Here is a 57,671-nt window from a genome sequence, read left to right on the forward strand (position 1 = left end):
CAGTCCGAAGCCGGAGGCCTTGTCGTCGAGACGGTCGGCGGCGGTGAGCATGAGGATCGGCATGCCGCTGCCCGAGGCGACGATGTGCCGGGCGATCTCGTCACCGGAGGGCCCGGGGATGTCCCGGTCCAGGACGGCGATGTCGTAGGGGACGATGCTCAGCAGCTCCAGCGCGGTGTGCCCGTCGCCCGCGATGTCGGCCGCGATCGCTTCGAGGCGCAGGCCGTCGCGGATGGCTTCCGCCAGGTAGGGCTCGTCCTCGACGATCAGCACACGCATGGCGTCGATGCTACGAGCCGGCGCATATCGGCGGCGTATCGAAAACCGCATACGGGCGGGCAACAGCGCGCTGTGTTCACTGGCGGCATGCCTCACTCGTCACCCTCCGCGCGCACGACGACCCGACGGCCGCGCCGCCGCCTTGGCGCCGGCCCGGCCGCCCTCACGACCGCACCGGGCGGCACGGGGGGCCGGGACCCCGGCTCCGGCTCCGGCACCGGCTCTGGCTGGGGCTTCGGCTCCGGGCGTGCGCGCATCCGCCGGGTGGTGCACGCTCTCCGGCAGCCCGGGCCGTGGCGGCGTGGCCGGGTGCCGGCGGCGCTGGCGGTGCTGCTCGGCCTGCTCCTGCTGCTGCACGCCCACCTCACGGACCGCGGGGGGCTCGGCAGCCTGGTGGAGAGCTTCCTGCCATGGTTCGGCCTGTTCGTCCCGCTGCTGCTGCTCTGGGCGCTGTGGCGCCGCTCCGCCTCGGCGGTGGTGGCGCTGCTGCTGCCGGCCGTGGTGTGGTTCAGCCTCTTCGGCGGGCTGCTCGGCGACAAGTCACGCCCCGGCGGCGACCTCACCGTGGCCGAGCACAACGTCGGCGACGCCAATCCCGACCCGGCCGGCACCGCCCGTGACCTGGCCGCCTCCGGCGCGGATCTCCTGGCCCTGGTGGAACTCACCGAGCGGGCCCGGGGCAGCTACGAGAAGGAGCTGGCGCGCGCCTACCCGTACCACACGGTGCAGGGCACGGTCGGACTGTGGAGCAAGCTGCCGCTCACGGAGGTCAGGCCGGTCGACACGGCGATGGACGCCGGGCCGCTGGGGGCCACCAAGCCGGCCGAGGTCAAGCTGGCCTACAACCGGGCGCTGCGGGCGACGGTGACCACGGACCGGGGCCCGCTGGCGGTGTACGTGGCGCACCTGGGGTCCGTACGGCTGATGCCCCGCGGAGGTTTCTGGACGGACAGCCGGGACCGCAACGCGCGGGCGCTCGGCGAGGCCCTCGCCGCCGAGCGGAGCGCACGGGTGGTCCTGCTCGGCGACCTGAACGGCACCACCGACGACCGCGCGCTCGCCAGCATCACCTCGCGGCTGCGCTCGGCCCAGGCGGAGGCGGGGGACGGCTTCGGCTTCACCTGGCCGGCGGCCTTCCCGGTGGCGCGGATCGACCAGATCCTGGTCCGCGGGGTACGGCCGACGCGCTCCTGGGTGCTGCCCGCCACCGGCAGCGACCACCTGCCGGTGGCGGCCCGCGTCGGCTGGTGACGACGCCCCGGCCGAAGTGCCGGCAGCAGCGTACGAACGCCCGAGGGCCGCACCCCCACGACGGGGGTGCGGCCCTCGACCGCTGTGCCGTACCGCTTACTTGCGGATCAGGCTGCGCAGCACGTACTGCATGATGCCGCCGTTGCGGTAGTAGTCCGCCTCACCGGGGGTGTCGATGCGGACGACCGCATCGAACTCGACGCCGGTGTCGGTGGTGACCTTCACCGTGCGCGGCGTGGTGCCGTCGTTCAGCTCGGTGACGCCGGAGATGGAGAAGGTCTCCTCGCCGGTCAGGCCGAGGGACTCGGCCGACTGGCCCTCCGGGAACTGCAGCGGCAGGACGCCCATGCCGATGAGGTTCGAGCGGTGGATGCGCTCGTAGCTCTCGGCGATGACGGCCTTGACGCCGAGGAGCGCGGTGCCCTTGGCCGCCCAGTCGCGGGACGAGCCGGAGCCGTACTCCTTGCCGGCCAGGACGACCAGCGGGATGCCGGCGGCCTGGTAGTTCTGCGAGGCGTCGTAGATGAAGGAGACCGGGCCGCCGTCCTGGGTGAAGTCGCGGGTGTAGCCGCCCTCGGTGCCCGGCGCGATCTGGTTGCGCAGGCGGATGTTGGCGAACGTGCCGCGGATCATGACCTCGTGGTTGCCCCGGCGCGAGCCGTAGGAGTTGAAGTCACGACGCTCCACACCGTGCTCGGTGAGGTACTTGCCGGCCGGGGTGTCGGCCTTGATGGCGCCGGCCGGGGAGATGTGGTCGGTGGTGACCGAGTCGCCCAGCTTGGCCAGGACGCGGGCGCCGGAGATGTCCTCGACCGGGGCCGGGTCCATCGTCATGCCCTCGAAGTACGGGGGCTTGCGGACGTAGGTGGACTGCGGGTCCCACTCGAAGGTGTTGCCCGTCGGGACCGGCAGCGACTGCCACTGGGCGTCGCCCGCGAAGACGTCCTGGTAGGACTTGTTGAACATGTCCTCGCCGATGGCGTTCGCCACGACGTCGTTGACCTCGGCCTCGGAGGGCCAGATGTCCTTCAGGTAGACCGGGTTGCCGTCCTGGTCGGTGCCCAGGGCCTCACGGGTGATGTCCACCTTCATGGAGCCCGCGATGGCGTAGGCGACGACCAGCGGCGGGGACGCCAGGTAGTTCATCTTGACGTCGGGGTTGATACGGCCCTCGAAGTTCCGGTTGCCGGAGAGGACCGAGGTGACGGCGAGGTCGTGGTCGTTGACCGCCTTGGAGACCTCCTCCGGCAGCGGGCCGGAGTTGCCGATGCAGGTGGTGCAGCCGTAGCCGACGAGGTTGAAGCCGACCTTGTCGAGGTACGGGGTCAGGCCGGCCTTGTCGAAGTAGTCGGTGACGACCTTCGAGCCCGGGGCGAGGGTGGTCTTGACCCACGGCTTGCGGGTCAGGCCCTTCTCGACCGCCTTCTTGGCCACCAGGGCGGCGGCGACCATGACGTACGGGTTGGAGGTGTTGGTGCAGGAGGTGATGGCCGCGACCGTCACCGCACCGTGGTCCAGCTCGTAGGTGGTGCCGTCGGGGGCGGTCACCTGGACCGGGTTGGACGGGACGGCACCGGTGCCCTGGCCGTGCTGCGGGGCGCCCGCGCCGTTCTCCTCGTGGCCGTAGGCCGGGGCGTCGGAGGCCGGGAAGGACTCGGCGCTGGCCTCGTCGACCGGCGAGGTGGCGGCGGCCGGCGTCTGCGCGACGGGGGCCTCGACGTAGTTGAGGACGTCCTTGGCGAACTGCTGGGCGGCCTCGGCGAGGACGATGCGGTCCTGCGGGCGCTTCGGGCCGGCGATGGAGGGGACGACCGTGGAGAGGTCCAGCTCCAGCTTCTCGGAGAAGTCGGGCTCGGCGGCCGGGTCCAGCCAGAGGCCCTGCTCCTTGGCGTACGCCTCGACGAGGGCGACCTGCTGCTCGGAGCGGCCGGTCAGGCGCAGGTAGTTCAGGGTCTCGTCGTCGATCGGGAAGATCGCGGCGGTGGAGCCGAACTCCGGCGACATGTTGCCGATGGTGGCGCGGTTGGCCAGCGACGTGGCGGCCACGCCCTCGCCGTAGAACTCGACGAACTTGCCGACCACACCGTGCTTGCGCAGCATCTCGGTGATGGTGAGCACGAGGTCGGTGGCGGTGGTGCCGGGCTGCAGCTCACCGGTCAGCTTGAAGCCGACGACGCGCGGGATCAGCATGGAGACCGGCTGGCCGAGCATGGCGGCCTCGGCCTCGATGCCGCCGACGCCCCAGCCGAGGACGCCGAGGCCGTTGACCATCGTGGTGTGCGAGTCGGTGCCGACCAGGGTGTCGGGGTAGGCCTGTCCGCCCCGCACCATGACCGTGCGGGCCAGGTGCTCGATGTTCACCTGGTGGACGATGCCGGTGCCGGGCGGGACGACCTTGAACTCGTCGAAGGCGGTCTGGCCCCAGCGCAGGAACTGGTAGCGCTCCTTGTTGCGGCCGTACTCCAGCTCGACGTTCTGCTTGAAGGCGTCGTTGGTGCCGAACTTGTCGGCGATGACGGAGTGGTCGATGACCAGCTCGGCCGGGGCGAGCGGGTTGATCTTCGCCGGGTCGCCGCCCAGCTCCTTCACGGCCTCGCGCATGGTGGCGAGGTCCACCACGCACGGCACACCGGTGAAGTCCTGCATGATCACGCGGGCCGGCGTGAACTGGATCTCCTGCGACGGCTGCGCCTGGGAGTCCCAGCTGCCGAGAGCGCGGATGTGGTCGGCGGTGATGTTCGCGCCGTCCTCGGTGCGGAGGAGGTTCTCCAGCAGCACCTTCAGGCTGTAGGGAAGGCGCGCGGAGCCCTCGACCTTGTCCAGCCGGAAGATCTCGTACGACTCGTCGCCCACCTGCAGCGTGCTGCGGGCGTCGAAGCTGTTCGCCGACACGACAGTCTCCTTCATTGATGTGCGCGTACCACCGTCAATCGTGCCGCCACGCCGGCTTGGCCGTCCGGTAAGGTCAGACTAAGTCAGGGTTGCCTTACTGGAGTGGCGACCACGGTGCGCCTCGGCAGATATCTCGATGTCGAGATAACAGTAGTACATGGGCGCTCGATGGTCATGCCCGACCCGGCCCCGGGCCGGGCATCGTGCCCCTACCAGTCCTGCTCGGCGGTCATCTTCGCCGGGGCCAGCACCTCGACATGGCCGTGATCGCCGTACAGGGACTGCCGCCAGTGGGCGAAGACCCGGGCCGTGCGCCGCAGCGGCTCGTCCTGCCCCACGTCGTACTCCGCCCGGACCCGGGCGAGGGTGCGGGCACCGCCCTCGGTCGTGCACACGCTGACGCTGTGCACATGGGCGGCGAGGGCGGCGTCCCCCTTCGCCGCGCTCCCCCGCAGGTACGCGACGAACTCGCGGGTCATGGAGTACCAGCGGTCGGACAGATCCGCGTCCTCCTCGGTGTCGACGGGGGGCGGGCCCTGGTCGTCGGAGGTGGTGTCGGGGAGGTCCTGGCCGCCCTGCTCGTCGGAGGTGGTGTCCGGAAGGTCTCCTTGATCGTCGGAGGTGGTGTCCGGAAGCTGCCCCTGGTCGTCGGAGGTGGTGTCCGGAAGCTCTCCCTGGTCGTCGGACGTGGTGTCCGGGAGGTCCGCGCCGCCGTCGGTGTCCTCGTCGGTGTTCTCCGGGACCGAGACGTCGCATGACGCCGCGGACGCGGACGGGTGCGGTTGCGGGCTCCGTGACGTCGGCGAGGCGACCGCCGCCGGTCCGGCACCCGCGCCGGCGCGCTCGGTGCCGCACGAGGTCAGCGTGCAGCAGCAGGCGAGCGCCGCGGCGACGGCGAGTCGCCGCATCGGGATGTTCATGGGTGTCCCCCTTTCGGAGGGTCAGAGGGAGACACCGGGGGCGAGGTTCCACGCCGTACGACACGCCCATCACGCCGTACGGCACGTCACATCATGACATCCGACGATTTGCCCGTATCTTTCGCAGGACGGGGTACCCGTGTCCGCGCACGGCGTTGACGGGGCGTCACCCGAATGGACCCCCTGACGAGCGCCATCTCATATCTGAGATAACCTCAACCTCATGGCAGACGACTACCTCGTACGCATCGGCAAGCTCATCCGCGACGCCCGGCAACACCGAGGCTGGACGCAGACGCAGCTGGCCGAGGCGCTCGGAACCAGCCAGAGCGCCGTCAACCGCATCGAGCGCGGCAACCAGAACATCAGCCTTGAGATGATCGCTCGCATCGGTGAGGCGCTGGACAGCGAAATCGTGTCGCTGGGTTACGCGGGCCCGATGCATCTGCGCGTCGTCGGCGGCCGCCGGCTGTCGGGGGCCATCGACGTCAAGACGAGCAAGAACGCCTGTGTGGCCCTGCTGTGCGCGTCTCTGCTCAACAAGGGCCGTACCGTGCTGCGCCGGGTCGCGCGGATCGAGGAGGTGTACCGCCTGCTGGAGGTGCTCAACTCCATCGGCGTGCGCACCCGCTGGATCAACGACGGCGTGGACCTGGAGATCGTGCCGCCGTCCGAGCTGGACATGGGCGCCATCGACGCCGACGCCGCCGTCCGCACCCGCTCCATCATCATGTTCTTCGGTCCGCTGCTGCACCGCATGGACCGCTTCAAGCTCCCCTACGCCGGCGGCTGCGACCTCGGCACCCGCACCATCGAGCCGCACATGATCGCGCTGCGCCGGTTCGGCCTGGACATCGCGGCGACGGAGGGTCAGTACCACGCCCAGGTCGACCCGTCGGTGCGTCCGGACCGCCCGATCGTGCTGACCGAGCGCGGTGACACGGTGACCGAGAACGCGCTGCTCGCGGCCGCCCGCCACGACGGCGTGACCGTCATCCGCAACGCCTCCTCCAACTACATGGTCCAGGACCTGTGCTTCTTCCTGGAGGCGCTGGGCGTACGGGTGGAGGGCATCGGCACGACCACGCTGACCGTGCACGGTGTGCCGGACATCGACGTGGACGTGGACTACTCCCCCTCCGAGGACCCGGTCGAGGCGATGAGCCTGCTGGCCGCGGCCGTGGTGACCGAGTCGGAACTGACGGTGCGCCGGGTCCCGATCGAGTTCCTGGAGATCGAGCTGGCGGTCCTGGAGGAGATGGGCCTGGACCACGACCGCACCCCGGAGTACTTCGCCGACAACGGCCGTACCCGCCTGGTCGACCTCACGGTCCGCCCCTCCAAGCTGGAGGCGCCGATCGACAAGATCCACCCGATGCCGTTCCCCGGCCTGAACATCGACAACGTCCCGTTCTTCGCGGCCATCGCGGCCACCGCGCAGGGCAAGACCCTCATCCACGACTGGGTCTACGACAACCGGGCCATCTACCTGACCGACCTCAACCGCCTCGGCGGCCGCCTCCAGCTCCTGGACCCGCACCGCGTCCTGGTCGAGGGCCCCACCCGCTGGCGCGCCGCGGAGATGATGTGCCCGCCGGCCCTGCGCCCCGCCGTGGTCGTCCTGCTGGCGATGATGGCGGCGGAGGGCACCTCCGTCCTGCGCAACGTGTACGTCATCAACCGCGGCTACGAGGACCTGGCCGAGCGCCTGAACTCGATCGGCGCGCAGATCGAGATCTTCCGGGACATCTGAAGGTCTTCGGAAACAGCGCCACCACACCCCTCCTGACCTGCACGAACGCGAGACGGGAGGGGATGTGGCGGCGCCTCTGGGACTTTTCTGGGATTTTTGGCCGCCGCCGAAGGCTTCTGGTCGCCGCGCCCTCGACGTGATGCGTCGTGCGATCCGCGAGCGGGTCGGCAAGCGGGGCGTGTCCGCATACCTGGAGAAGGCCGCACAGCGGCCCCCTCGTCCTGGACAGCGAGGGCCTGGCCAAAGCCGTACAGCGCGACCGCGAGGGTCTGCGAGTGGCTCATCGCCGCCCTCGACGCCGACCTTCCGGTGATCACCTCGGCCACCGCCCTCGCCCAGCCGGGCCGAGTCACGATCCTGACGTCCGATGTCGAGGACATGGCGTGGTCCAACACCGGTTGTGCCCGGGGTCCTTCCGGCGAGTTCGACAGGACGGGCGATGACCCGATCCGTGGATACTGCGTGAGTGGAGGGCACGTACTGTCCGGAGGACGGGAACGCCGGGTTCCGGCCGGTTACTTCTGGGTGGCGTCGGTGCAGTAGAGATCCTTGTCCGGCAGGTGGCCGGTGGCCAGGAAGTCGACGGTGGCCTTGTCGGCGCAGGTGGAGCCTTCGTTGTAGGTGTAGTGCCCGCCGTTGTCGACGCCGACGAAGACGGAGCCGTTACCGAGGGCCTTGTGCAGCCCGACGCCGCCTTCCCACGGGGTGGCGTTGTCCCGGCGGTTCTGCAGGATCAGGGTGTTGCGCGGGCCGCCGGACACGACCTTGACAGTCGACTCAGCCGGCTTGTTCCAGAAGGCGCATGCCCAGATGTTGGCGGGCATGCCGGCGGTCAGCGGCCACTTCTTCCGGTCGGCGGCGGTGCGGGTGGCGTAGCCGTCGACGTTGTGCGGCCATTCGGCGTCGCCGCAGGTGAGAGCCATGAACACGGTGGCCTGGTTGTCCGCGGGGACGCCCGGGGACGACGGCGAGTCGGCGAACACCTCCTTCAGGACCGCGGCGTCGGCGGCCGTGGTGCTGCCGTGGGACAGGTCGTCGGCCGCCTTCCAGAACCGGACGAGCACCGGAAGGGTGTTGTTGTGCAGAAGCAGGGCGTAGGTCATGTTCCGCAGCAGCGGCCCGTCCATCGACACCGATGCGCCGGGAATCGCCGCGGGCGTGCGGTCGAGCCGGTCGGCGAGGGTGAGGTAGGTGTGGGTCACCTGCGCGACGTTCGTGCCCAGCTTCAGGGTGCTGTTCTGCGCCGCGGCGACGCGGGCGGCGTCGGGGAACCGGTCGGCCATGCCCTTGCCCCAGGTGCCCGCGACCTGGTTGGCCCATACCTTGGTGGGGTCTACGTTGCCTTCCAGGATCATGCGATCGGTGTGGTTCTGGAAGAGGGACCGGTAGACGGCGCCGAGGTAGGTGCCGTAGGACTGGCCCCAGTAGGAGATCTTCTTCTCACCGAGCGCCTGACGGATACGGTTCATGTCGCGGGCGGTGTTGGCGGTGTTGTAGTACCGCAGGTTCTTGCCCACGGTGTCGGCGCACTGCTTGGCGTCGGCTTTGGCGAGGGCCACGTTCTTGGTGATCGAGCCGTCCACGGCGGGATAGGGAAAGAGCCCGGTCACGCTGGGGTCCTTCAGACCACAACTCTGCGGGGTGCTGTGTTCGACGCCGCGCGGGTCGAAGCCGACCAGGTCGTAGCGGTCCAGCACGGACTTCGGCAGGGTGGACGCCATGGTTTCGGGCATGTCGAGACCGCCCAGAGCCGGCCCGCCGGGGTTCAGCACCAGGACGCCACGTCGCTTCCCGGGTATGGCGGTGGACAGCCGGGAGACCGCCACGTCGATCTTCGTGCCGCCCGGGTGCTGGTAGTCCAGGGGAACTTCCAACGTCCCGCAGGCCAGGTGGGGGCTACGGGTTTGTCCCTCGGCCAAGGCCGGGCACTTGCCCCAGGTGATCCTGGCGTCCCCCGCGGTCTGGCCGGCGCTCTTGGCGGCGACCTGGGCCGGTTGCGCGCCCTGGGCATCGGCGCCGCACGCAACCAGTGCGGTCCCTGCCACCGTGGAGACCAGCAGGGCCGCGGCGAGTCGGCGGCCTCCGGGGAAACCGTACTTCGCGGAACTGCGCGTATTGGTCATGGCGTTGTCCTTGGCTACTCGGCTGGTCGGCCTGCCTGTTCAGGCCGTCGTGTTGACGGTTCGAGTCAACAAGAGGTCACCGGTCGCGCGCGTCACCGCGGAGAGGACACATCAGGTAGCTCGCTCGGGGGATGCCGGGCCGAACCTGAGAAGGGGTGAGCGGCCCCAGTGGATCGGGGGCGGGCGAGTTGTGGGAGCGGACCGAGCCGTTGCCGCCGGTGCGCCGCCCCGCACGGATCACCCGGGGCGAGGGCGTCCGTCACCCGGAGCGAGGCGTCCGGACGTCCGGCCAGGAGGCGATCGCGGCCGTGGCGCGCTCGCCTGACCCGGCCGGCATCACAGGGCCGTCAGGCGCGGTCGCCGTCCCCCGTCAACCCCGCCCGATACGCCAGGACCACCGCCTGGACGCGGTCACGGAGGTCCAGTTTGGTCAGGATGCGGGAGACGTAGGTCTTCACGGTCTCGTGGCTGATGACCAGCTCGGTGGCGATTTCGGCGTTCGACAGGCCCTCGCTGATGAGGAGGAGGACCTCGTGCTCACGGGGGGTGAGGACCTTGATGCGCTCGCGCTCGGGGGACGCGGGGGCGGCAGAGGGGCGTACGCGTTCGGCGAAGCGGCCGATCAGGGTGCGGGTCACAGCGGGGGCCAGGAGGGACTCGCCGCGGGCGACGACGCGTACCGCGTTGATCAGTTCGGGCGGTGGTGCATCCTTCAGCAGGAAGCCGCTGGCACCGGCGCGGAGAGCCTCGTACACGTACTCGTCCACGTTGAAGGTCGTGACGACGAGGATCCTGGCAGGAGTGAGGGAGTCGGGGCCTGCCAGGCGGCGGGTGGCCTCGATTCCGTCGAGCAGGGGCATGCGGATGTCCATGACGACGACGTCCGGCTTCAGCTCCTGCGTGCTCCGGATCGCCGCTCGGCCGTCCATGGCCTCCCCCACGACCTCGATGTCGGGCTGGGCGGAGAGGATCGTGACGAAGCCGGCACGCACGAGGGCCTGGTCCTCGCAGACCAGCACCCTGATCGCAGCAGGCGGAACACTCACGCGGCACCTCCCGAGGGGATCCGTGCGTGCACGCGGAAACCGCCCTGCGGGCGGGGCCCTGCCGCAAACTCGCCTCCCAGCATCTCCACCCGTTCCCGCAGCCCGGTCAGGCCCCGGCCACCCGAGACGTACGGGCCGCCACCCGGCAGGGCGGCGGACACGAGAGCGCCGTCGGCCGTCCCGGCGGTGGTGACCTCCACGTCCGTCCAGCCGGGGGTGTGCGCAAGCCGTACCAGCGTCCGCCGGCCCGCGGCATACTTCACGGCGTTCGTCAGGGATTCCTGCACGACGCGATACGCCGTGAGCTGGGCACCTACGGCCATGGCCGACTGCTCTCCGTCCTCGACCAGCTCGACCGGCTGGCCGCCCGCTCGTGTCTGCTCCACCAGATCAGGCACCCGGCCCGGCAGCGGCGTCCGCTCCCGGGGCGCCGAATCACCGGTCGCCTCCAGCACACCGAGCAGGAACCGGAGCTCGGCCAGCGCGCGACGCCCGGTGCCGTTGATGGCGTCGAGGGACTCGTGGAGGCGGTCCGGCGACTCGGTCAGGTACTGTGCCGCGCCCGCCTGCACCACCATCGCGGTCACATGGTGTGTCACCACGTCGTGCAACTCCCGCGCCAGGCGGCTGCGTTCCGCCACGATGGCCACCTGCGCGGACAGGCGCCGCCGCTCGGCCTCCTGCTCCCGCCGCCCGCGGACCAGGACTCCCAGGCTCCACACCACCACAAGGACCAGGTAATAGAGCAGGTAGTCGGTCAGGTCCTCGGGCGAACCCAGCGCGTACAGGGCGACGCCGAAGACCAGGTAACCGCCCGTCGCCGCCAGCGGTACGACCCGCCGGAAGCGGTCCTGGTGGGCACCCACGGAGTACAGCGCGATGTACAACCCCAGGCTACCGAAGGTCGGCGGCAGGCCCAGGCACTCGTACACCGCGAACGAGGCCCCCGTCACCGCGAGGCAGGCGGCCGGCCACCGGGTGCGCACCGCAAGCGGCAGGGTCTGCCCCAGAGTCAGCAGCACACTCGCGACGGAGGCGCCATGAGTGGGAAGAGTGCCGAACTGCGCGCCGATCCGCGACAGCGGCGCCACGAACGACAGCACCGTGAAGACAAGCGCGAACCCACGGTTCCTGGTAGCGGCAGGACGTGATCCCCACCAGCGCGTCAGCACGCGGAGCCGAGCGGCTGCGGCGACGACCGGGTTCACCCGGCCCTGCGCACGCGCCGTCGGCACGGGGGATGCCGAACCCGCTGGTTCACGTGCTGCTTGGTCTTCCGTCATGGTCATCCACGATCCCGTAGGTCCGGCGCTGAGCGACATGGGGACCGAGCCGTGGTCCGCTGCCCGCCCGTTCGCTACGACCAGTTCGGTGTCGAACGTCGCACGGCGTTGCGGGCCGGACGGTCTTGCACCGTGAGCCTAGCGTTCTGAGGCGTGGGTTGCGTCCCCCGAGAGAGGACACCGGGGTAGCTCGTTCGGGGGATGCGCGAAGACGGCAAGTGCCCGCCTGTCGGTGACGACGCCCAGGAGTCGCGGCCCTTGGCTTTCCAGCATCGAACGTGCAGACCGCCCTCCGGGAGCGGCCCCGAGGAGGAAACCATGTCGCCCGACCACCGTCAGTCCCCCCGATGCAACCCGCCGATCGCGGGGTCCACCGGACCGGAGCGGCCAAGCAGAACACCGGAGGCCCTGTGCGGTGGGAGACGTCGGCGTGGGTGCGTCTGCCGGTAGCGTTCGTACCGACGCCGGCCGTGAACGGGACCACCGGCACCATCGACATCAACAACGCCGCCGACGCCACTCCGCTGACCCCTCCAGGGGTGGGCGCGGGAGTTCTCTGGGACTTTTCTGGGACTTCTGACTGCGTCAACCGGCGCGACCGCGAAACAGCCGAAAGGTCATCTGCGCAGGCCGGCGCGGCGTAGCCGCCCAGCGTGGCAGGTCAGCGGGCCGGTTGGTCTCTTCCGGGACATCTGAGCAACCGACGCCGCGGCCCGAACCCGGTGTCCACCACTCGGTGGACACCGGGTTCAACCGAGCACCTCTGTCCGGCAACCGCCCTGGCCGACAAGGCTCTTGGGCATGAACTCACTCACTGTGCGCACGGCGCGCTGGAGCGCCCGGCACCCCTGGCGGGCGATCGTCGGCTGGCTGGCGTTCGTGGTGCTGTGCCTGGTCGCCGGCAGTGCCGTCGGCACGAACAGCGCCAGGACGGCGGACTACCGGGTCGGTGAGGCCGGCCGTGCCGAGGCGCTGGCCGCCGAAGGCCACCTGGAGCGTGCCTCCACCGAGCAGGTGCTGATCTCCGCCAGGTCGGGTGCCCTCGACCAGACGGCGGCGCGGACCGCCGCCGAGGACCTCACCGCCCGGATGAGGCGGCTGCCCGACGTCGCCTCCGTGGCGGCCCCGCTGCTCTCCGGCGACCGCACGGTCCTCATGGTCGAGGTGGCGCTGAAGGGCGAGGAGCGCAACGCGAAGGACAAGGTCGACGCGCTCGTCGAGCAGACCGCCGCGGTGCAGAAGGGCCACCCCGGTCTGCTGCTGGAGGAGACCGGCAGCCCGTCCATCAGCAAGGGGGTCGACCAGCAGCGCGGGGACGACCTGGCGCTGTCCGAGGCGATCACCCTTCCGGTCACCCTGGTCACCCTGCTGATCGTCTTCGGGTCGGTCACCATGGCCGGGGTGCCGCTGCTGCTGGCGTTGTCGTCGATCGCGGCGGCGATCGGGCTCTCCATGATCGCCTCGCATCTGTCCCCCGACGCCGGGGTCGGCACGAACGTCATCCTGATGATCGGGCTCGCCGTCGGTGTCGACTACACGCTGTTCTACCTCAAGCGCGAGCGCGAGGAGCGGGCCCGCTCGGGCGGCCGGCTCGGCCCGGAGGCCCTGGTGGAACTGGCGGCCGCGACCTCGGGGCGGGCGGTCGTGGTGTCCGGATGCGCGGTCGTCGCCTCCACCGCGACCCTGTACCTGGCCTCCGACGTGATCTTCTCCTCGCTGGCGACCGGCACCATCGTGGTCGTCCTGGTCGCGGTGGCCAGTTCGCTCACGGCCCTGCCCGCGCTCCTCGTCAAGCTCGGGCAGCGGGCGGAGCGCAGGGCAGTGCGGCGGGCACGGCGCGGGAAGCCCGCCCGTCCGGTGCGGGACGCGCGGGCCGGTGGCCGGCTGTGGGCGGCGCTGCTGCGGCCCGCCGCCCGGCATCCCCGGGCGACGCTGGGCTTCTCGGTCCTCGGTCTTCTCGCGCTCGTCGTGCCGCTGGCCGGACTGAACATCACGGAGATGAGCCGGGACACCCACTCCCGCGCGATCCCCGCCATGCGGGTGTACGACCGGCTCAACGAGGCGTTCCCGCAGCTGCGGGTGACCCATCAGGTCGTCGTGCGCGCCGACGCCTCGCGGGCGGCGGAGGTCGGCTCGGCGCTGCGCGAGGTGGCCCGGCGGGCCGGCACCGACCCGCTGTTCACCGGCGCCTCACGGATACGGACGTCCGCCGATCACCGGACCAGCGTCCTGGAGCTGAAGGTGCCCTACCTCGGCAACTCCGCTCAGGCGTACGACTCCCTCGACCACCTGCGCAAGGAGTTCCTGCCCGCCACGGTGGGCCGGATCGGCGGCGCCGAGTACGGCGTGAGCGGCGATGTCGCCCGCTACGCCGACTATCCCGCCCATCAGAACGGCAGACTCCCCCTGGTGCTGGCCGCGTTGCTCCTGGTGACCTTCGCGATGACCGTGTACGCCTTCCGCTCGGTGGTGCTCGGCCTGATCGGTGTCGTGCTGAACCTGCTGTCCGCGGCGGCGGCGCTGGGGCTGCTGGTGCTGGTCTTCCAGGGGACCTGGGCGGAAGGAGTGCTGGGCTTCCACTCCACGGGATCCATCGGCTCGCGCGTCCCGCTCTTCCTCTTCGTGATCCTGTTCGGGCTCTCGATGGACTACCAGGTGTTCGTGGTGAGCCGGATCAGGGAGGCCAGGCTCGCGGGTCTTCCCACGCGGCAGGCGGTGCTCGACGGCATCCGCGGCTCGGCGAGCGTGGTGACCAGTGCCGCGGTCGTGATGACGACCGTGTTCGCCGGCTTCGTGTTCCTGCACATCATCGAGATGAAGCAGATCGGCTTCGTCCTGGGGACGGCCGTGCTGCTCGACGCCTTCGTGGTGCGGATCCTGGTGCTGCCGTCGGCCATGCTGCTGCTGGGCGAGGCGAGTTGGTGGCCCTCGCGCATCCGGCCCCCCGCCGGCCCCGCGGTGGAAAAAGCGGCCGCCCGGCCTTCGGCGGTCGACGTAGGTTGATGCGTATGCCGTCTCTCGCCGGGCCCGACGTGGACGCCTTCTGGGCGACGTCACTGCGCCGCTGGAACCTCGTGTGCCGGGTGCTGTTCGCCGTGATGGCCGTCGGCCTGGTGGCCATCGACCGGCCCGGCGGGAGCAAGTACGCCGCGCTCGCGCTGCTGGGCGGCGTGGTGGTCTGTCACACGGTCCTCGACCGCTTCCCGGACAACCCCGTCGTGCGACCGCACGTGTACCTCGCGGTGCTGGCGGTGGCCGTGGGCGGGCTCGCGTATCTGCGCGGCAACTACGCGGCGCTGTTCATGGTGACGCTGCCGCACTACTGGATGTTCGCATCGACGCCGAGGGCCGCGATGGGCTTCCTGGGGCTCGCGACGGCCGGCACCCTGGCCGGCAGCGTCCTGCGGCAGGACGGCTGGACGGTGGAGTTCGTCACCGAGACGCTCGTCTCGACGCTGATCGTCGTCGCCGTGGGAGTGCTGATCGGCCTGTGGGCGCACTCGGTGGTGGCGCAGAGCGCGGAACGGGCGCGCCTCATCGGCGAGTTGGAGCGGGCCCAGGTCCAGCTGTCCGAGGCGCATCAGCGGCAGGGGGCGGCGGACGAGCGGGAGCGGATCGCCCGGGACATCCACGACACGCTCGCGCAGGGCTTCGCCTCCATCATCGTGCTCGCCGAGGCGGCCCGTGCCGGGCTCGGCACCGACCCCGCGCGCAGTGCCCGGCAGCTGCGGTCGATCGAGTCCACGGCCCGGGAGAACCTGGCCGAGGCGAGGGAACTGGTCGGCTCGGCACACCGGCCGGCCCAGCTGGCGGCCGGTTCGGTGGCGCAGACCCTGCGCCGGACTCTGGACCGGTTCGCGGAGGACACCGGGCTCGCCGTCGACGCCGACCTCGAGGACCTGGCCTGCGATCAGCAGACCCGGATCGCGCTGCTGCGGTGCACCCAGGAGTCCTTGGCCAACGTACGCAAGCACGCCCGGGCGTCCACGGTCGGCGTGGTCCTGACCCGGCAGGCGTACGGGATCGAGCTGGAGATCACCGACGACGGGACCGGCTTCGTGGTGGAGGACTCGGCGGGCTTCGGCCTGGACGGGATGCGCAAACGGCTGGCGGAGCTGGGCGGGAGGCTGACGGTGACGAGTTCGGTGGGCGACGGCACGCGCGTCCTCGCGTTGCTTCCGCTGGCTTCGCCGGCATCCGGTGAGAGCGCGAAGAGCGAGGAGTGGGCGTGAGCGGCGGGCAGGGCACGGGCGGGACCGGCGGACGGAGCATGGGCGGGACCGGTGCGGGGGTCCGGATCGTCGTGGTGGACGATCACACGGTCATGCGCGCCGGTGTCGTGGCCCTGCTCGACTCGGAGACCAGCATCGAGATCGTCGGCGAGGCGGGCGACGGCCGCGCGGCCCTGGACCTCGTCGAGCGCCACGAACCCGACGTCGCCCTGGTCGACCTGCGCATGCCGGTGCTCGACGGCGTCGCCACGACGGCACGGATCGTGGAGCGCTTCCCGGCGACCCGGGTGCTGATCCTGACCACGTACGACACCGACGCGGAGATCGAGCGCGCGGTGGAGGCCGGGGCCATCGGCTACCTCCTCAAGGACACCACCCGCGAGCAGCTGGTCGACGCCATCCACGCGGCGGCCCGCGGCGAGACGGTGCTGGCGCCCCGGGTGGCCGAGCGGCTCGTCGCCCGGATGCGCCGGCCCGCCCAGGTCCCGCTCACCGCCCGCGAGACGGACGTGCTGAACGCGGTGGCGGACGGGCTGACCAACGCGGAGATCGGACGGCGGCTGGTCATCGCGGAGGCCACGGTGAAGACCCACCTGCTGCGTCTGTTCGCCAAGCTCGACGTGAACGACCGGACGAGGGCGGTGGTGGTGGCGATGGAGAGGGGGATGCTGCACCGCTCCCCCGGCCCGGAGGGCTCCCCCTGACACCGGCCGCACCGCATCCCGGGCGCACACTGGAGGGGCACGTCATGCTGTCGGTCCCTGGTCCAGCCGTGCTGCCCCAGGAGGAGCCATGCCCGTACCGAATGCGCTCGCCCCGCCCGGTCCCGGCCCGCGGCGCCGCACCCGCCGCCTCCTCGCGCGGCTGCGGCGGCCCCGTCCCGTTCCGGTCCGGCTCTCCCGTCGGGCCCAGGTGCACGCGCTGGTGGAGGTGCTGGACGAGGCCGTCGCCGTGCAGCGGCTGGCCGATCCGGCGGTGGCCGCGTGCGGGGAGCCGGGGCCGGTGAGCGGGCAGGCCGCCCAGGACTGCGGCCGTGCCGGGTCGGCGATCCACCGGCTGCGGGCCCGGCTGCGGGAGCTGCCGCTCACCGAGGCCGATCTGGTGGAGTTCCAGGAGCGGGCGGGCCGGCTGCTGGCGTACGACCAGTGGATGGTGCGCCAGTCGCTGAACATCGCCTTCACCGTGCATCCCGATGCCCGCACCGAGACGGCCCGTCTGCAGATCAACGGCCTGGGACGCCCGGCGGACGACCTGCGCCGCCTGCGCGACGCCGTTTCGGCCGAGCCGGCCGGAGAGCCTGCCGGCGGCCCGGAGCCCGACGTGCTCGGCCCCGCCGAGCCGGGGCTTGGCGGGGCCGAGGAGAGGGTCAGGCAGGGTGCCCGGTCATCGCGTTCCGCGCGGTCGGCGGATCGCGATCGCGAGGACCGCCCCGAGGATGATTCCGGGGACGACCAGCAGGCCGAGTGAGACGTGCGGCAGGGCGAGGTGGGCCAGGTAGATGCTGGTCACGCTCGCGACGGCGGCGATCACGGACCCGACGCGGTCGGGCTTGCGGTCAGGGGAGGTCATAGGGGTCGCCTTTGTCAGTTCCATCGGTATCCGATCATTCCCGACGCGCAGCCGAAGGCGCCGGTGACCCCGGCCAGCCCCCAGTCGATCGGTCCGGCCCAGAAGCCGTACGTGATGATCGCGCCGGCTCCGCCTCCGCCCCAGACCGTGCAGGCGCGGAAGTAGTGGTTGCGGTACACCCGGCCGGCCCAGCGGTTGTAGCCGTAGTACACGCGGCGCACCATGGGGTGGCGCCTGAGCCAGTGGTGGGCCCGCCGGTGCAGCCGGTGCAGGTAGTGGCGCCAGGACCACTTGCCGGTGAGGTCGAAGCAGTTGACCGGGTCCGCGTGGCAGTAGTCGTAGGCGTTGGCATTGCCGCCGGGCACGGGGTCGACGGACAGGAAGCGCCCGGTCGACGGGTTGTACAGGCGCACGCCCATGAGCGTGAGCCCGGTCGGGGTCTCGCTGGAGCGCTCCTTGGCGCCGAGCCAGTCGTAGCGGCCGGCGCTCTGGCCGGTGCGCGGGTTGCCGTACTCGTCGTAGTCGAGGACGGTCGGCGCGACGCTGCTGTCGGCGGGCAGCTGCAGGGCGATGTCGCCGTGCAGGTCGGCGAGCTGGAAGGTGACGTCGCCGGTGTCCGAGGTGGTGGCGGCGAGACCGCCGTCGAGGCCGTGGACGTTGCGGGTGAGCGCGCCGGTGGCGGTGTCCTCGACGATCCAGCGCGGGCTGTCGCTGTCGGAGTCGTAGTGGTTGAGCTTGGACGAGGTCTGGGTCCAGCTGCCGGAGGCGTTGCTCTCGGTGGTGAAGCCGCGCCGGCGCAGCGCCGAGTCCAGGGTCCAGGTCTGGCGCTGGGTGCCGGCGGTCTGCTGCTGGACGAGGTCGTTGGCGTAGTAGCCGATCGTCGATCCGGGCAGGGCGGTGGTGCGGCCGAACGCGTCGTAGGTGTAGCCGCTGTTCACCAGCCGGTCGGCGGTGTCGTAGGTGTACGACGTGGTGGTGGCGCCGGTGGTGGTGCAGTCCGCGCCGACGGCGGCGGCGGAGGTGGCCAGCGTCTTGCGGTTGGTGTTCTTGTCGAAGGTGTAGGCGCGGGTCGTGCACACCGCGTCGGGCGTGGTGTCCTGCACCTGGGTCAGACGTCCGGCCTTGTCGTAGGCGTAGGTCTGGGACGAGGTGACGCCGGGGGTGCCGGTGTGGCTGGCCCACTGGCCCTGGACGGTGGTGCTGACGCTGTCGGACAGCAGCACGGTCCCGTCGCTGTCCCGGGTGTAGGTGCGGCCGGTGGCGGTGCCGTCCGGGTCCTGGTCGTCGGCCATGGTGTAACCGCCGGGCAGGGTCTGCTTGGTCAGCTTGCCGTCGGCGTCGTAGCGGGCGGTGAAGGTGCCGGCGACCGAGTCGGTCATCGACGTGGCCAGGCCGCGCGGGTCGACGGTGGTGTCGTAGGTGTAGGTGGTGGTCGACGGCACGCTGTCGGTGACCTTGAGGGGCCGGTCCAGCGCGTCGTACTGGGTGCTGGTCGTCCCGCCGTCGGCGTCGGTGTAGGACATCAGGCGGCCGAGCTGGTCGTACGCCTTGGTGAGGGTGCCGCCGGTGGTGGACGTCTGCTTGACGGCCTGCCCCGTGGCGCTGTCGTAGCTGGTGGTCACGGCCGGGACGGTGGCGCCCAGGCCGCCGGAGACGGTGACCGTGGTCGGCCGGCCGGCGCCGTCGTAGGCGGTGGTGGTCGTCCGGGTCGAGCTTCCCGAGGTCTCGGTGACGGTGGTGGGGTTGCCCCAGCGGTCGTACTGGGTGGTCTTGGTGGGCAGTGTGGCCGGGTTGGAGCCGCCGCCGGTGATGGCCGCGGCCGGTCCGGTCTGGCAGACCGCGTCGGCCCACTCGGGACGGCCGCCGCAGGTGCCGGTGCCGTCCGCGGTGTAGTAGGTGGTCACCGTGGTCCCGGCGTCCGACCCGCTGGAGGCGGGCTGGCTGGTCGAGGTGACCCGGCCCTGGTCGTCGTAGCCGGTGGTGGTGGTGATCGCCAGACCGCCCGGGTCCTGGATGGTGGCCGTGGGCAGGCCCTTGGCCCAGTCGTACGTCGTGGAGGTCGCCCGCGGGTCGGCCGTCAGGTCGGGCCACGAGCGCGGCTGGGCGCCGACGGTCTCCTTGGTGACCTGGTTCCGGACCGTGGCGGTGCCGTCGGTGGGACGGCCGGCGTCGTACTCCTTCACCGTGTGCTGACGGGCCGTCAGCTGATTGCCGGCCGTGGCGAGGGTGGTGGTGCCGCTGGTGAGGTCCGCCGCCAGGGTCACGCGGTGCAGCGGCCCGTAGGTGTCGGTCTCACGCTGGCCGTCGGCGCTGTAGACCGAAGTGGTCGACAGCAGCTGGGCCCGCTCGGCTGAAGCCAGGGCGTTGATGCCCAGGTCGGTGAGCTGGTCCTGCTGCGCCTGGGTGGTGCCCAGGGCGAGTTCGCGGTCGGCGGCGGTCAGGGTGCGGACCTTGTTGCCGAAGGTGTCGTACTCGGTGACCGCGATGTGGTGGCCGGGCGTGGCCTCGTCGACCTCACGGCCGGAGGCGTCCAGGTAGTGGATGCCGGCCCGGGTGTAGTCACCGGCGGTCAGGGCGGTGCCGTCGCTGGAGGCGGGCACCTGGTCGGCGGGGAAGACGGCGGTGGCGTCGGTGGGCAGGTCGCTCTGCCCCCAGCCGGCCACCGTGGCGGCGCCGAGGTCCTCCGGGGCCGCGGCGCCGCTCAGCGGTACGCCGTAGACGACGGTGGTGGTGGCGGTGCCGTTGGTCTGGCTCGCGCTGCCCGGGGCGAGCGTGGCGCGGGACGCCTTCAGCAGCATGCCGGCGCCGGCCGCCGGGTTGGAGCCGGCCTGCCCGTAGGTGAAGGTCCACGGCAGCTGTCCGGGCGGGGTCAGCGTGGTGACCCGGCCGGCGCTGTCGTAGGCGTACGCCGTCTTCAGGGCCGGGCTGATGCGCGGGTCCCACTGCTCCCGCAGCCGGCCGGCGTCGTCGTAGGCGTACTGGGCGACGGCGACGGCGGTGGCCGTGGAGGCGCCGGGGGCGGTGGACCACAGCTTGATCTGCGAGACCTGGCCGGCGAAGTCGCCGAAGGCGGACGCGGTGGCGGTGGTGGTCGTCGGGTAGACGAACTCCAGCACGCGGCAGCCCTTGGTGGACGGGTCGGTGTCGCAGGCGCCCAGAGTGGTGGCGGTGGTCGCGGCGATGATCCGCTTCGGGCGGGCCAGCGTCTTGCCGCCGACGGTGACGGCCTCGGAGACCACCTTGGTGGTGGAGTTGGCCAGACCGTCGGCCAGCGAGCTGGTCACCGTCCAAGTGGTCGCCGACGCGTTGACCTTGGAGAAGGTGGTCACGGTGCCGTCGGTGTCGGACAGGGTGAAGTCGCCCGAGGCGAAGGAGCCGGTGAGGGTGAGGTCCTCCGAGCCCGGCTCGGGCACCCAGCCGGTCTTCGCCGCGTTCGCGGTAAAGGTGATCGTGTCACCGTCGGCGGTGGACACGTTCAGCGAGGTGGCCGAGGTCTTCACGATCTGCGTGTAGTCGGAGTCGAGCGCCTCGGCGGTGGTGCCGGACAGCCACTCCTTGCCGAAGATCGGCGCCTGGCCCTCCTGGCCGGCCCCGGCCTGCGGGGTACGGGAGGAGGCGGTACGGGACACCGACATGCCGAAGAAGGAGGCGTCGGTGCCGGAGAGCGTGTAGTCGCCGGTGAGCAGGTTCACCGAGCCGGGGCCGACGGACTGCGTGGCGGCGCCGTCGGCGGAGCGGTCGACGACCACGCCGATCGGGTCGGAGGAGGTGGCGGCGCTGTTCGGACCGGTGAAGTCGGCGCGGACCTGCACGGCACCGTCGGGGTTGACCGTGCTGGTGGCGTTCCACGTCAGCTTCGGGCTCTTGCCGCCGCTCAGGGCCAGGGGCCACGACGCGAGCGCTTGGCCGCCGTTGGTGACGTCCGCCGCCGGGATCGGCGCCCAGGTGTCGGCGTCGCCGCGCCGCCAGGAGAAGGTGACGTGGTCGTACTTCGAGCCGTCGGCCTCGGCGGCCAGCGGAACGCGGGCGGCCGTGCGGGTGCCGTCGTCGGGGGACGTGACACCGCCCGGACCGACGTGGAACGTGTAGGAGACGGCCTCGGACTTGTTCTCCGCCTTGTCGGTGGCCCGCACCTGAAGGGTGTTGGTGCCGGCCTTCGCCGGGGTCACGGAGAAGGTGACCGGGGTGGTGCCGGAGGTCGGGACCTTGGTCCAGGTGGAGCCGTCCAGCGACCACTCGATGCCGTTCTGGTCACCGGCGGGCGGCGTGACGGTGAACTTGCCCGCCTGCCCCGCGCCCTTGACCCACTGGTCGCTCGGGTAGTCCGTCGACGTGATCGAGGTGGGGGCGGAGGGGGCGGTGGTGTCGACGGTGAAGACCGCGTAGTTGGACCAGCCCAGGTTGTAGCTGGTGCCGTCGTACGGCGTGGTGCGGAACTTGTACGTCTTGCCGTTGGCCAGCAGCCCCGACGGCACGGTCACCGACGCGGGCTGCCCGGCCGGGACGAACGCCGACGACAGGTTCGAACCCACCTGCGTACCGGTCGCGTTGTCCGCGATCTGGAAGAAACCCTGCACCTTGTCGTTGTTGGGATCCGCGAAGGTGTCCCGCAACGTCGGCGTGAGGGTGTTGACATACCAGGTGCCGCCGGCGTCCTTGAAGAACGGCGGACCCGCCTGCTGGTCGGTGCCCGTACGCGGCCGGTAGTTGTAGGTGACCACCAGCTTGGGCGGGTTGGACGCCGCGTTGGCGGAGTTCACCCGCTTCCACGGCAGACTCGTCGACTCGTCCGTCGCCCGCAGACCCATGTTGGAGGTCGCGTTCTTCGCCGACGCCCACGTCTGCGCCAGGTTCGTCACATCGGCGCTGATCCAGCCGTCCGGCTGCGTCGAACAGCCCGGGTTGCCGGTGGTGGCCGTGGAGGTGGCGAACTTCTGGTTCCAGGCCGGCTGCGAGGTCCAGCGCGAGGCCGTGGACGGTTTGCCGGTGTCCCACACCTCCCACGGGTAGGCCTTGCAGTCGGTGTTGCCCGAGTGGAAGTCCCACAGCGACAGCGTCGCCTTCGACACCAGCGCGTCCGAGAACGGCGCCGTGTTCCAGGTGATGAACGAGCGGGCGGTACGGGGAGTGCCGTCGGCGTTCTTCGTGCCCGGGTTGCCCAGGTCCAGCTCGGTGTCGGCCGACCAGTCGACCGTCTCCCCCTGCTGCACATAGGTGTCGAAGACGTTGGACAGCGCAGCCGTGGAGGGGTCCACGGTCACCGGGAACTGGGTCCTGGGATCGGCGAGGAAGCCCGCGTCCGGGGTGAAGACCAGGTCGATCGTGCCCTTGCGCTGCACGACCTGCAGCTTCACCTTCGCCCGGTGGGTGTGCTCACCGGAGACCGGGTCGACGCTCGCGTCCCACATCACCGGGGCGGGCATCGTCGCCTGCTTCTTGCCCTTGGCGTCGGTGAACAGCACACTGCCGTCGGCCAGTTGCTTGACCTTCAGGCCCTTGGCCTTCAGCGGCAGCGTGTAGGCGTAGCCGTCGGTGGCCGGCTTCTGCCGGATCTCGACGTACTGCTCGAAACCAGTCCGGGTCGCCTCGACGACCACGTCCGCACCCGGCACCGCATCCGTGTAGGTGGCGCGGTTGCCGGACAGCTTCGGCTTGGGCAGGCCGCCCTTCCACTGCAGGGTGAGCTGCTGGTCCCCCTCCCCCAGGGTCACCAGGTCCCGGGCCGGAGCATTGCCGGCAGCGGCCAGCGACCGCGCGGCCGCACCCCCACCGCCCGCCAGACGCAGACCACGCGGATGCCCCTTGGGCGCCACGACACCGTTGCCGTCGTCGACCAGGTTCAGGTCCACCGGGTGCCAGGCGCCGCCCTGCTTGAACCGGATCGGCCCCGCGGACACCTCGGACGTGAGCGAACCGTCCGGGTTCACCCAAGTGGTCGCCGTCTCGGTGCGCTCCGAGAGCGCCTCCACCCGCTTGCCCGAGAGCCGCGCCGCGACCCGCGCCGACGGGATGTCCGCCGCCGACGCGGGATAGCGCTTCTGCTGGTGCGGCGCGGTGTGCGGCTTGTCCGGCGCGGCATTGGCGTCGACGCCGTCCAGCGCCGCGACGGCCATCGCAAGGGCGAGGGAGGCGGCTATACGACGCGTCCACACGCCCCTGGGATCGAGCCGGACGCCTCGGCGCCCGGACCCTGGTCTCTTACTCATTTCATCCCTAATTCGGTTACCCGGCGCAGGAGTTGCGGCTGCGGGAGGTCGAACCTTAAGGGATCTTGAAAAGAGCCAAAAAGGATAAAGGTGACCGGGACGATGTTTACGTGTTCACCACAATCCTGGTCCTTACTCAAGTCTTACTGGGAGGGGTCCGCGTCACCTCAGCAGTCGCCCTGGACCCGCACCGCGTCCTCGCAGAGAGGATCGACCCGCCGGCGCGCCGCCGAGATGATGTACCCGTCGGCTCTGCGCCCGCAGATCGAGATTTTCGGACGCCCCGGTCGGCGCCGCCTCGTTCCGACGTGACGTCAAGTCCCGGTCGTACTAACGTCGATTGGCTTAACCAAGGTCCGCTCATAGGGCATGATGGGAAGTCCGGTTTTCCGTATTCGGCCTCGGGTGTCGGATTCCGGGCAGCTGAGGGCGCATTCGGGGCAGCAGGGGGCACAGTGTCACGTGTGGTGATCTGCCACGGCATCGGCTACCAGTACAAACACAGCGAGACGATGCTGACCGAGTGGTACGACGCCCTGCGCGTCGGCATGACGGACGCCGCGCGGCCGGTGCCGGACGCCGCGGACGTCGCCGCCGTGTACTACGGCAGCTGTTTCCGCGCCCGCGGCGGCAAGGGCGGCATGGACGACGAGTTGGCCGACATCCCACCGTTGCGGATCGGTGACGTCCGCGACCCGCTCGAACTGGAACTGCTGGAAGCGTTCGCCAACGGCACCGAGGCTCCACTCCCCGGAGGCAAGGGACTCGGACAGATGGCCCTGCGCCGGCTGGAGCGCAGCGAAGCGCTCGGGCGGCCCGCCGGGCGAACCGCGATCTGGCTGGTCAAGCAGGTGCGCCGGTATCTGGATCCCGAGGACACCGTACGGGCTTGCGCTCAGCAGCGCTTCGAGCGCGTGGTGACCGCGGACACCAAGGTCGTCATCGGCCACTCCCTCGGTTCCGTCGTCGCGTATGAGGCGCTGCGCGCTCACCCGGATTGGAATGTGCACACGTTCATCAGCCTCGGCTCGCCGCTCGGCGTCCAGGCCGTCCGTGACCGGCTGCGGCCGGCGCCGCCCGCACAGGGCGACGGCTTCCCTCCGGTGGCTCGGTGGGTCAATGTGGCGGCCAAGGACGACCCCATCGCACTGGTGAAGCAACTCGCCCCTGTCTTCGGCGCGGTGGACGACCAGCCGGTCGTCAATCTGCCGTGGCACCACCCGGGCAAGTACGTCTTCGGCAGCCACTCCGTGCTCCGCTACCTCACCACCGGAGAGGTGGCCGACGCCGTCGCGAGCGCACTGCTCGCCAGCGACCGGTGACGTCGGCGGAGTACGCCTCCGGCCGGTCGACCGGGATCGTTCGGACGGCGCTGGTCTCCGGTACCAGCCGGTTCGCGGACGGGTTCGAGCCGTTACCCCGGGTACAGGACGAGCTGCGGATGATGCGGGCCGTGCTGGCGGAGGCCGGGTACGCCATTCACCGCCTCTCGCGCACCGACCCGACCTGCGACGACCTGGCCGACAGCTTCGAGCAGGCACTGGACGGCGACGGCACGCCTCCCGACGTGCTGCTCTTCTACTACTCCGGGCACGGGTACGCCTTCGGCGACGGAGACATCCTGCTCGCGGCCAGCAACAGCGAGAAGGCCAAGCGGTCGACCATGCTGGGTGTGGACCGGCTGATGTCACTGATCGTTCCGGACGGGAAGCCGCGCCCGCGCGAAGTGGTCGTTCTGATCGACGCGTGCCAGTCCGGGCTGGCCATCGCCCAGATGGAGCGCGCCGCGAAGGAGCACTGGGACCGGGGGACCGACATGCCCGTGCTCACCCTGATCAGTTCCACGGACCGGATCGGCGATGCGCAGCAGATGCACTTCGCCGACTCCTTCGCGGCTGCCCTGCGCAATACGCGCGCCGGTACGGACGTCGTACACCTCGAGGCACAAGGACTCTTCAGCGAGCTGAAGGTCCGGATGAAGAAGGGCTCCCAGAACCCCCGTGATCCCCAGTTGCCCAGCTGGGTACCGCCGCGGGAGCAGTTCCGGGCCTTTCCCAACCCGCGCTATCTTCAGCCGAAGCTGCGCCGGCCGGCCGAGGCGCAACCGCACAGCGGATGGGCCTTCCACGGGCGCGCCGAGGCCGCCCGGGACGTAGTGGCCCACCTGGTCGGCACCCCTGACACCGACGAGCCCGGAACACCTCTGCTGGTCACCGGGGGACCCGGCTCGGGGAAATCTCTGCTGCTCGACTGGATCCACGCCTGCTCGGTGGGACAACCGTTGCCGACCGGCGCGGGAACACCGCCGGTCCCGGCGCCCGCGCGATGCGTCGACCTGCTGCTGGACATCCGAAACTGGAACCTGGACACCGTGGTGCGGCGGCTGGCCGAGCGCTATGAGACCGGCGAACCCGACTGCGCGGCTCTCGTGGAAGCCCTCGGCGGGCGCGGGCTGAGACTCGTCTTCGACTCACTCGACGCCAGCGCGGAGCCCGAACTGATCTACCGCATGCTACTGGTTCCCCTGGCCACGCAGCCGCGGACCCGGGTCGTCATGGCCGGCAGCCAGGTTCCGGAGGGATTCGAGGGACGCCTCGTCGATCTCGACGCGGACGCCTACTTCCGCGCCGCCGACTTGGCCGGGCTCGTCGAACACGTGCTGAGGAACCGCAAGGGCACCACCTGGTCGGTCACCGACAGCCGCTCGGTGCAGAACATCGCCCAGGCCACAGCGGCTGCGGCCGGAAAGTCGTGGCTCCGTGCTTACCTCTTCGCGGTCGACATGAGCAATGAGGACCCCGCGACCGCCCGGGTGCGGGCCGAGCGGTCCAACGCCGACCTGTTCCTCGATGAACTCGTCCGCATCAGCGGCGCGCTGGACGACGAGGATCCGCAGTGGGCGCGGGACATGCTCCTCCCGCTCGCCCTGGCCCAGGGCGACGGACTCCCGGCCGACGGGAGACTGTGGGCGGCGGTGGTGCGGGCGGCAGGGCGGCCCGGCGTCAGCGCAGTGGACCTCTCCACCGTGCAGAGCGAGGCAGGGGACTACCTCGACGTCCCGGAGGACGGTATGAACAGCCACGGGTGGCGGCTCAAACACCCGGCGACGGCCGAGTACCTGGCCGATTCGGCCGACGCGCGTGAATACCACTCACTGTTCGTCGCGGCCATGACCGAGCAGTTGCCCGTGCTGCCGTCCGGCCGGCGCGACTGGTCGAGCGCCGACCGGTACACCCGTGACCACCTCCCGCACCATGCGCGGCTCGCGGGCGTGCTGGAGGAGTTCCTCGACGACCCCGAGTTCCTGCTCGCCATGAACGGCGAGAAGCTGTACCGCGTGCTCGGTCTCCTCCAGGAGACACCCGATGACAGGGCTGCCAACGTACGCGCCCTGTGCTGGGAGCTGATGCGGTCACTCTGGCGGCTGCCCGACGGGCACACCTTGGCCCGGCTCGCACTGCACGCCCAGGTGCGGGGCCTGCACGAACTGTCCCGGCGTGCCCGTGAGTACGCGGTGGGCTGGCAGGCGGAGGCGGTCGACTGCCGTCCCCCTTCACTCCGCAAGATCATCGAAGATCGCGGCATCAAGGCAGTCCACTGCCTTCCCGACGGCGGTGAACTCGCACTCAGCGGCAGCTGGGTCCTGTATCGACCGGGTGGAGCGGACGACACCTCATGGACCTCCTTCACGCCCAGCAACGTCCCCAGCCGCGAGGTCCCGAGCCGGGTCACCGCCTCCTCCGTCATCGACCACGGTGGCGAGGCCGCACTGTTCGCGGGGGAGATCACGGGACAGGCGTGGGTCGCACTGCTGAGCGGCCCGGGGCAGCAGATCGAACCGCTTCATCTCACCTGCCCCCTGATCGCCTGCCTCAAGGTCGGAGAGGACCTGCTGATCGCGGGTAGTGACGGATGGCAGTGGCGAAGCAAGGGCGAGACCGGACGTCTGGTGGCAAGTCCGTCGCTGCGCCTCGGCGGCGTCACCGCGGCGGAGACCCCGCACGGAATCCGGGTGGCCGGGCGGACCCGGTCGGACGTGGTCGTATGGCAGCGTGACGGAACGGCCTTGCGCACCTTCGAACCGCCGCAGGCACGCGGTCTGATCAAGATCGCGTCGGACGCCGGGGGTGTCTACACCGGTGCCGGTGACGGCTCGGTGTGGTGGACGGCCTGGGACGGACGGCGTCGGCGACAGGTCCTGCAGCACGCGAGCGGCGTGAGCGAACTGCGGCTGTGCACGGTCGGTGACGCTCAGGTCCTGGTCAGCGCCGGCCTGCACGGCGACATCCGGCTGTCCCCGCTCACCGGTTCCGGCTCGCCCCGGCAGTTCGACATCGGGCTGGACGTCCACGCGGTCGACGTCCACCGAAACGGAGAGGTCGTCGTCGGTACCGCCGAGGGCCTCGTACGCATCGCGCCATGAGCAACGCCCGCACAGGGAATCGAGGAGTCGAGCGTGAGTCATGAGGACCTGAAGTCAGCCTCCGCCCGCAGGACGGCGTCGTTGCCGTACGAACTGCGCATGACACTTCATGCGCTCGCCACTGATCTGGTGGACGGTGCGGTCGATCCGCTCCGCGTGGAGTCCCGGCTGCGCAGTGTCATCACCCTCGGCAAGTCCGTTCTGGACCATCGCATTCCTCTCCCCCGGCGCCCGTTCGACTTCTCGGAGGAGAGCAGGCCGATCGGTCCCGGCGCTCTCCTGTACGAGTACGCCGAGGCGGGGGCGACAGGCCTGGGTGATGTGCTGAGCGAGCTGGACGAGGGTCTGCTGGCCGAACTCGACCAGTTGGTGACCCGAGCCGACCAGGTGCCTGCGGGGAGCGAGCTGCCGAAGGCGGCGCCGGTGAGCGGAGTTCCCCTGCTGCTCGCGCCGGTCGACGACTGGCACGTCATCGCCAGGGCCGACATCAGGTTCGATCCCGGCGCCGCGGGCCGGTCCTGGGCACCGCTGCCCGACCCGGCCGCCATCGAGCGGGGGCTGCGAGCGGCGCGGCACCTGGTGTCGGGCGTCGGAAGCCGGCTGTCCCCCGAGGTCCGTCCTCAGGTGAACGTGCGGGATCTGCTCGCTCCTTCCGCGATCGGCCCGGATTGCTGCGCCCTCGCCGTCGCACTGTCCTGGGTCGCCGCGGAGGGCGACCTCCCGGGCCTCGGCGACCTGGGTGTGCTGGCCCTGGCGGGCATCTCGCCAGACGGAGACTGGCTGCCGCCCGCGGTCTCCGAACGTGCGATGGCGGCTGCCACCGAGGCCGGCCTCGGCGTACTGTCGCGGGAGGCCGACGGCTGGCGGCTGTGCCGGGCGGGAACCGTCGAGACCGACACGGAACCGACCCTGCTCGGCGCGGTCCGGTTGCTGTGGGCGGATCAGTGGCAGGCGACGGTACGCCGCTGGGCCGCGCAGACGCTCGCGGAGCAGGAGTGGCGTGTCCTGCATTCCACCGGTGCGGCCGACTCGGCGCCCGGATGGTCCGGGCCGGCCGACCGGCGTCTGGTGGAGTTCGACCGGGCCTCCTTCCTGTTCAAACGGTTCCATGGGAAGCCGCTGTCCCGGGTGATCCAGTCCGGTGCCCGCAACTGCGGGAAGACGGTGTGCGCGCAGCAACTGGTCCGCAAGCTGGAGGGTGCCGGCTGGCAGACCGTGGTCGTGTCGCCCGACCGCCACCAACTGCCCTCCGACGGCGAGCTGCCCGTGGTGATCCGTGCCGCGCTCACCACCACCGGAGTCGACAGCTCCCGCCGGAAGGTCCTGGTCGTACTGGAAGACCTGCACGCCCTGGAGGACGGCAACGTCGGCGAGGCGCTGGAGTCCCTCGGAGAGCTCAAGGTCGGGGTCCTCGCGCTGACCCGGTTCGTCGACGGAGCGGCCAACCGCTGGGACAACCACGGGGTGACCTCCTACGTCACCCTGGTGGCCCCGGAGGACGTCCCGGACCTGGCCCGCCGGATGATCGCCCAGGCGCCCGGGGAGTACCGGGTCCGAGCCGACGACACGGCGGCTGTCGATCTGACGGTCGAGGCGTGCCAGGGGGATCTGCGGCTGCTGGGCGACCTGCTGCGCGAGGAACCGGCCGACACGCCCACTCCCGCGGCGGCCTTGCCGGAGCGTGGCCAGGGTGCCGAACTGGTGCGGGCACGGGCACGGAGCGTCTGTGACGGTCTCGGCACCGATGCGCGTGCCGCAGTGGCCCTGCTCGCCGCGGTGTCCTGGCTGGACGAGGGCCTTCCGTCCGCACATCTGGCGGCCGTTCCTGAGCACACGCGGGCAAGTCTGGCAGTGGTCGTCCACGAGGATCTGGCGAGGATTCCCAGTACCGTCCGGGCCGAGGCGGTGCTCGCCTGTGCGAGCCCCAAGGGCCTGGACGCGCTGCCCGGCCATCTGGAGCCCTACGTGGTGACCCTCCTTGGGGAGGGGAACCACCAGCGGCTCTACGCCCTGCTGCGCAAGTGTGCCGCCTACGCGCCGGAACACCTCGCCCGACTGCTGGAAATACCTGCGGTGCGCCGTGCGATCACCGACTGGGCGGCGACCGCACATCCTCGCCAGGCCCTCACCCTCCTGCGCCTGTGCCGGCGCAACAGTGACGGCCACTGGACGGCGGCCGCTCTGCCGGCCGTCATCGAACGCATTCCGCAAACGCATGACCTGACGGTTCGTGACCTGACTCTCGCCCTGACCTCACTCTGGGACGACGAGCTCCGCCTGCCGCAGAACGTGCTCTCGGACCTCGTCGCATGGGTCGGTACCCCGCAGGAGGGGCTGGACTCCGTCCTCGCGCGGTCCTCCACCCTCCCGGACCGGTTCAACCTCGTCAGCGCTCTGCTGCAGCTGGCCGGAGAGGGCACGACACCGACCGGAACGGTCTGCGAATGGCTCGAGCAACGCGCCGACGACCTCGTCCGCGGTGCCGACCCGGCCCGGCACCGGGATCTCATCGCCGTGCGGCGCATGGACGACCTGATTTTCACCAAATCGCGGCAGGCCAGAAGGGACGACGCCCCGTCGGCACTGCGCCCGCTGGTCAAACAGGCCCAGTACCTCATCGACTCCCCTCCCACCCGGGACAGGTCCCTCGCCGCCATTCTGGCCTGGTTGTCGCTGAGGCTGCACTTCGACGGCGCCGGGGACTGGGATCAGATCATCGAGCAGTACAAGTCGCAACTGCAGGCCGCGTTGGCATACTCGGACGCCAGTCAGATAAGCCTGGCCCTGTCCGACCTGGCCCAGAGCAATCGCGGACTGAGCAACCGGCTGCTCAATCACCTCAAGTTCGGGCGCACCCTGGTCCCCGTGGTGAAGGCGGCGCCGCCCGCCGAGGCCGCCATCCTCATCTCGACGGTGCGGAACATCCATGCCGCCACGCTGCGCACTCTGCTCTACCGGGAGAACCGCGACGGCGATCTGATCGCCGACAGCGGCCTGGCCCGTGAACTGGCCAAGTCCGTCTGCGCGTTCGAGGACGCACGCGGTGCGGGCATGCTGCTCAGCAGCGTCAGCCGCGTCGACGACCTCTACTGCGACACCAAGGAACGGTTCGGTTACCGGCTGGCCAGTGAGCTGGGCCAGGAGTTCGTCGAGAGGGTCATCCGGCGAGAGCGTCGGCCCGCCATCGTCTACCACCTGCTGCGGGGGCTGTGGGAGTCGGGCGCGGACTACCGGCAGGCGGTCGAGGAGTCGGCGCTCAACCTCGTCGTCTCCAGCATTCACGCGCAGCGTGGCACGGCCCGCCCCTGGGGTCCCCGGCTGGCCATGCTGCTGATCCAGGACGAGTACTTCGGCCAGCACTTCCTCCACGAGCTGGCCGCGCGGCTGGACCGCCGGGTCCTGCGCGACCGGATGGCCCAGTTGTCGCTCGACCCGGAGAGCATGGTGCACACCCATCGGCTCGGGCTCGCGCTGGTGCCCGATATCGGCGCGGACTTCGCCAAGCTGATCGAGCTGGACAAGGCCGGTGAGGTCCAGCTTTTGAGCACCGCGCGCAACGTGGCTCAGAAGCTGCAGGTGCTCGCCGACACCCTGCGGGCGGGCGGCGTCGCCGAGGCGACCGAGCTGGTGCTCAAGCACTTCAGGCAGCAGAACCCGCACTGGAGCTGGGCCGAGCGGCTGCGGGTCCGCCGTGGCATCGGCGCCTTCACCACCACGCTCGGACAGCTGCGCAAACTCGACCCGTCCGAGGCGGCGACGACCGTGGACACCTTGAGCCGACCCCACGGTGGGCAGGACCTGTCCCATTTGCGGGACCTCGTGCTGCGTAGTGTGGTGCATCCGCCCCTCGCCGCCGAATTGCTGAGCGAGGTGGAGCGCTGCCGGACCGGGCTCGGCAAGGCGGAGCTGGCTGCCCTGCGCGGCGAGCGCAGGCGCTGGCGGACGCTCATCGAGGTCTTCAAGTTCGAGCAGGACCCCCTGACCCAGGGCGTGGTGGGGCGCCACCTGGCACGGCTCGGGGTGACCAACCGGACGGAGGAGACCGAGTGGATGCACACCTTGGTCACCACCCGGTGGGAGGGCACGATGCATCTGCTCGCCAGCCCACGCGCGGTGAGCGAGCTGCTGACGCTCGCTTTCATGTGGGAGCCCCAGTGGGGCGAGCAACTGGCCGCCAGTGTCAACGTCGACCGGCTGCTCAACCGGCTGCGGCTGGGTCTGCGGTCCGACCTCCAGGACGTTCCCCGCCTGTTGGAGGCGCTGTGGCTGACCGGTCACCGTGACGCGTTCGACGTCGTCCTCGGCCATGTGCGCGGGCTGCCCGTCGATGTCCTGGCGAACGCGCTGGGCCTGCGCCAGGCAAGCAGACTCCTGCAGGTGATCCACGTCGCGAAGAGATCGGCCGATGCACTGCCGGAGGCGGTGGGCCGGCTGGTCGAGCAGGTGGCGGGCCGGCCTTTGGTGGTGGACGCCGAGGCGCACTGGGCGGGCCTCGGATGGGCGGCGCAGGCCCTGCACGAGTGCTCCGGCCTCCGCTTCCTGCCGGAGGTCGTCCCGGCGCTGCGGCCCAACACCGTGGCGTATCCCGCCGCCGTCGCCTGGGCGGCGGCCTGGCTGCCCCGTACCGAATGGTCGAGCGCGATCGTCTCCGAAGCCGTGGACGCCTTCGAGAAGTCCGGCAGCAACCAGCACTGGCATCCCCGCGAGACCTGTATGACATTGATCGCCGCCGCGAGGGCCGGCCTTCTGCCCGCCGACGGCCCCCTCGACCCGCAGTGGTACGCGGCCACCGAGGCGAGCCCCCACCTGCTCACGCTCTTGTTCCGGGAGGCGGAGGTGTCCCCGTTCCTGCGCGCGCACCTGGCGCGTCCGGAGATCGCCACTCGCATGCGCAAGGTGATCAGTGCCCCCGGCCTCTCCTCTCACCTGTGCAAGAAGGAACTGAGCTCCGCCGTGGAGCGGCTGTGTCCGGAGCCGCCCACGCCCGGCCCGGGCCCGAACAAGGGGCTCGGGCTGTGAGGTCCCGGTGAAGTCGTCCCAGCCGGACCACAGGCCCCGCCGCACCCCGAGCAGGCGTGCAGCGGGGCCCGTGGTCAGCTCAGGTCCCCCACCGACGGCACCACCACTCCGTACAGGTCCGCGATCGTCGCCAAGGCGCTGTGGTGGAGGTGGTCCGCGGGGACCTCGGTGAGGGGTGTGGGCAGGGGGCGGGTGGCGCAGGCGTCGGCGACGACCGTGGGGCGGTTGCCGCGCAGGAAGGCGCCGGCGGTGGTGAACGTGACGCACATATGGGTCATGAAGCCGGCGATGACGACGTCCTTGTGGCCGGCGGCGTCGACGCGGGCGCCGAGGTCGGTGCCGTGGAAGCCGTCCGGGACCGTCTTGACGACGACCGCCTCGCCCTCGGCGGGCGCCACCTTCGGGTGGATGGCACCGATGTCGGCGCGGATGTCGTACGGGGTGTCCGGGCCGCCGTCGTTGACGACGTGGAGGATCGTCGCGCCGGCCTCGCGGGCGCGGGCGAGCAGGGCGGCGCCGGCGTCGAGGGCCTCCTGCCAGCCCGTCAGCTCCATCACGCCGCGGGTGTAGGTGTTCTGGTAGTCGACCATGATCAGGGTCGCGGCGGACAGGGACGCGGGCGTCTGGTCAAAGCGGTTGAGGTCACGCAGAGTTGTCGTCTTCATGGCGTCCACGCTAGGAGTCGCCCGGCCATGGCGGCAATGTCGTGTAACTTGCAGATTCGGACATGGCCGGTGACCGAGACGCCGGATCGCCGAGCTGCCGGGTCATCGGGATACGGGGGTGCGTGGGGTTGGTCGGGCGCTTCATCGTCGTCATGCTCTTCGACGGGGTGGACCTGCTGGACGTCACCGGTCCGCCCGAGGTGTTCTCGCTGCTGCGGCGGGAGGTGGACGACGCCGACGGGTACGAGGTCGTCCTCGCCGCCGGGACGGCCGACCCGGTGACCACCTCCGCCGGGGTACGGGTGCTGCCCGACGCCACCTTCGCCGAGGTGGCCGCGCGGCGGATCGACACGCTGCTGGTGCCGGGTGCCGTCGAGGTCGACGTACGACGGCAGGTGCGGGCCGTCGTCGATCCCGGGCTGGTGGAGTGGGTGAGGACGCTCGCCGCACGGTCGCGGCGTGTCGCGTCCGTGTGCGTGGGGGCGCATCTGCTCGCCGCCGCGGGCCTGCTGGACGGGCGCCGGGCGACCACACACTGGTCGACGGCCGCGCAGCTCGCCGCCGATCACCCGGAGGTGGAGGTCGACGCCGACCCCATCTTCATCCGTGACGGCGGTGTGTGGACCGGCGCGGGCATCAGCGCCTGCCTGGATCTGTCGCTCGCCCTGGTCGCCGACGACTTCGGCGAGGCCGTCGCCCTGCGGGTCGCCCGGCAGCTCGTGATGTACCTCAAACGCCCCAGCGGGCAGAGCCAGTTCAGCGTGCCGATCGAGCCCGTGTCCACCACGCGTCGCATCGACGATCTGCGGCGGTACATCGCTCGGCACCTCACCGCGCCGCTGACCGTCCCGGACCTCGCCCGCGAGACCAAGGTCAGCGAGCGGCAGCTCACCCGCCTGTTCAAGGACGAACTCGGCACGACCCCCGCCGCCTACGTCGAGGCCGCCCGCGTCGAGGCCGCCCGCAACCGGCTGGAGACCACCGACGACGTGCTCGAACGCGTCGCCGCCGGCTGCGGGTTCGGCACGGTCGACACGCTGATCCGCGCGTTTCGCCGGCGGCTCGACACCACGCCGACGGAGTACCGGATGCGCTTCCGGCACTCCGCCGGACGCCCGGCGAGCGACGGTGTCACACCTGCGTCAGCGTGATGTCCTGCTGCCGTGCCGCGTGGAAGCGGGGCAGCGGCAGACCACCCTGGGGACGCAGCTCCATCACGGTGGCCTCGACGTGGGCCGCGCCGGGGCGCAGCGCGTCAGTGGCGACCAGACCGGTGTTCTCCCAGCGGTGCTCCACGCCGTCGCAGACCGCCCGGGTGCCGCCGATGCCGTGGCGCACGGTGGTGTTCGCGTACGGGGTGGTGGCGGTGGCGGGGGCGCTCTGGGCGACGGAGGAGCTGACCCACACGGGGCCCGTGCTGCCGAGGCAGCTGTAGGTGCCGGACAGGGTGACGGTGCCGCCGGCGGTGATGCGGCCGACCGGGTCGACGGTGACCGTCTCGTAGGAGCCGGTGACGGGGGCTCTGCCGGAGGAGTCGGCGGCGGCCGGGGCGGCGGGGGCCGCGGCCAGCAGCGCGAGGGCGCCGGCCGCCGCGCCGAGGGCGGCGCGCAGGGAGGGGCGGGGCAGCGAGGACAGGGTCATGGGAACCTCCTGAAGTGGGGGTTTCCACTGGTACCGGCCCACCGCGCCCGCACGCGTGAACGTCACCCCATCGGTGGCGCGTCCCACACCCACCGGGCGGCAGGGGCGACGCCGATACGGGCCCCGGTCCGCCCCCGCCGTCGCGGTCGCGTCCCCGCCTTCGCTGTCGCGTCCCCGCCGTCGCGGGCGCGTCGCCGGTATGTCGTAGGGCTGTCACGCTTGGCCGCCGGGTCTTGGCCGGGGGCCGGCCGCGGGCGCATGGTCGAGTCGTAGGACGGTCGTCCGGCCGGCCTACCGGACGTGGAGGTGTGCCATGTGTTCCCACCGCTCCTCGTGCCCCGCGGCCGACGGTCGCCCCGCGCACGTCGTCGCCGCCCACCCCGAGCAGGGCTGGAGCCTGCTGTGCGACGGCACGATCGCCTTCGACGACACCGGTGAGCTGCGGCCCGACGGCCGTGTCGTCGCCCCGCACCGGGTGCCCGACGGCTCGGCCGGCCGACTCGCGATGGCCGCCTGACACCCCGCGCGGGCGGTGACCGCCTGACACCCCGTGCGGGCGGTGACCGCCTGACACCCCGCGCGGCCACGGGTCACGGCAGCACGGCGAATCCGTCCAGCTCGACCATCGCCTCCTCGTCCCACAGGCGTACGACCTGGACGACCGCCATCGCCGGGTAGTCCCGTCCCGCCGAGCGGCGCCAGATGCGGCCGAGTTCGGGGGCGTGGGCCCGGTAGGCGGCGACGTCCGTGGCGTAGACGGTGACCCGGGCGAGGTCGGCGGGGGTGCCGCCGGCCGCGCGCAACGCAGTGAGCAGGTTGTCCAGCGCCCGCGTGAACTGCTCCGGCAACGTCGTCCCCGTGATCTTGCCGTCGCCGTCCAGGGCGGTCTGCCCGGCGAGGAAGACCACGCGGGAGCCGGTGGCGACGACGGCGTGGGAGAAGCCGGTGGCCGGGGAGAGTTCGGGCGGGTCGATGCGCTCCGTGGTCACGGGGTGGCCTCCAGACGGGCGTACAACTCCTTGGCGATGATGCCGCGTTGGACCTCGCTGGCCCCCTCGTAGATGCGCGGGGCGCGCACTTCGCGGTAGAGGTGCTCCAGCAGGTGGCCGCGTTGCAGCGCGCGGGCGCCGTGCAGCTGGACCGCCGTGTCGACGACGAACTGCGCGGTCTCGGTGGCGAGCAGTTTCGCCATCGCCGCGCGCCTCGGCACCTCGGGGGCCTTGTCGTCGTGCGCCGACGCCGCCGCGTAGACCATCAGGCGGGCGGCCTCGGTGCGCAGCGCCATCTCGGCGACCTGGTGGGAGACGGCCTGCAGGTCGCGCAGGGTGCCGCCGAAGGCGTCCCGGCGCGCCGTGTGGGCGAGGGTGGCGTCCAGGGCCGCCTGGGCCATGCCGACGGCGAAGGCGCCGACGCTGGGGCGGAACAGGTTCAGGGTGCCCATGGCGACGGCGAAGCCGCGGTCGACCTCGCCGAGGACGTCGCCGCCGGTCACCGGCACGGCGTCGAAGCGCAGGGCGCCGATGGGATGCGGGGAGAGCATCTCCAGGGGGCGGCCGGTGAGTCCGGGACGATCGGCGGGCACCAGGAACGCGGTGACGCCGCGGGCGCCGGCGCCGGGGGTGGTCCGGGCGAAGACGGTGTAGAAGTCGGCCTCGGGGGCGTTGGAGATCCAGCACTTCTCCCCGGTGAGCCGCCACCGCCCGGGCCCGTCGCCCTCCGCGACGGCGTCACGACCGTCCGGCGGCCCTTCGCCGCTCGCGCCCGGCCCGATCCCCGCCGGTCCGCCGCCCTCCCGGACGGCGGGGTCACGACCCTCCCGCGGCCCGTCGATACGCCCGCCCCGCCCGAGCCCCGCCCATCCGCCGCCCCCCGCGACGGCGGGGTCGCGACCCTCCGACGGCACCTCGAAACGCCCGTCCGGCCCGGTCTCCACCTGGTTGTGGCCCTCCGCGACGGCAGCCCCCCGACCACCCGGCGGCACCTCGGTCCGTCCGTCCGGCCCCGTCCCCGCCGGGCCGCCGGACCCCGCCCCGGAATTGCCGTCCGCCGCCAGCGTCAGCGCTGCCGCGTCCGAGCCCGCGCCCGGCTCGCTCAAAGCGAAGGCGGCGATCGCCGTGCCCTCGGTGACCGCCGGGAGCCAGCGGCGGCGCTGGGCCTCGGTGCCGTGGGCGTGGACGGGGTGGGCGCCCAGCCCCTGGAGGGCGAGGGCGGTCTCGGCCTCGGTGCAGGCGTAGGCCAGGGACTCCCGCATCAGGCACAGGTCGAGCGCGCCGGAGGTGAACAGCCGGCGCAGCAGTCCGAGCCGGCCCAGTTCGGCGACGAGGGCGCGGTTGACGTGTCCGGGTTCGCCCTTCTCGGCGAGCGGGCGCAGCCGCCCCGCGGCCAGGGCGCGCAGCTCGGCACACCAGGCGGTCTGTTCCGGTTCGAGCGAGAATGCGGGCATTGCCGGTCCCCTCTCCCTCGGGCTTCACCCGACGATATCGCGTACCGTTGACTGTCGTCACCAAGGCGATACGCTCCAGGTACTGCGAGCCCGGTAAGCGAGCCCACCACCACGGCCGACTCGGCAAGGGGGCGAACCGCCATGACGACCACGGCGCACCTGGACACCTTCGCGCGCGACCACCTCCCGCCGCGCGAACAGTGGCCCGAGCTCCTCTTCGACCTCCCCGAGCTGCACTACCCCGACCGCCTCAACTGCGCGGACGTCCTCCTCGCCGGCCCCCCGGCCGGCCGCCCCGCCTTCCGCACGGCGGACGGGGCCGTGTGGACCTACGGCGATCTGCGGGCCCGCGTCGACCGGCTCGCCCACCTGCTCACCCGGGACCTGGGGATCGTGCCCGGCAACCGGGTGCTGTTGCGCGGCCCGACCACGCCGTGGCTCGCCGCCTGCTGGCTCGCGGTGCTGAAGGCGGGCGCGATCGCGGTCACCGTGCTGGCCCAGCAGCGTCCGCACGAGCTGGCCACGATGTGCGAGATCGCCCAGGTGCGGCACGCGCTGTGCGACATCCGCGCGGTCGACGACCTCGCGAAGGCCGAGATACCGGGGCTGTCCCTCACCACGTACGGGGGCGACTCCCCCGACGACCTGCTGCGCCGCCCCGCGCCCGAGGAGCCGTACGAGGCGGTGGCCACGGCGGCCGACGACGTGGCCCTGATCGCCTTCACCTCCGGTACGACGGGCCGCCCGAAGGGCTGCATGCACCTGCACCGGGACGTGCTCGCGATCGCCGACACCTTCTCCCGGCACGTCCTGAAGCCCACCGCCGACGACGTGTTCACGGGCTCTCCCCCGCTCGGCTTCACCTTCGGGCTCGGCGGTCTGGTGGTGTTCCCGCTGCGGGCCGGCGCCAGCGCGCTGCTGCTCGAACAGGCAGGCCCCAGGCAGTTGCTGCCCGCGATCGCCGAGCACCGCGTCTCGGTCCTGTTCACCGCGCCGACCGCCTACCGCGCGATGCTCGCCGAACTCGACGGCCACGACGTCTCGTCGCTGCGCCGCTGCGTGTCGGCCGGCGAGAACCTCCCCGCGGCCACCTGGCGCGCCTGGCAGGAGAAGACCGGCCTGCGGATCATCAACGGCATCGGCGCCACCGAGCTGCTGCACATCTTCATCTCCGCCGCCGACGAGGACATCAGGCCGGGCACGACCGGCGTCCCGGTGCCCGGCTGGCAGGCGCGGGTGCAGGACGCCGACGGCCGCGAGCTGCCCGCCGGCGAGCCCGGGCTGCTCGCCGTGCGCGGCCCGGTGGGCTGCCGCTACCTCGCCGACGCGCGGCAGCGCGACTACGTACGCGGCGGCTGGAACATCACCGGCGACACCTATGTCCGCGACGACGACGGCTACTTCCGCTACGTGGCCCGCGCCGACGACATGATCATCTCGGCCGGGTACAACATCGCCGGGCCGGAGGTCGAGGACGCCCTGCTGCGCCACCCCGACGTGGTGGAGGCGGCGGTCGTCGGACGGCCCGACGAGGACCGCGGACAGGTCGTCGTGGCGTACGTCGTCCTGGAGGAGGGCGCGGCGCGGGACACGGAGGCGCTGCGCGCGCATGTGAAGGCGGAGTTGGCGCCGTACAAGTGCCCGCGCGAGATCGTGTACCTGGACGCGCTGCCGCGCACGGCGACCGGGAAACTCCAGCGGTTCCGGCTGCGCGCGCACGAGTGAGGGGGCGGCCGGATGAGGAGACGGAGGGACGAGGAGAAGGTGAACGTGACCAGCAGCGATGCCGACGACCTAAAATGATCAACGTGTCCGACCAGCACGCTCCCCGGTCCCTCATCGTCACGCTCTACGGCGCCTACGGCCGCTTCGTCCCGGGCCCGGTGCCCGTGGCCGAACTGATCCGGCTGCTGGCCGCGGTCGGCGTCGACGCGCCCTCGGTGCGCTCCTCGGTGTCCCGGCTCAAGCGGCGCGGGCTGCTGCTGCCGGCCCGCACGCAGAGCGGCGCCGCAGGCTACGAACTCTCGCCCGAGGCGCGGCAGTTGCTGGAGGACGGCGACCGCCGCATCTACGCCGGCGCACCGCCTCAGGACGAGGGCTGGGTGCTGGCGGTGTTCTCGGTGCCGGAGTCGGAGCGGCAGAAGCGGCACGTGCTGCGCTCCCGCCTGGCCGGCCTCGGCTTCGGCACGGCCGCCCCCGGTGTGTGGATCGCCCCGGCCCGGCTGTACGAGGAGACCCGGCACACCCTGCAGCGGCTGCACCTCGACGGCTACGTCGACTTCTTCCGCGGCGAGCACCTCGGGTACGCGCCCACGGCCGAGGCGGTCGCCCGCTGGTGGGACCTGGCGGCCATCGCCAAGGAGCACGAGGCGTTCCTCGACCGCCACGAACCGGTGCTGCACGCCTGGCAGCAGCGGCAGGGCACCCCGCCCGAGGAGGCCTACCGCGACTACCTCCTCGCCCTGGACTCCTGGCGCCACCTGCCCTACACCGACCCCGGCCTGCCGGCGCGGCTGCTGCCCGCCGACTGGCCGGGGGTGCGCTCGACGGCGGTGTTCCGGGCGCTGCACGAGCGCCTGCGCGACGCCGGCGCCGAGTTCGCGGGCGTGACGCGGCCACCGGACTGAAACGCCGTCTCCAGGCTCGGCGTTCAGAGGCTCAGCCGGGGTTTCGGCGCGTCCGTGCGGCCGGTCTGGGGGCGGCGGCTGCCCGCCCGGTACGGCGCGGGCCACACGGCGCCGGGTCCGGCATAGCCCTGCTCGGCGGCCGCGTGCAGGGTCCAGTGCGGGTCGTACAGATGCGGGCGGGCCAGCGCGCACAGGTCGGTGCGGCCCGCCAGGATCAGGGAGTTGACGTCGTCCCAGGAGGAGATCGCGCCGACCGCGATCACCGGCACGCCCACCTCGTGCCGGATCCGGTCGGCGTACGGCGTCTGGTACGACCGCCCGAACTCCGGCCGCTCCTCGGCGACGACCTGCCCGGTCGACACGTCGATCGCGTCGGCGCCGTGCGCGGCGAAGGCGCGGGCGATCTCCACGGCGTCCTCGGCGGTGGTGCCGCCGTCGGCCCAGTCGGTGGCCGAGATGCGCACCGTCATGGGCCGTTCGGCCGGCCATACGGCGCGTACGGCGTCGAAGACCTCCAGCGGGAACCGCAGCCGCCGCTCCAGGGTGCCGCCGTAGGCGTCGGTGCGGTGGTTGGTCAGCGGGGACAGGAAGCCGGAGAGCAGATAGCCGTGCGCGCAGTGCAGTTCGAGCAGGTCGAAACCGGCCCGGGCGGCGCGCTCGGCGCTGCTCACGAACTGCTCCCGGACGTCGGTGAGCTGGGCCCGGGACAGCTCCCGCGGCACCTGGCTGTCCGGCTTGTACGGCAGCGGGGAGGCGGCCACCAGCGGCCAGTTGCCCTCGGGCAGCGGCTCGTCCATGCCCTCCCACATCAGCTGGGTGGAGCCCTTGCGGCCGCTGTGGCCGAGCTGCACGCCGATCGCCGTCCCGGGCGACCGGGCGTGCACGAAGTCCACGATCCGTTTCCAGGCCGCCGCCTGCCGGCCGTCGTACAGGCCGGCGCAGCCCGGAGTGATCCGCCCCTCGGGGCTCACGCAGACCATCTCGGTCATCACCAGGCCGGCGCCGCCGAGGGCGCGGGCGCCGAGGTGGACGAGGTGGAAGTCGCCGGGGACGCCGTCGACGGCGGAGTACATGTCCATCGGGGAGACGACGACCCGGTTGCGCAGGGTCAGTCCGCGCAGCCGGAACGGCGTGAACATGGGCGGGGTGCCGGGTGGGCAGCCGAATTCCCGCTCGACGGACTCGGTGAAGGAGGGGTCGCGCAGGCGCAGGTTGTCGTGGGTGACGCGGCGCGAGCGGGTGAGCAGGTTGAAGGCGAACCGGCGGGGCGGCTGGTCGAGGTGGTGGGCCAGCTCCTCGAACCACTCCAGGCTGGCGCGGGCCGCGCGCTGGGTGGAGGCGACGACGGGCTTGCGTTCCTCCTCGTACGCACCGAGCGCCTGCTCCACGGTGGGCTGTTCCTCCAGGCAGGCGGCCAGCGCGAGGGCGTCCTCGACGGCGAGCTTGGTGCCGGAGCCGATGGAGAAGTGCGCGGTGTGGGCGGCGTCGCCGAGCAGGACGACGTTGCCGTGGTGCCAGCGGGCGTTGACGACCGTGCGGAAGGTGGTCCAGGCGGAGTTGTTGGAGCGCAGCGGGCGGCCGCCGAGGGCCTCGGCGAAGATCTTGGCGCAGCGGGCGATCGACTCGCTCTCGGTCAGCTCGTCGAAACCGGCGGCGCGCCAGACCTCCTCGCGCATCTCCACGATCACGGTGGAGGCACCGAGTTGATGGTGCGGCCCGAAGGGCCTCGTTGAGGGGTGGTGGTCGGGAGACGGGCGGGCATAGGGGTAGCCGTGCAGCTGCATCACGCCGTGCTCGGTCTCGGCGATCTCGAAGCGGAACGCGTCGAAGGCGAAGTCGGCGGCGAGCCAGATGTAGCGGCAGCGGTGCGCGGTGATCCGGGGGCGGAAGGTGTCTGCGTACGCCGCGCGCGTGGTGCTGTGGACTCCGTCGGCGGCGACGACGAGGTCGTAGGTCGCCGCCAGCGTGTGCACGTCGGGTGCCTCGGTACGGAAGCGGAGCTCGACGCCGAGGGCCTCGCAGCGGTCGTGCAGGATCTGCAGGAGGCGTTTGCGGCCCAGGGCGGCGAAGCCGTGTCCTCCGGAGGTCTGCTTGGTTCCCCGGTGGACGATGTCGATGTCGTCCCAGCGGACGAATTCCTTCTGCAGGGCCGTGTAGACCACCGGGTCGGCGTGTTCGATGCCGCCGAGGGTTTCGTCGGAGAGGACCACGCCGAAGCCGAAGGTGTCGTCGGGGGCGTTGCGTTCCCACACGGTCACCTGCCGGTGGGGGTCCAGGCTTTTCAGCAACGCCGCCGCGTAGAGGCCGCCGGGGCCGCCGCCGATGATCGCGATGCGCATCCGTCTACCTCCCCTGCCACTTCGGTGGGCGCTTCTCCGTGAAGGCCGCGTGGAACTCCGCGTAGTCCTCGCCGTTCATCAGCAGGGCCTGGGTGGAGGCGTCCAGTTCGATCGAGGCCGCCAGCGGCATGTCCAGTTCCGAGGTGAGCAGCGCCTTCGTCTGGGCGTACGCCAGGGCCGGGCCGTCGGCCAGGCGGCGGGCCAGGTCCTGGGCGGCCTCGTCGGCGCGGCCCTCCTCGGTCAGCTCGCTGATCAGGCCGATGCGCTCGGCCTCCGGGGCGCGCACCGCGTCGCCGAGCATGAGCAGGCGGGTGGCGTGGCCGAGGCCGACGACGCGGGGCAGCAGATAGGCCGCGCCCATGTCGCCGCCGGACAGGCCGACGCGGGTGAAGAGGAAGGCGAACCGGGCGGTGGGGTCGGCGACGCGGAAGTCGGCGGCGAGGGCGAGCACCGCGCCGGCGCCGGCGGCCACGCCGTGCAGCGCGGCGATCACCGGGAAGGGGCACTCGCGGATCGCGCGCACGACCTGCCCGGTCATCCGGTTGAAGTCGAGCAGCTGGGCCGTGTCCATGGACAAGGTGGCGCCGATGATCTCGTCGACGTCGCCGCCGGAGCAGAAGCCGCGGCCTTCGCCCGCCAGCACCAGGGCGCGCACGGACCGCTCCCGGGACAGCTCGGCGAGCAGGTCGCGCAGGTCGGCGTAGGCGCCGAAGGTGAGGGCGTTGAGCTTGTCGGGGCGGGCCAGGGTGACGGTGGCGACGCCGTCGCTGTGCTCGACCCTCAAGTGCTCCCAGGCGGGGGTGCGGGCGGCGGAGCCGGTGAAGGGACTCATGCGGGGCGGCCTCCTCACTGAGCGCTACCCCACGAAGCTATCACCGATCCGTGACCGTCGTCACGAGTGCGCGATACGGCGTCCGGAACATTGGCCGAAGAACGTCACGGCTCCTCGATGGATGGGTAACGAAGGAACGCGCGAGGCGACGGAGGACGCTCGGCCGGGTAGGTCGCCCGGTGCCGGGGCCGACGGTCCCGGACGGCGCCCGGCCCGAGGACCGTGCCGGACGCGCCCGGCCGAAGGCCGTGCCGGGCAGCGCCGTATCCTTCGTAGGTCGAAAGCAGGACAGCCTGCTGATGAACGGACTCGCTGTGCACGATCGCCCCGCCTTCTCCGCCTCCTGGCGCATCCCGCTGCCGCACTCCGCCGCGGCCGTGCCGGTGGCGCGTGCCCTGGTGCGCACGGCCCTGGCCGAGCTGGAGCACGGCGCGGACAGCGACACGGCGGAGCTGCTGACGGCGGAGCTGGTGGCGAACGCCGTGGAGCACACCTCCGGCGCCACGCCGATAGAGCTGGTCGTGGAGCTGCTGCCGACCGGCTGCCAGGTGGAGGTGCACGACCCGGACCCGGCGCCGCCCGGCGATCTGACCCGGCCCACCCTGGCCGCGCCCGACCCGTGGCAGGAGGGCGGCCGCGGGCTGCTGCTGATCCGCACGCTCAGCTCGTCGTGCGGGCACCGCCCCACCGAGTCCGGCAAGGCGGTGTGGTTCAGACTCCCAGTGGTTCCCGCTCAGCGGCGTCCGGCCTGACCTCGGCCGCCGGGCGGGCGAGCCGCGAGTGGCGGCGCCCGTAAGCGGCGTACACGCCGAGACCGACGGCCAGGAACGCGGCGAACTGCACCCAGGCGGTCCAGCCCGTCTCGTACATCAGGTACAGGCAGAAGCCGACGCCCAGCAGCGGCAGCACCGGGTACAGCGGCACCCGGAAGGTGCGGGCGAGGCCGGGCTCGCGGCGGCGCAGGGCGATCACCGCGATGTTGACCACGGCCATGATCGCCAGGGTGCCGATGGTGCACAGGTCGACCACCGCGTCGAGCGAGGCGAAGGCCGCCGGGACGGCGAAGACGACGGCGATGATCAGGGTGCCCGCGACGGGGGTCGAGGTGCGCGGGGAGACCTGCTCGAAGACGCGCGGGATCAGTCCGTCGCGGGACATCGACATCAGGATGCGGCTCTGGCCGTACATCACCGCGAGCACCACCGAGGCGATCGCGACGACCGCGCCGAAGGCGATCACGCCGCCGCCGACCGAGGAGCCGGTGACCTGGTTGACGACGTAGGACAGGGCGGCGGGCCGGCCGCCGACCTCCTTTGCGCCGACGGCGCCGGTCGCGGCGAGGGCGACCGCGCAGTACAGCAGGGTGACCACGCCCATGCAGACCAGGATGGCGACGGGGATGTCCCGGCGCGGGTTCTTCGCCTCCTCGCCGGCCGTGGTGATCGCGTCGAAGCCGATGTAGGAGAAGAACGCGGCCGTGGTGCCCGCGCCGATGCCGCCGAGACCGGCCGGGGCGAACGGGGTGAGGTTGCCGTCCTTGAAGGCGTAGAAGCCGATGGCGCAGAACGCGAGCAGGATCGCCAGCTTGACCGCGGCCATGGCGGCGGTCGCCCGGGCGCTCTCGCGCACCCCGCGCACCAGCAGCACGCAGGCCAGCGCGATGACGATCACGGCCGGAAGGTTCACGATCCCGCCCTCGCCGGGGCCGGCCGACAGCGCGGCCGGGAGCTGCGCGCCGGTGAGGCTGTGCAGCAGCTCGTTGACGTACTGGCTCCAGCCGACGGCGACGGCGGAGATCGACACGCCGTATTCGAGGAGCAGGCACCAGCCGACGAGGAAGGCGGTGGTCTCGCCGAGGCCGGCGTAGGCGAAGGAGTACGACGATCCGGAGACCGGGATCGCGCCGCCCAGCTCGGCGAAGGAGAACGCGGTGAAGACGCAGGTGATCGCGGCGAGCAGGAAGGAGACGACGACGGCGGGCCCGGCCTGGGCGACGGAGTCGGACAGGCCGACGAAGATGCCGGTGCCGACGATCGCGCCGACGCCGAAGCAGATCAGCTGGGCGAGGCCCATGGTGCGCTTGAGGCCGTGGCCGTCCCGGTCGGCGCCGGATTCGGCGACCAGGAGCGCGGGGGACTTGATGCGGGGCATGCGGGTGGTGCTCGTTTCTGGGGACGACAGTGCGCCGGGGTCGGGCGCGCGGCGGCCGCGGAATGGGTGGCTCCGGGCCGCCGGACAGCATACGGCCTGGTCGGCCGCGTAACCCGCTGCGTGGCGGGTGGTCAGGCCAGGGTGGCCACGAGGACGGCCTTGATGGTGTGCAGGCGGTTCTCGGCCTCGTCGAAGACGACGGAGTGGGCGGACTCGAAGACCTCGTCCGTGACCTCCAGGGAGTCCAGCCCGTGGGTCTCGAAGATCTCCCGCCCGACCTTGGTGCCCAGGTCGTGGAAGGCGGGCAGGCAGTGCAGGAACTTCACGTCCGGGTTGCCGGTGGCGCGCAGCACGTCCATGGTCACGGCGTAGGGGGCGAGAGCGGCGATGCGCTCGTCCCAGACCTCCTTGGGCTCGCCCATGGACACCCAGACGTCGGTGGCGACGAAGTCGGCGCCGCGCACGCCCTCCTCCAGGGCCTCGGTGAGGGTGACGCGGGCGCCGGTGGTGCCGGCGAGCTCACGGGCGCGGTCGACGACGTCCTGGGCGGGCCAGTAGGACTTCGGGGCGACGATCCGGACGTCCATGCCGAGCAGGGCGCCGGTGATCAGGTAGGAGTTGCCCATGTTGAAGCGGGCGTCGCCGAGGTAGGCGAACGCGATGCGGGTGAGCGGCTTGGCGCTGTGCTCGGTCATGGTGAGCACGTCGGCGAGCATCTGGGTGGGGTGCCAGTCGTCGGTGAGGCCGTTGAAGACGGGCACGCCGGCGTACGCGGCCAGCTCCTCGACCTTCTCCTGGCTGTCGCCGCGGTACTCGATGCCGTCGTACATCCGGCCCAGCACCCGCGCGGTGTCCTTCACGGACTCCTTGTGGCCGATCTGGGAGCCCGACGGGTCCAGGTACGTGGTGTGGGCGCCCTGGTCGGCGGCGGCGACCTCGAACGCGCAGCGGGTGCGGGTGGAGGTCTTCTCGAAGATCAGCGCGATGTTCCTGCCGCGCAGGTACTGCTGCTCGGTCCCGGCCTTCTTGGCGGCCTTCAGCTCGGCGGCCAGCTCGACCAGGCCGCGGAACTCCTCCGGGCTGAAGTCCAGCTCCTTGAGGAAGTGGCGGCCGGCGAGGGCGGTCGGGACTGTCGCCATGGGGGCGCTCCAGAGGGACGGGGGACGGCTGACTATTGGAAGTCTATACGATCCTCGGCATTTATATACGGCCCCCACCCCTGTGCTCGTACACGGCTGTACGGCGGTACGGCTATACGGCGTCCCGCTCGACCGGACAGCTCATGCAGCGGGGGCCTCCCCTGCCCCGGCCCAGTTCGCTGCCGGGGATCTCGATCACCTCGATGCCCTGCTTGCGCAGATGGGTGTTGGTGGTGGAGTTGCGCTCGTAGGCGACGACGACGCCCGGCTCGACGGCGAGGACGTTGCAGCCGTCGTCCCACTGCTCGCGCTCGGCGGCGTGCACGTCCTGGGTGGCGGTGAGCACACGGATCTCGCTCAGGCCGAGCGCGGCGGCGATCGCGCGGTGCATGTGCTCCGGCGGATGGTCGGTGACCTTCAGCTCCTTGTCCCCGCCGCCGGGCTCGATGGTGTACGAGCGGAGCATGCCGAGGCCCGCGTACTGCGTGAAGGTGTCGCCGTCGACCATCGTCATCACGGTGTCCAGGTGCATGAAGGCGCGCCGCTTCGGCATGTCCAGCGCCACGATCGTGCGGGCGGAACCGGCCGCGAACAGTTTGTGCGCCAGCATCTCCACCGCTTGCGGCGTGGTGCGCTCGCTCATGCCGATCAGCACCGCGCCGTTGCCGATCACGAGCACGTCGCCGCCCTCGATGGTGGACGGGTAGTCCGCCTGCCCCTCGGACCACAGCCGGAAGGTCTCCTCCCGGAAGAGCGGGTGGTGCCGGTAGATCGCCTCGAAGTGGACGGTCTCGCGCTGCCGGGCCGGCCAGCGCATCGCGTTCACGGAGACGCCGTCGTAGATCCAGGCGGAGGTGTCGCGGGTGAAGAGGTGGTTGGGCAGCGGCGCCAGCAGGAAGTCGTCGAGCTCCATCGCGTGGAAGCGGACCGAGACCGGCTCGGCGTGCGCCTGCAGGAACTCCCGCTTGGTCATCCCGCCGACCAGCGCCTCGGCCAGCTCGCGCGCCGGGAGCGTCTCGAAGGCCTCGCGCAGGTGGTCGGTGGCGAGGGGGCCGTACTCCTTCTCGTCGAAGACGCGGTCGAGGACGAGCGCCCTGGCGTCGGGGAGCTCCAGGGTCTCGGTGAGCAGGTCACCGAAGAGGTGGACGGTGACGCCCCGGTCGCGCAGCACGTCCGCGAACCCGTCGTGCTCGGCGCGCGCCCGGCGCACCCAGAGCACGTCGTCGAAGAGGAGGGCCGTCTTGTTGCTGGGCGTGAGCCTTTTGAGCTCGAGATCGGGCCGGTGCAGGATCACGCGGCGCAGCCGCCCGGTTTCGGAGTCGACGTGGAATCCCATGCCTCCATCCTGACCACGCACCGCCCTGTTGACCCACCACTCGCGCGTTTTCTCTTGCGGAGGGGGTGGGGTGGCGGGGGTTTCGGCCGGGGGGGCCGCCTTCGAGACCGAGTGACTCGGGTGGTGGGGCGGCTTGGCCCTGGCCCGGTGGTGGGTGCGGGGGTGGGGAGGGCGAGGTGGGTGCGGGCGATCGGCGAGCCGGCCGCCGCCCGTCTGCCGTCGCCGGGGGCCGGGGCCGGGTCAGCGGCTCGCTTGGGGTCGGAGCGCGGTCAGCGGCTCGGCTGGGGCTGGAGCGCGGTCAGCCGCTCGGTTGGGGTTGCAGTTGTTCCGGGCGGGAGAGGAGGCGGCGGGTGGCGCGGGTCGGCTCCAGGGTTGCGTGGGCGACGATCCAGCCGGCCAGGGTGTGCGGGTCCGTCGGACGGTCCGCCAGCTGCTCGGTGTAGCCGGCCAGCGCGGCGGCGGCGTCGCCGGCGGCCAGGTGCGCGTCGGGCGTGCGCGGGGCGGCGGGCGCGTCGGCGAAGGCGTGGGTGCGCCGGTCGGGCCAGAACGCGCGGTCCGGGCGGAAGCGCAGCGGGGAGTGCGGCGAGGAGGACGCGGCGACGTTGCGCAGGCGCCACTCCGTGCGGTGCAGCCGCGCGGCCGTACGGGCGCGGGCCAGGGCGGCCGGCGGGACCGGTTCGCGCAGCCAGCCGTCCAGCGTGGCCGCGAGGCCCGCCACCAGCGCCCGGCCCTGCGCGGTGAGCCGGCCGCTGGTCAGCAGCGTGCGCACCACGAGCCGGCACTGCAGACGCCGCAGGGCGAAGTGGTAGCCGGCGGTCTCGGCCTCCGCCTCGTCGCCGGTGGCGGCCAGCCGGTCCCGCCAGAACCCGGCCACCCCCGTGAAGGCGTACGCCCCGTGCAGCAGGCCGGTGAGGTGACGCGGGTCGGCGCGCCAGGGGGCGTAGTAGCGCTCCTCGCGGTCGTCGTCGAGCAGCGGGAACAGGTGCAGCAGGGCGGCCAGCTTGCTGTGCTGGAACTCGTGCACCAGCGTCTCGGCGAGGGCGAGCGCGGAGGACGGGCGGGAGATCACCATGCCGCCGTAGGAGTCGCCGCTGGAGGCGGACACCGGGACGGTCGGCGGGGCGGGCGGTGCGGCGGCCGTACGGCCGTAGGGCACGACGGCCCGTATGAGCGCCGGTTCGATCCGCCCCGGTCCGGGCCCGCCCGGCACGTCGAGCAGGGCGACGGCCTCCTCGAACACCCGCTGCCACGCCCACGCCTCCGCGTCCTCCAGCCGGGCGGGCGGCAACGGGTCGTCGAGGTCCCGGTAGGGGTCGAGGTCGTCCAGAGGTACGGCGACGGGGCCGGCGCAGGTGCGTGCGGTGAGGGTGCGCAGGGGCAGCCAGCCGGCGCCGTCGGACGCCTTGCCGTCCGGACAGGTGCCGTCCGGACGCGCGCCGTTTGGACAGGCGCCGTCCGGACACGCGCCGCGGGAGGCGGCGCCGCCGGAGGCAAGGTCGTCGTCACCGGGCGCCAAGCCGTTCGCCCCCACGCCGTCCGGACACGCGCACCCGTTCCCCGTGTCCGCTCCCCCGCCGCACCCCGTGGACAAGCACCCGGCGGGCGCGCCGCCTGCATCAAAACCTTCCGAACCCGCCCGCCCTGTCGTCAGCCCGACGGTCGTGGGGCGGAGTGTCAGGGACGTCCGGGTGGTGCCCGTGGTGTCGGGTCCCGTGAGGGTCAGGGTGCCGGCGTGGGTGCGGGCGTGGCCGGGGGTCAGGCCCGGGCGGGCGGCGGGGAGCCGGGCGAGGCCCAGGCCCGGCAGGGCCAGGCAGCCGTCGGTGAGCGGAACGCGAAGCTCCGCGGTCGTCCCGGCGAGCAGCGACGCGGAGACGGCCAGCGCGCACAGGTGACCCGCCTCCGCCCACAGGTCGGGCCCCGTGGCCGTCCCGTGCAACCGGCGCAGCATGTGGGCCAGCCAGCCGCCGGTGGCGGGGGCGAGCAGCAGCCGGTCCACGGGCTCGGGCGCCCGCTCCGCCGCCTCCTTGACGACCTGCCAGGCTCGGCCGGGTGGCGTCAGCGGTGTGGGCAGGGTGGCGAAACGGTCCAGCAGGGTGCGCAGGAGCAGCAGCCGCCGGGTCCGTTCGCCCCGTTCCAGGAAGGCCAGCGCCTGCGTCGAGCCCCCGCCTGCGGCGAGTTCCGCGAAGAGCCCCGCGGGCATGCGAAGGTGGGCCTGGCTCTGCTCGCTGGTCATCGAGACCTCCGGTCGCGGGGGCGGACGTGCGGGGGCCCGGCGTGCGTCACGGACCTGGCGTGGCGCTCGGCCCTGGGCCGGGCCCGCCTCTACTCGGCCCGCGCGCCACCGCCCTCGTTCCCGCCGCGCATCCCGCCGCGGGCACGCAGCACTTCCCGCAGCAGGCGGTGGGCGGGGTCCAGCGGGGCGAGGCCGTCCACCTCGGTCAGGGGCAGCGCCGTGAGGTCGGCGAGATCCGACTCCCAGCCGTCGGCGCCCGCGGGGCGGCCCGGTTCACGTACGGCTGCGGCTTGCTGCAGTGCGGGCAGCTGGTCCAAGACGGTCCCCCTTCTCGCACGGTGGCACGCAATGCCCCGCGTCTTTTCCATCATGGCCATTCCTGCCCATGTCGAAAACCGTACGATCACGCCACTCGATCATCTCTGATCGCTCGGGCGTCCGGCCCAGGACGCGAACTCCCGCAGCGTCGCCTCCAGTTCGCGGGCGCGGCCGGGGTCGTCGTCGACGGACAGGACGGCGTCGTAGAGCCGCCACAGCGCGTCGGGCCGGCTGCGGGCGAGCCCGTTGAGGATGCCGGTGGCATCGGTGCGGGCCTTGGGATGACGGGACAGCGTCCCTGTGACGCCGGGGCCGAGGGTGGCGACCACGGCCTGCCGCTCGGCCGGGTCGGCCATCAGCGGATAGGCGATCAGCGCGTCCACCGCCCGCTGCAGCGGGGAGACGGGGCGAGGCGCGGGGGGCGCCGGGGGCGGAGGGAGGGTTTCGCCGCGCTCGGGGCTCTGCAGCCGGATCTCCGGATACTGCAGAGTCCGTCCCGCTTCCCTGAGGGCCGCGATGCGTGCCCTGACGGCCGGAAACAGTTCCTCCGGATCGGGCGGGGCGGGCAGCGCCCCGGCACGTTCGGCCAGCAGGGCGAGCAGCACTTCGGAGAACAGCCCGGTGCCGCGCGCCGGGTCGTTGGCGGCGGCCCGTCCGCGCCCGGCGGCCCGCAGCACGGTCTGCCGGTGCACCAGGGTGCGCCGGCCCACGGGCAGGGCGTCCGGCGGCAGCGGCTCGCGCAGTGCGAGGTCCTCCTCGAAGGTCTCGCAGGCGTCGACGACCCACAACTGCTCGGTGAGGGAGGGCACCGCGTCGCTGCGGTAGCGCTCCAGCGCGGAGTCCAGGTCGATGCCGAGCTTGTCGGCGGTGGTGGCGTCGGCGCAGAACAGCCGCAGGTGCCCGGACCGGTCGAGGGCGCCGTGGCCGCCCCACCACACCCACAGCACCTCGCCCTGGACCCGGGGCAGTTCCTGGACCAGGGCGCGGCGCAGGGTGGCCTGGTCGGCGGGGGCGTGCGGGATGTCGGGCCGGTACGGCGGAAGCGGCGCGAGGTGCAGGCGCAGTTGGGCCTCGGGGACACCGGCGGCGCGCAGCAGGGCATGGACGCGGACCGCGTCGCGGGCTGGTCCGGGCAGGTCCCAGGCGGGACCGGCGCCGTAGGACTCGATGCCGACGATCAGGGCGTGGACGCGCGCCGGGTCGACGCTCGCGGTCCGCGGGGACGGGCCGGTCACGGCAGGCGGTCCACGATGTGCCGGTAGACGTCGGGGTTGGTCCAGTAGGCGCTGTGCGCGGCCGGGAAGGGCTGGCGGCTGTCGACGGCGACGTCGGTGACGCGGCCCGGGAAGAGGCCGGCGCCGAGGTAGGACAGCAGGTCCCGGCGGTCGTACAGATTCAGCCAGTCCGGGACGTGGGGCGGCAGCGGGGCCGGGTGTTCCAGGCTGGGCAGGGAGCCCGACTCGTACAGGAACGGCCCCTGGGAGCCGGCCGTGACCAGCAGCCGGACCTGCGGCAGCGGCGCGGAGACCAGCGTGTCCAGGGCGATGATGCCGCCCAGGCTGTGGCCGAGGAGCACGACGGGCGGTTCGAGGCCCTCGACGAGGGTGCGCAGGCCGGCGCGGACGGCGGCGCCGCGGGCCAGGTAGCGCAGGATGTCCCCGGCGGCGGGGTGGGCGGCCTCGGTGAGGGCGCGCCGGCGGCGCACGACGGCGCGCGAGGCGGCGGATCCGGCGGTCCGCAGCAGCAGGGAGCGCACACCGCGCTCGGTGCCCCGCGGCGGTGCACCCAGTGCCTCGGCGAGCCGCTCGGTGACGGCGTCCCGGGTGTCGCCGGCCGGGACGAGCGGGCTGTCGGCGTCCAGGGCGTCGGCGACGAGACGGGCGGTGAGGCTGCGGGCGGCGACGGCGGCGAGGTCGTCCGGGGCGAGGGCCTCTGCGGCGGGCCCGAGCAGGGGGTGGGCGGCGAGGTCGCCGGCGGCGCGGGCCAGGCCGGGGCCCAGTTCGGCGGCGGGCGCGTCCCCCTCGGCGGCGAGCCGGGCGAGGCGCGCCTGGAACGTCTGGACGGGCGGTACGGAGCCGGGGGGCCGCTCGGCAGCGGGCGCCACCGAGGCGGCGGCCAGGGCCAGTTCGGCGTACGGGTCGGCGTACAGGGCGGCCCAGACGGACGCGGTGTCGTCCTCGGGATCGCCGGCGGCCGGTGCCTGGGCGAGGCCCCGGCTGGTGCCGGTGGCCGCAGGGAGGCTGGCGCCTCCGGCGGCGAGCGTGGCGCCGTGCGTGCCACCCCAGTAGTAGGGCACGATGCGTAGTCCGTCGCGCAGCGCGGTCAGTCCGGCCGCCACGCGCCCCGCCGTCGCAGAGAAGCCCGGTTCGCGAACCCCTGTCCCATGGATGAAGACGACCGCCGTCATGTGCCCCCCGTGACACCGGTGCAGCGTTGTGTACGACTGCCACTGCGACGTCAAGTTACCAGTATCATAGGGCAGTTGGGATCGAGCACGCGTGCGATCCACGACGGCGACCGGGCCGCCGGCCCGGTCCACCGGACCACAGGGGGGACGCCATGAGCCCTGACGCACTCGTCCTGCATGTCGTGGGCGCCTCGGCGCTGATCCTCGTGGCCGCGCACGCCGCCGGCTGGCTGGCCCGCCGGCTCGGACAGCCGTACATCGTCGGCCAGTTGACGGCGGGCATCGCGCTAGGGCCCTCGCTGCTGGGCAGTGCCGCGCCGGGGGTGCACGACACGCTGTTCCCGCAGGGGATCTCCCCCGCGCTGACCGGTTTCGCGCAGATCTCCCTCGTCGTCTTCCTGTTCTCCATCGGGTACGAACTGGACCTGCGGATCCTCGGCGACCGGGCGCGGTCGGCGGTGGCCGTGGCCGCGGCGGCGTTCGTGGTGCCGATGGCGGCGGGCGCCGGCTGCGCGCTGCTGTTCCAAAAGCAGTTGCGGGACCTGGGCATGCCCCGGGACCTCTCCCCCGCCGTGGTGGTCTTCGCCGGGGTCGCCCTGTCGATAACGGCGGTGCCGGTGCTGACGGCCATAGTGCGGGAGAACGGCCTGGCCCGCACGGTGCCCGGGGTGGTGGCCGTGTCCGCGGCAGGGCTGCTCGACGTGCTCGGCTGGACGGTGCTGGCGGGGACGCTGCTCAACAGCGGCGGACACGACCAGGACCTCGGCTGGCAGTGGCGGGCGCTGCTCGCGGTGGGCTTCATCGCGCTCATGCCCCTGGTGGCACGGCCGCTGCTGCGCCGGCTGCTGTGGCGGACGGCGCTGGAGCCGTCGCTGCGGCTGGCGCTGCTGCTGGGCTTCGCGCTGGGGTCGGCGTGGGTGACCCACTACCTGGGGCTGCACGTGATCTTCGGCGCGCTGCTGGCGGGGGCGGTGCTGCCGCGGGAGGAGGACGGCACGCTCGACCCCGACCTGGTGCGGCCGCTGCACGATGTCAGCTCGCTGCTGCTGCCGTTCTTCTTCGTGGTCTCGGGCCAGTCGGTGGCGCTGGGCAGCATGGACGGCACCGGCTGGATCGCGCTGCTGGTGGTCACGGTGCTGGCGGTGGTGACCAAGGTCGGCCCGAGCGCCGTGGCGGCCCGGCTGAGCGGCCTGGAGCGGGACGACGCGCGCACGGTCGGCGTCCTGATGAGCACCCGCGGTCTGACGGAACTGATCGCCCTCAACGCGGGTTACCAGGCGCACCTGCTGAGCGAGCAGCTGTACACGGTGCTGGTCTTCATGGCCCTGGCCACGACCCTGCTGACCCAGCCCCTCCTGCGCCTCGCCGACCACCTCTCCCGCCCACCGTCCACCCCACCCCGCCCGGACCCGACCCACCCCCCGACGACGGAAAAGACGCTCCCGGGCGTCTGACCGCCCCTCCGCGCCCCACGCCACGGTTCCGCCAAGACCGTGGCGTCGCGGACTTGACGTTGCCACGGGGCACGCGGTGGCACGGCGTGCCGCCGCAACGCCACCCCGACGCGCGCCTCGGGGGCCCACGGCTGCCCGCCGTAGCCACGAGGCCGTCACGCCCAAGACCAGAACCGCCGCACGGCCAGGCCCACCTGCGCCCCAGGGCGCCCCGCCCGACACCACCGCACCCGGAGCCGATGCCTCCAGCGGCAACGTCCCCCCGCGGCTCGCGGCGCCCCCGAGCAGGGCGCCCGCGATCCGTACGGCCGCCGGAGGCTACAGCGGCATCGGGGCCATGTCGCACTCGATGCGGCGGCGGTTGCGGGCCGCCTGGAGCCAGGGGTGGTCGGGGCGTACCACGCCGGAGGCGAAGCCGTCGATCGCCTTGCGCTCCAGTTCGTCCGCCTCGCCGCCGCGGCCGAGGCCCCGCAGGTCCAGGGCCAGGTTGGCGGTGCAGGACAGGGTCAGCGGGTGCTTGTCGCCGGCGACCTCCGCGAGCAGTGGCAGGTTGGCCTCGTCGATCGCGCGCGCCCGCTCGAAGTCCAGGCGCGCGTACGCCGTGTTGGCCTGCCCGATGGCCACGGTGAGCGTGGTGACGTGGTGCGCCCCGACCGTGTCGGCGAGCCGCCGCGCCACCTCGTCCTCCAGTTCCTGCGCCTCGTCCAGGGCGTCCAGCGCGCGCAGCGTGGCGGCCAGGTTGGCCTTGGTCAGCAGGGTGTAGGCGTGGTTCTTGCCCAGGCGCTGCTCGTAGCGCTGGATGGTGGACTCGGCCAGCTTGCGGGAGGCCTCCAGGTCCCCGGCCAGACGCAGGTCGACGGCGACGTTGGTGGCGGTGGCCAGCGAGTCGAAGTGGTCGGCGCCGTAGCGGTTGGTGAACCGGCGCAGGGTGTCCCGGGCCAGCTCGGCGGCCGAGGCGTGCGCGCCGTCGCGGCGGCGGCACACCGCGAGGTTGCGGGCGACACGCAGGGTGAGCGGGTGCTCCTCGCCCATCGTGTCGCGGGCCCGGCGGTAGACGTCCTCCTGGAAGTCGCGGGCCCCGGGGTAGTCACCGCCCTCGCGCATGTCGATGGACAGGCCGTTGAGGGTGTTGAGGGTGAAGAAGCTCGCCGGGCCGAGCAGCAGGTCGCGCTGGCGCGCGTTCTCCTGGTCCAGCGGCAGCGCCTCCGTGAACCGGCCGCACAGCCGCAGGTCGACGCCGTAGGCGTGGGTGGCGCGCAGGGTGATGGGGTCGTCGGTGCCGAACAGCGACCGGGCCAGGTCGAGCGCCTCCTTGGCGAGCGCCCGCGCGTCCTCGAAGCGGCCCTGGTAGCCGTAGGCGTCGGCCATCTCGCACAGGGAGTCGATGAGGACCTCGGGCTCGGCGTCGATGCGCCGGGAGATGTCCAGCGCCCGTTCGGTGAGCGGGATGGACTCGCCGACCTCGCCGACCTGCCGCAGCAGGAACGCGAAGCACTTCGCCATGCGGATGACCTGGATGTCCTCCTCGCCGGAGGCGGCGATCCAGGCGTTCCAGGTCTGCCGGGCGAGGCTCGCCGCGCCCTCGTGATCGCCCCAGTAGTAGAGGAACCACACGGTGTCGGCGACCAGGTCGCGCACATAGCCGTCGGTGCTGGTCACCGCCTGCGAGGCGAGGACGTGCGGGAGCAGCGCCTGGTAGGCGCGCCATTCCAGGGAGGAGCCGGGCGCGCCGGGCTTGGCGGCGGACAGCAGTTGGTGGGCGGCGTCCCGCATCCGCTCGCGTTCCTCGGAGCCGAGCTTGGCGAGGAGCACGGTCTGCAGCAGCCGGTGCATCTGGAGGGTGTCGGAGCGGGGGTCGACCTTGATCAGCGAGAACTGGTTCAGGTCGCGGATGGCGCGGTTCAGCTTGATCGGCTCGCGCAGCATCGGGTCGACCTCGGGGGTGATGCTGACCCCGCGGCTGCCGCGCAGCATGGACCGCGGGATGGGCTCGGGGGCCATGCTGGCGCAGATGTCGAGGAGCTGCCGGGCGCCGGGGTTCTTCTCCAGGATCCGGTCCAGGGAGATGTTCCAGGCGGCCGCGACGGACACCGGGTAGTCGGGCGCGGGGTCGAGTTCGAGGATCTCCGGGCTGCGCTGCGCCAGCAGGTCCAGGTACTCGTCGACCTGCATGCCGGTCACCGCCCGCCAGGCGCCCGCCTGCTCGACGGCGAGCGGCAGGTCGCCGAGGGCCTCGGCGAGGCGGTCGGCGTCCTCCACGCTCAGGTCGGGCGAGCGCTTCTGCAGCAGCTCGACGGACTCCGCGCGTTCGAAGACGTTCACCGGCAGCGAGGTCGCCACGCGTTCCCAGCCGCGGTTCCGTGAGGTGACGATGACCTTCCCCGGCCCGTTGGCGGGGAAGTAGCTGCGTACCTTCTCGATGTCCTCGGCGTTGTCGAAGACGAGCAGCCAGTTGTCGTACGGCGCGCCGGTGCGCAGCGCCTCCAGGACGGCGGGCACGGCGGTGTTGGCGGCCGGGGCGGCGGCGCTGTCCTGGCCGATGGGGGCGACGCCGAGCTGGGAGGCCAGGTTGGCGAGGGCGGCGAGGATGAGGCTCTCGCGTTCGGCGGGGATCCAGCAGATGACCTTGTAGTCGTGCTGGTGGGTGTAGATGTACTCGAGCGCGAGCTGGCTCTTGCCGACACCGCCGAGGCCGTGCAGCGCGTTGGGCAGCACGGCCGTCGTGTCCTGGGCGCCGAGCTGCTCCTCCACGGCCCTGAGCAGCGCCTGGCGGCCGACGAACGAGGTGTTCCTGAGCGGCACGTTCACCAGGAGGGCCGGCGTTGCGGTCGTGGTGCTCTGCATGAGCGGTTCAGCCTCCGGGGCTTGTGGTTGGGTAGCGTCGGTCACCAGGCTCACGTGGTCTCCAGCGGTCTCGGGTTCGGTCGACGCTGGATCACTGCCTTCCGGACCCGGGGAAGCGAGCACCGCGTCCCCCGGGTTCACCACTGCGGGTGAACCTTGCGGCAAACCGGTGCCCACCCGTTCAGCCGTATGGGGCACGGGGCCCGCGTCGGCGAACGCGTACAGCCGGGGTTCGATGCGCCGGGC

36 protein-coding genes (2 of these 36 cut by a window edge) are annotated in these 57,671 nt (G+C 72.1%); 15 read left to right on the plus strand and 21 right to left on the minus strand.

Translation table 11 applies throughout. The features are described 5' to 3' along the window. On the minus strand, positions 1-279 hold the start of the coding sequence (locus ACF1AL_RS16490) for a response regulator transcription factor (RefSeq protein ID WP_391826272.1). 417 nt of this gene lie to the left of the window's left edge; only the first 279 of its 696 coding nucleotides appear in the window; it begins with the start codon at positions 277-279; its stop codon lies off the left edge, out of view. An 87-nt stretch (positions 280-366) separates the two neighbouring features. Between ACF1AL_RS16490 and ACF1AL_RS16495 the strand changes: the two genes are divergently transcribed. Further along, positions 367-1,530: an endonuclease/exonuclease/phosphatase family protein gene (locus tag ACF1AL_RS16495; protein WP_391826274.1), complete on the plus strand. Its 1,164-nt coding sequence runs from the start codon at positions 367-369 to the stop codon at positions 1,528-1,530. 96 nt (positions 1,531-1,626) lie between these two features. On the opposite strand, the gene ACF1AL_RS16500 is transcribed toward ACF1AL_RS16495, so the two are convergent. After that, positions 1,627-4,422: an aconitate hydratase gene (locus ACF1AL_RS16500; RefSeq protein WP_391657890.1), complete on the minus strand. Its 2,796-nt coding sequence runs from the start codon at positions 4,420-4,422 to the stop codon at positions 1,627-1,629. 209 nt (positions 4,423-4,631) lie between these two features. Then, complete coding sequence (locus ACF1AL_RS16505) at positions 4,632-5,342, minus strand: hypothetical protein (protein ID WP_391826276.1); 711 nt, start codon at positions 5,340-5,342, stop codon at positions 4,632-4,634. Positions 5,343-5,565: 223 nt separating this feature from the next. Between ACF1AL_RS16505 and ACF1AL_RS16510 the strand changes: the two genes are divergently transcribed. Then, complete coding sequence (locus ACF1AL_RS16510) at positions 5,566-7,095, plus strand: helix-turn-helix domain-containing protein (RefSeq protein ID WP_391703504.1); 1,530 nt, start codon at positions 5,566-5,568, stop codon at positions 7,093-7,095. A gap of 515 nt (positions 7,096-7,610) precedes the next feature. Here ACF1AL_RS16510 and ACF1AL_RS16515 read toward each other — a convergent pair. The 3 genes from ACF1AL_RS16515 to ACF1AL_RS16525 all read right to left on the minus strand — a co-directional run bounded on the left by ACF1AL_RS16515 (position 7,611) and on the right by ACF1AL_RS16525 (position 11,355). After that, positions 7,611-9,218 carry an alpha/beta hydrolase gene (locus ACF1AL_RS16515; RefSeq protein WP_391779609.1) on the minus strand — a complete coding sequence of 536 codons (1,608 nt, stop codon included), beginning with the start codon at positions 9,216-9,218 and terminating at the stop codon, positions 7,611-7,613. A 347-nt stretch (positions 9,219-9,565) separates the two neighbouring features. Then, positions 9,566-10,264: a response regulator gene (locus ACF1AL_RS16520; protein ID WP_388800055.1), complete on the minus strand. Its 699-nt coding sequence runs from the start codon at positions 10,262-10,264 to the stop codon at positions 9,566-9,568. After that, positions 10,261-11,355: a sensor histidine kinase gene (locus ACF1AL_RS16525; RefSeq protein WP_391779610.1), complete on the minus strand. Its 1,095-nt coding sequence runs from the start codon at positions 11,353-11,355 to the stop codon at positions 10,261-10,263. Before ACF1AL_RS16525 ends, ACF1AL_RS16520 begins: the two co-directional genes overlap by 4 nt. A 993-nt stretch (positions 11,356-12,348) precedes the next feature. Between ACF1AL_RS16525 and ACF1AL_RS16530 the strand changes: the two genes are divergently transcribed. The 4 genes from ACF1AL_RS16530 (at position 12,349) to ACF1AL_RS16545 (ending at position 17,246) form a co-directional block, all read left to right on the plus strand. Beyond that, the gene (locus ACF1AL_RS16530; protein ID WP_391826278.1) at positions 12,349-14,550 is read left to right on the plus strand and encodes an MMPL family transporter; all 2,202 of its coding nucleotides are present in this window, start codon (positions 12,349-12,351) and stop codon (positions 14,548-14,550) included. Positions 14,551-14,555: 5 nt separating this feature from the next. Further along, positions 14,556-15,779 carry a sensor histidine kinase gene (locus tag ACF1AL_RS16535; RefSeq protein ID WP_391657887.1) on the plus strand — a complete coding sequence of 408 codons (1,224 nt, stop codon included), beginning with the start codon at positions 14,556-14,558 and terminating at the stop codon, positions 15,777-15,779. A gap of 38 nt (positions 15,780-15,817) precedes the next feature. Beyond that, on the plus strand, positions 15,818-16,483 hold the full coding sequence (locus ACF1AL_RS16540; RefSeq protein ID WP_366841667.1) for a response regulator transcription factor: 666 nt from the start codon (positions 15,818-15,820) through the stop codon (positions 16,481-16,483). Positions 16,484-16,571: 88 nt separating this feature from the next. After that, the gene (locus ACF1AL_RS16545) at positions 16,572-17,246 is read left to right on the plus strand and encodes a hypothetical protein (protein ID WP_391826280.1); all 675 of its coding nucleotides are present in this window, start codon (positions 16,572-16,574) and stop codon (positions 17,244-17,246) included. A gap of 116 nt (positions 17,247-17,362) precedes the next feature. Here the strand turns inward: ACF1AL_RS16545 and ACF1AL_RS16550 are convergent, their stop codons facing one another. Beyond that, positions 17,363-23,461, minus strand: a complete 6,099-nt coding sequence (locus ACF1AL_RS16550; RefSeq protein ID WP_391826406.1) for a DNRLRE domain-containing protein — start codon at positions 23,459-23,461, stop codon at positions 17,363-17,365. A gap of 557 nt (positions 23,462-24,018) precedes the next feature. On the opposite strand from ACF1AL_RS16550, the gene ACF1AL_RS16555 reads away from it, so the two are divergent. From ACF1AL_RS16555 to ACF1AL_RS16565, 3 genes are read left to right on the plus strand one after another with little or no spacing between them, the layout of a single operon-like run. Further along, positions 24,019-24,876: a hypothetical protein gene (locus ACF1AL_RS16555; RefSeq protein WP_391826282.1), complete on the plus strand. Its 858-nt coding sequence runs from the start codon at positions 24,019-24,021 to the stop codon at positions 24,874-24,876. Next, positions 24,873-27,977 (plus strand): caspase family protein, encoded by a 3,105-nt coding sequence (locus ACF1AL_RS16560; RefSeq protein WP_391826284.1) that lies wholly within the window; start codon positions 24,873-24,875, stop codon positions 27,975-27,977. Before ACF1AL_RS16555 ends, ACF1AL_RS16560 begins: the two co-directional genes overlap by 4 nt. Positions 27,978-28,010: 33 nt before the next feature. Beyond that, on the plus strand, positions 28,011-32,996 hold the full coding sequence (locus ACF1AL_RS16565) for a hypothetical protein (RefSeq protein WP_391700411.1): 4,986 nt from the start codon (positions 28,011-28,013) through the stop codon (positions 32,994-32,996). A 74-nt stretch (positions 32,997-33,070) separates the two neighbouring features. Here ACF1AL_RS16565 and ACF1AL_RS16570 read toward each other — a convergent pair whose 3' ends face one another. Further along, on the minus strand, positions 33,071-33,661 hold the full coding sequence (locus ACF1AL_RS16570; protein WP_391700414.1) for an isochorismatase family protein: 591 nt from the start codon (positions 33,659-33,661) through the stop codon (positions 33,071-33,073). Between the two features lie 122 nt (positions 33,662-33,783). On the opposite strand from ACF1AL_RS16570, the gene ACF1AL_RS16575 reads away from it, so the two are divergent. Next, on the plus strand, positions 33,784-34,812 hold the full coding sequence (locus tag ACF1AL_RS16575) for a GlxA family transcriptional regulator (RefSeq protein ID WP_391700417.1): 1,029 nt from the start codon (positions 33,784-33,786) through the stop codon (positions 34,810-34,812). Here the strand turns inward: ACF1AL_RS16575 and ACF1AL_RS16580 are convergent. Beyond that, positions 34,793-35,302, minus strand: a complete 510-nt coding sequence (locus ACF1AL_RS16580) for a DUF6299 family protein (RefSeq protein ID WP_391700419.1) — start codon at positions 35,300-35,302, stop codon at positions 34,793-34,795. The genes ACF1AL_RS16575 and ACF1AL_RS16580 overlap by 20 nt on opposite strands. A gap of 313 nt (positions 35,303-35,615) precedes the next feature. Here ACF1AL_RS16580 and ACF1AL_RS16585 point away from each other — a divergent pair, with 313 nt between their 5' ends. After that, positions 35,616-35,819 carry a DUF5999 family protein gene (locus ACF1AL_RS16585; protein WP_386584989.1) on the plus strand — a complete coding sequence of 68 codons (204 nt, stop codon included), beginning with the start codon at positions 35,616-35,618 and terminating at the stop codon, positions 35,817-35,819. A gap of 73 nt (positions 35,820-35,892) precedes the next feature. On the opposite strand, the gene ACF1AL_RS16590 is transcribed toward ACF1AL_RS16585, so the two are convergent. Further along, a complete protein-coding gene (locus ACF1AL_RS16590) occupies positions 35,893-36,291 on the minus strand; it encodes a RidA family protein (protein ID WP_366836657.1) in 399 nt (132 codons plus the stop codon). After that, positions 36,288-37,745: an acyl-CoA dehydrogenase family protein gene (locus ACF1AL_RS16595; protein WP_391700422.1), complete on the minus strand. Its 1,458-nt coding sequence runs from the start codon at positions 37,743-37,745 to the stop codon at positions 36,288-36,290. The genes ACF1AL_RS16590 and ACF1AL_RS16595 overlap by 4 nt, the downstream gene beginning before the upstream one ends. A 141-nt stretch (positions 37,746-37,886) precedes the next feature. Between ACF1AL_RS16595 and ACF1AL_RS16600 the strand changes: the two genes are divergently transcribed. Both ACF1AL_RS16600 and ACF1AL_RS16605 read left to right on the plus strand, forming a co-directional pair. Then, a complete protein-coding gene (locus ACF1AL_RS16600; protein WP_391779617.1) occupies positions 37,887-39,470 on the plus strand; it encodes an AMP-binding protein in 1,584 nt (527 codons plus the stop codon). 74 nt (positions 39,471-39,544) lie between these two features. Then, positions 39,545-40,372 (plus strand): PaaX family transcriptional regulator C-terminal domain-containing protein, encoded by an 828-nt coding sequence (locus tag ACF1AL_RS16605; RefSeq protein WP_366836654.1) that lies wholly within the window; start codon positions 39,545-39,547, stop codon positions 40,370-40,372. Between the two features lie 23 nt (positions 40,373-40,395). Here the strand turns inward: ACF1AL_RS16605 and ACF1AL_RS16610 are convergent, their stop codons facing one another. Next, a complete protein-coding gene (locus ACF1AL_RS16610) occupies positions 40,396-42,711 on the minus strand; it encodes a bifunctional salicylyl-CoA 5-hydroxylase/oxidoreductase (protein ID WP_391826286.1) in 2,316 nt (771 codons plus the stop codon). Positions 42,712-42,715: 4 nt separating this feature from the next. Further along, a complete protein-coding gene (locus tag ACF1AL_RS16615) occupies positions 42,716-43,543 on the minus strand; it encodes an enoyl-CoA hydratase family protein (protein WP_366836652.1) in 828 nt (275 codons plus the stop codon). A 299-nt stretch (positions 43,544-43,842) separates the two neighbouring features. Here ACF1AL_RS16615 and ACF1AL_RS16620 point away from each other — a divergent pair, with 299 nt between their 5' ends. Further along, entirely contained in the window at positions 43,843-44,295 is a 453-nt protein-coding gene (locus ACF1AL_RS16620; protein WP_366836650.1) for an ATP-binding protein, read from the plus strand. Here ACF1AL_RS16620 and ACF1AL_RS16625 read toward each other — a convergent pair. From ACF1AL_RS16625 to ACF1AL_RS16655, 7 genes are all read right to left on the minus strand, one after another. Further along, complete coding sequence (locus ACF1AL_RS16625; protein ID WP_391826288.1) at positions 44,255-45,694, minus strand: amino acid permease; 1,440 nt, start codon at positions 45,692-45,694, stop codon at positions 44,255-44,257. The genes ACF1AL_RS16620 and ACF1AL_RS16625 overlap by 41 nt on opposite strands. A gap of 131 nt (positions 45,695-45,825) precedes the next feature. Beyond that, entirely contained in the window at positions 45,826-46,833 is a 1,008-nt protein-coding gene (gene argF / locus ACF1AL_RS16630; RefSeq protein ID WP_366836648.1) for an ornithine carbamoyltransferase, read from the minus strand. A 112-nt stretch (positions 46,834-46,945) separates the two neighbouring features. Beyond that, positions 46,946-48,169: an arginine deiminase gene (locus ACF1AL_RS16635; RefSeq protein ID WP_391700442.1), complete on the minus strand. Its 1,224-nt coding sequence runs from the start codon at positions 48,167-48,169 to the stop codon at positions 46,946-46,948. Positions 48,170-48,467: 298 nt separating this feature from the next. Beyond that, positions 48,468-50,402, minus strand: coding sequence for an HEXXH motif domain-containing protein (locus tag ACF1AL_RS16640; RefSeq protein ID WP_391826290.1), 1,935 nt, complete (start codon positions 50,400-50,402; stop codon positions 48,468-48,470). 89 nt (positions 50,403-50,491) lie between these two features. Further along, positions 50,492-50,719, minus strand: a complete 228-nt coding sequence (locus ACF1AL_RS16645) for a hypothetical protein (protein WP_366836645.1) — start codon at positions 50,717-50,719, stop codon at positions 50,492-50,494. 99 nt (positions 50,720-50,818) lie between these two features. Next, positions 50,819-51,955, minus strand: a complete 1,137-nt coding sequence (locus ACF1AL_RS16650) for a caspase family protein (protein ID WP_391826292.1) — start codon at positions 51,953-51,955, stop codon at positions 50,819-50,821. Beyond that, positions 51,952-53,058 (minus strand): hypothetical protein, encoded by a 1,107-nt coding sequence (locus ACF1AL_RS16655; RefSeq protein ID WP_391826294.1) that lies wholly within the window; start codon positions 53,056-53,058, stop codon positions 51,952-51,954. Before ACF1AL_RS16655 ends, ACF1AL_RS16650 begins: the two co-directional genes overlap by 4 nt. Positions 53,059-53,279: 221 nt before the next feature. Here ACF1AL_RS16655 and ACF1AL_RS16660 point away from each other — a divergent pair, with 221 nt between their 5' ends. Continuing rightward, positions 53,280-54,581 carry a cation:proton antiporter gene (locus ACF1AL_RS16660; RefSeq protein ID WP_366836642.1) on the plus strand — a complete coding sequence of 434 codons (1,302 nt, stop codon included), beginning with the start codon at positions 53,280-53,282 and terminating at the stop codon, positions 54,579-54,581. 318 nt (positions 54,582-54,899) lie between these two features. Here ACF1AL_RS16660 and fxsT read toward each other — a convergent pair whose 3' ends face one another. Continuing rightward, positions 54,900-57,671, minus strand: partial view of an FxSxx-COOH system tetratricopeptide repeat protein gene (gene fxsT / locus ACF1AL_RS16665; RefSeq protein WP_391826296.1) — the 3' portion only. It continues 1,680 nt past the right edge of the window; 2,772 of the gene's 4,452 nt are visible here — the last part of the coding sequence; the start codon falls outside the window, past its right edge — the gene reads right to left on this strand; its stop codon occupies positions 54,900-54,902.

This window comes from Streptomyces sp. NPDC014801 (assembly GCF_043082085.1).
Taxonomy (GTDB): Bacteria; Actinomycetota; Actinomycetes; order Streptomycetales; family Streptomycetaceae; genus Streptomyces.

Bases quoted from the DNA above. Each gene is read 5' to 3' on its own strand.
- ACF1AL_RS16550 (WP_391826406.1), bottom strand. From the start codon at position 23,461: ATGGCCGTCGCGGCGCTGGACGGCGTCGACGCCAATGCCGCGCCGGAC.
- ACF1AL_RS16580 (WP_391700419.1), bottom strand. From the start codon at position 35,302: ATGACCCTGTCCTCGCTGCCCCGCCCCTCCCTGCGCGCCGCCCTCGGC.
- ACF1AL_RS16540 (WP_366841667.1), top strand. From the start codon at position 15,818: ATGGGCGGGACCGGTGCGGGGGTCCGGATCGTCGTGGTGGACGATCAC.
- ACF1AL_RS16505 (WP_391826276.1), bottom strand. From the start codon at position 5,342: ATGAACATCCCGATGCGGCGACTCGCCGTCGCCGCGGCGCTCGCCTGC.
- ACF1AL_RS16620 (WP_366836650.1), top strand. From the start codon at position 43,843: ATGAACGGACTCGCTGTGCACGATCGCCCCGCCTTCTCCGCCTCCTGG.
- ACF1AL_RS16635 (WP_391700442.1), bottom strand. From the start codon at position 48,169: ATGGGATTCCACGTCGACTCCGAAACCGGGCGGCTGCGCCGCGTGATC.
- ACF1AL_RS16515 (WP_391779609.1), bottom strand. From the start codon at position 9,218: ATGACCAATACGCGCAGTTCCGCGAAGTACGGTTTCCCCGGAGGCCGC.
- ACF1AL_RS16600 (WP_391779617.1), top strand. From the start codon at position 37,887: ATGACGACCACGGCGCACCTGGACACCTTCGCGCGCGACCACCTCCCG.
- ACF1AL_RS16610 (WP_391826286.1), bottom strand. From the start codon at position 42,711: ATGCGCATCGCGATCATCGGCGGCGGCCCCGGCGGCCTCTACGCGGCG.
- ACF1AL_RS16545 (WP_391826280.1), top strand. From the start codon at position 16,572: ATGCCCGTACCGAATGCGCTCGCCCCGCCCGGTCCCGGCCCGCGGCGC.
- ACF1AL_RS16640 (WP_391826290.1), bottom strand. From the start codon at position 50,402: ATGACCAGCGAGCAGAGCCAGGCCCACCTTCGCATGCCCGCGGGGCTC.
- ACF1AL_RS16625 (WP_391826288.1), bottom strand. From the start codon at position 45,694: ATGCCCCGCATCAAGTCCCCCGCGCTCCTGGTCGCCGAATCCGGCGCC.
- ACF1AL_RS16595 (WP_391700422.1), bottom strand. From the start codon at position 37,745: ATGCCCGCATTCTCGCTCGAACCGGAACAGACCGCCTGGTGTGCCGAG.
- ACF1AL_RS16570 (WP_391700414.1), bottom strand. From the start codon at position 33,661: ATGAAGACGACAACTCTGCGTGACCTCAACCGCTTTGACCAGACGCCC.
- ACF1AL_RS16530 (WP_391826278.1), top strand. From the start codon at position 12,349: ATGAACTCACTCACTGTGCGCACGGCGCGCTGGAGCGCCCGGCACCCC.
- ACF1AL_RS16660 (WP_366836642.1), top strand. From the start codon at position 53,280: ATGAGCCCTGACGCACTCGTCCTGCATGTCGTGGGCGCCTCGGCGCTG.
- argF (WP_366836648.1), bottom strand. From the start codon at position 46,833: ATGGCGACAGTCCCGACCGCCCTCGCCGGCCGCCACTTCCTCAAGGAG.
- ACF1AL_RS16535 (WP_391657887.1), top strand. From the start codon at position 14,556: ATGCCGTCTCTCGCCGGGCCCGACGTGGACGCCTTCTGGGCGACGTCA.
- ACF1AL_RS16605 (WP_366836654.1), top strand. From the start codon at position 39,545: ATGATCAACGTGTCCGACCAGCACGCTCCCCGGTCCCTCATCGTCACG.
- ACF1AL_RS16510 (WP_391703504.1), top strand. From the start codon at position 5,566: ATGGCAGACGACTACCTCGTACGCATCGGCAAGCTCATCCGCGACGCC.
- ACF1AL_RS16585 (WP_386584989.1), top strand. From the start codon at position 35,616: ATGTGTTCCCACCGCTCCTCGTGCCCCGCGGCCGACGGTCGCCCCGCG.
- ACF1AL_RS16615 (WP_366836652.1), bottom strand. From the start codon at position 43,543: ATGAGTCCCTTCACCGGCTCCGCCGCCCGCACCCCCGCCTGGGAGCAC.
- ACF1AL_RS16495 (WP_391826274.1), top strand. From the start codon at position 367: ATGCCTCACTCGTCACCCTCCGCGCGCACGACGACCCGACGGCCGCGC.